The sequence below is a fragment of the Actinophytocola sp. genome, from assembly GCF_036378875.1.
Classification (GTDB): domain Bacteria; phylum Actinomycetota; class Actinomycetes; order Mycobacteriales; family Pseudonocardiaceae; genus Actinophytocola.
On the sequence record NZ_DASUVO010000103.1, the window covers coordinates 55635 to 108956 of the forward strand.

51 protein-coding genes and 1 pseudogene (1 of these 52 cut by a window edge) are annotated in these 53322 nt (G+C 69.1%); 24 read left to right on the forward strand and 28 right to left on the reverse strand.

Features of this window, described 5'->3' with window-relative positions; all coding sequences use genetic code 11:
• Positions 1–861 carry the 5' portion of a hypothetical protein gene (locus VF106_RS31520; RefSeq protein ID WP_330843535.1) on the reverse strand. The gene continues 477 nt to the left of window position 1, outside the view, so the window shows 861 of its 1338 coding nt (coding positions 1–861); the start codon lies at positions 859–861; its stop codon lies off the left edge, out of view.
• A gap of 113 nt (positions 862–974) precedes the next feature.
• Between VF106_RS31520 and VF106_RS31525 the strand changes: the two genes are divergently transcribed.
• On the forward strand, positions 975–3092 hold the full coding sequence (locus tag VF106_RS31525) for an acyltransferase family protein (protein WP_330843536.1): 2118 nt from the start codon (positions 975–977) through the stop codon (positions 3090–3092).
• Positions 3093–3102: 10 nt separating this feature from the next.
• Positions 3103–4281, forward strand: coding sequence for an L-2-hydroxyglutarate dehydrogenase (gene lhgD / locus VF106_RS31530; RefSeq protein WP_330843537.1), 1179 nt, complete (start codon positions 3103–3105; stop codon positions 4279–4281).
• Here the strand turns inward: lhgD and VF106_RS31535 are convergent.
• On the reverse strand, positions 4278–5147 hold the full coding sequence (locus VF106_RS31535; protein WP_330843538.1) for an EamA family transporter: 870 nt from the start codon (positions 5145–5147) through the stop codon (positions 4278–4280). The two genes, lhgD and VF106_RS31535, sit on opposite strands and share 4 nt — an antisense overlap.
• 307 nt (positions 5148–5454) lie before the next feature.
• Between VF106_RS31535 and VF106_RS31540 the strand changes: the two genes are divergently transcribed.
• The gene (locus VF106_RS31540) at positions 5455–5763 is read left to right on the forward strand and encodes a hypothetical protein (RefSeq protein ID WP_330843539.1); all 309 of its coding nucleotides are present in this window, start codon (positions 5455–5457) and stop codon (positions 5761–5763) included.
• Between the two features lie 59 nt (positions 5764–5822).
• Here VF106_RS31540 and serS read toward each other — a convergent pair whose 3' ends face one another.
• Entirely contained in the window at positions 5823–7082 is a 1260-nt protein-coding gene (gene serS, locus VF106_RS31545) for a serine--tRNA ligase (RefSeq protein ID WP_330843540.1), read from the reverse strand.
• A 185-nt stretch (positions 7083–7267) separates the two neighbouring features.
• Between serS and VF106_RS31550 the strand changes: the two genes are divergently transcribed.
• Genes VF106_RS31550 through VF106_RS31565 form a run of 4 tightly spaced genes read left to right on the forward strand, consistent with a single transcriptional unit; the run spans position 7268 to position 11575 of the window.
• On the forward strand, positions 7268–8110 hold the full coding sequence (locus tag VF106_RS31550; protein ID WP_330843541.1) for a septum formation family protein: 843 nt from the start codon (positions 7268–7270) through the stop codon (positions 8108–8110).
• A 13-nt stretch (positions 8111–8123) separates the two neighbouring features.
• Complete coding sequence (locus VF106_RS31555; RefSeq protein ID WP_330843542.1) at positions 8124–8474, forward strand: metallopeptidase family protein; 351 nt, start codon at positions 8124–8126, stop codon at positions 8472–8474.
• Positions 8475–8510: 36 nt separating this feature from the next.
• Positions 8511–9089, forward strand: a complete 579-nt coding sequence (locus VF106_RS31560; protein WP_330843543.1) for a helix-turn-helix domain-containing protein — start codon at positions 8511–8513, stop codon at positions 9087–9089.
• A complete protein-coding gene (locus tag VF106_RS31565) occupies positions 9086–11575 on the forward strand; it encodes a VIT domain-containing protein (protein WP_330843544.1) in 2490 nt (829 codons plus the stop codon). The genes VF106_RS31560 and VF106_RS31565 overlap by 4 nt, the downstream gene beginning before the upstream one ends.
• 6 nt (positions 11576–11581) lie before the next feature.
• On the opposite strand, the pseudogene VF106_RS31570 reads toward VF106_RS31565, so the two are convergent.
• A pseudogene (locus tag VF106_RS31570) lies at positions 11582–12210 on the reverse strand (IS5 family transposase); the annotation flags it as partial.
• A gap of 32 nt (positions 12211–12242) precedes the next feature.
• Between VF106_RS31570 and VF106_RS31575 the strand changes: the two are divergent.
• Positions 12243–12857, forward strand: coding sequence for a transposase (locus tag VF106_RS31575; protein ID WP_414639106.1), 615 nt, complete (start codon positions 12243–12245; stop codon positions 12855–12857).
• On the opposite strand, the gene VF106_RS31580 is transcribed toward VF106_RS31575, so the two are convergent.
• The 3 genes from VF106_RS31580 to VF106_RS31590 form a co-directional block, all read right to left on the reverse strand.
• Positions 12847–14025, reverse strand: coding sequence for an RtcB family protein (locus VF106_RS31580; protein WP_330843546.1), 1179 nt, complete (start codon positions 14023–14025; stop codon positions 12847–12849). The two genes, VF106_RS31575 and VF106_RS31580, sit on opposite strands and share 11 nt — an antisense overlap.
• 41 nt (positions 14026–14066) lie before the next feature.
• Positions 14067–14963 (reverse strand): AurF N-oxygenase family protein, encoded by an 897-nt coding sequence (locus VF106_RS31585; RefSeq protein ID WP_330843547.1) that lies wholly within the window; start codon positions 14961–14963, stop codon positions 14067–14069.
• A 62-nt stretch (positions 14964–15025) separates the two neighbouring features.
• On the reverse strand, positions 15026–15697 hold the full coding sequence (locus VF106_RS31590; protein WP_330843548.1) for a TetR/AcrR family transcriptional regulator: 672 nt from the start codon (positions 15695–15697) through the stop codon (positions 15026–15028).
• A 95-nt stretch (positions 15698–15792) separates the two neighbouring features.
• On the opposite strand from VF106_RS31590, the gene VF106_RS31595 reads away from it, so the two are divergent.
• The 3 genes from VF106_RS31595 (at position 15793) to VF106_RS31605 (ending at position 18568) form a co-directional block, all read left to right on the forward strand.
• On the forward strand, positions 15793–16965 hold the full coding sequence (locus VF106_RS31595) for an endonuclease/exonuclease/phosphatase family protein (protein WP_330843549.1): 1173 nt from the start codon (positions 15793–15795) through the stop codon (positions 16963–16965).
• A 152-nt stretch (positions 16966–17117) separates the two neighbouring features.
• Positions 17118–17774 (forward strand): RNA polymerase sigma factor ShbA, encoded by a 657-nt coding sequence (locus VF106_RS31600; RefSeq protein ID WP_330843550.1) that lies wholly within the window; start codon positions 17118–17120, stop codon positions 17772–17774.
• Positions 17775–18253: 479 nt separating this feature from the next.
• Complete coding sequence (locus tag VF106_RS31605) at positions 18254–18568, forward strand: ArsR/SmtB family transcription factor (protein ID WP_330843551.1); 315 nt, start codon at positions 18254–18256, stop codon at positions 18566–18568.
• Here VF106_RS31605 and VF106_RS31610 read toward each other — a convergent pair.
• Positions 18554–18724: a hypothetical protein gene (locus VF106_RS31610; RefSeq protein ID WP_330843552.1), complete on the reverse strand. Its 171-nt coding sequence runs from the start codon at positions 18722–18724 to the stop codon at positions 18554–18556. The two genes, VF106_RS31605 and VF106_RS31610, sit on opposite strands and share 15 nt — an antisense overlap.
• 190 nt (positions 18725–18914) lie before the next feature.
• On the opposite strand from VF106_RS31610, the gene VF106_RS31615 reads away from it, so the two are divergent.
• Together VF106_RS31615 and VF106_RS31620 are read left to right on the forward strand one after the other, a co-directional pair.
• Complete coding sequence (locus VF106_RS31615) at positions 18915–20636, forward strand: sensor histidine kinase (protein ID WP_330843553.1); 1722 nt, start codon at positions 18915–18917, stop codon at positions 20634–20636.
• A 115-nt stretch (positions 20637–20751) separates the two neighbouring features.
• The gene (locus tag VF106_RS31620; protein WP_330843554.1) at positions 20752–21405 is read left to right on the forward strand and encodes a response regulator; all 654 of its coding nucleotides are present in this window, start codon (positions 20752–20754) and stop codon (positions 21403–21405) included.
• Here the strand turns inward: VF106_RS31620 and VF106_RS31625 are convergent.
• Together VF106_RS31625 and VF106_RS31630 are read right to left on the reverse strand one after the other, a co-directional pair.
• Entirely contained in the window at positions 21402–22049 is a 648-nt protein-coding gene (locus VF106_RS31625) for a DUF4232 domain-containing protein (protein ID WP_330843555.1), read from the reverse strand. The two genes, VF106_RS31620 and VF106_RS31625, sit on opposite strands and share 4 nt — an antisense overlap.
• Before the next feature lie 193 nt (positions 22050–22242).
• Positions 22243–22671: a hypothetical protein gene (locus tag VF106_RS31630; RefSeq protein WP_330843556.1), complete on the reverse strand. Its 429-nt coding sequence runs from the start codon at positions 22669–22671 to the stop codon at positions 22243–22245.
• A 260-nt stretch (positions 22672–22931) separates the two neighbouring features.
• On the opposite strand from VF106_RS31630, the gene VF106_RS31635 reads away from it, so the two are divergent.
• Complete coding sequence (locus VF106_RS31635; protein WP_330843557.1) at positions 22932–23696, forward strand: arylamine N-acetyltransferase family protein; 765 nt, start codon at positions 22932–22934, stop codon at positions 23694–23696.
• Here the strand turns inward: VF106_RS31635 and VF106_RS31640 are convergent.
• The 3 genes from VF106_RS31640 to pheA all read right to left on the reverse strand — a co-directional run bounded on the left by VF106_RS31640 (position 23686) and on the right by pheA (position 26429).
• Positions 23686–24486 (reverse strand): ABC transporter permease, encoded by an 801-nt coding sequence (locus tag VF106_RS31640; RefSeq protein ID WP_330843558.1) that lies wholly within the window; start codon positions 24484–24486, stop codon positions 23686–23688. The genes VF106_RS31635 and VF106_RS31640 overlap by 11 nt on opposite strands.
• The gene (locus tag VF106_RS31645) at positions 24483–25439 is read right to left on the reverse strand and encodes an efflux ABC transporter ATPase subunit, DrrA-related (protein WP_330843559.1); all 957 of its coding nucleotides are present in this window, start codon (positions 25437–25439) and stop codon (positions 24483–24485) included. The genes VF106_RS31640 and VF106_RS31645 overlap by 4 nt, the downstream gene beginning before the upstream one ends.
• Before the next feature lie 72 nt (positions 25440–25511).
• Positions 25512–26429 (reverse strand): prephenate dehydratase, encoded by a 918-nt coding sequence (gene pheA / locus VF106_RS31650; protein ID WP_330843560.1) that lies wholly within the window; start codon positions 26427–26429, stop codon positions 25512–25514.
• 99 nt (positions 26430–26528) lie between these two features.
• Here pheA and VF106_RS31655 point away from each other — a divergent pair, with 99 nt between their 5' ends.
• Both VF106_RS31655 and VF106_RS31660 read left to right on the forward strand, forming a co-directional pair.
• A complete protein-coding gene (locus VF106_RS31655; RefSeq protein WP_414639107.1) occupies positions 26529–27140 on the forward strand; it encodes a macro domain-containing protein in 612 nt (203 codons plus the stop codon).
• Between the two features lie 118 nt (positions 27141–27258).
• Complete coding sequence (locus VF106_RS31660; protein ID WP_330843562.1) at positions 27259–27645, forward strand: SCO5389 family protein; 387 nt, start codon at positions 27259–27261, stop codon at positions 27643–27645.
• Between the two features lie 55 nt (positions 27646–27700).
• Here VF106_RS31660 and VF106_RS31665 read toward each other — a convergent pair whose 3' ends face one another.
• On the reverse strand, positions 27701–28198 hold the full coding sequence (locus VF106_RS31665) for a GNAT family N-acetyltransferase (RefSeq protein ID WP_330843563.1): 498 nt from the start codon (positions 28196–28198) through the stop codon (positions 27701–27703).
• Positions 28199–28227: 29 nt separating this feature from the next.
• On the opposite strand from VF106_RS31665, the gene coaA reads away from it, so the two are divergent.
• From coaA to VF106_RS31680, 3 genes are read left to right on the forward strand one after another with little or no spacing between them, the layout of a single operon-like run.
• The gene (gene coaA / locus VF106_RS31670) at positions 28228–29160 is read left to right on the forward strand and encodes a type I pantothenate kinase (RefSeq protein WP_330843564.1); all 933 of its coding nucleotides are present in this window, start codon (positions 28228–28230) and stop codon (positions 29158–29160) included.
• Positions 29161–29190: 30 nt separating this feature from the next.
• Positions 29191–29934, forward strand: a complete 744-nt coding sequence (locus VF106_RS31675) for a maleylpyruvate isomerase family mycothiol-dependent enzyme (RefSeq protein ID WP_330843565.1) — start codon at positions 29191–29193, stop codon at positions 29932–29934.
• A gap of 10 nt (positions 29935–29944) precedes the next feature.
• Positions 29945–30580 carry a response regulator gene (locus tag VF106_RS31680; protein WP_330843566.1) on the forward strand — a complete coding sequence of 212 codons (636 nt, stop codon included), beginning with the start codon at positions 29945–29947 and terminating at the stop codon, positions 30578–30580.
• On the opposite strand, the gene VF106_RS31685 is transcribed toward VF106_RS31680, so the two are convergent.
• The 7 genes from VF106_RS31685 to VF106_RS31715 all read right to left on the reverse strand — a co-directional run bounded on the left by VF106_RS31685 (position 30566) and on the right by VF106_RS31715 (position 41692).
• The gene (locus tag VF106_RS31685) at positions 30566–31204 is read right to left on the reverse strand and encodes a class I SAM-dependent DNA methyltransferase (protein WP_330843567.1); all 639 of its coding nucleotides are present in this window, start codon (positions 31202–31204) and stop codon (positions 30566–30568) included. The genes VF106_RS31680 and VF106_RS31685 overlap by 15 nt on opposite strands.
• A gap of 69 nt (positions 31205–31273) precedes the next feature.
• Positions 31274–33760 (reverse strand): ABC transporter permease, encoded by a 2487-nt coding sequence (locus tag VF106_RS31690; RefSeq protein WP_330843586.1) that lies wholly within the window; start codon positions 33758–33760, stop codon positions 31274–31276.
• Positions 33760–34497, reverse strand: a complete 738-nt coding sequence (locus VF106_RS31695; RefSeq protein ID WP_524535862.1) for an ABC transporter ATP-binding protein — start codon at positions 34495–34497, stop codon at positions 33760–33762. The genes VF106_RS31690 and VF106_RS31695 overlap by 1 nt, the downstream gene beginning before the upstream one ends.
• A gap of 104 nt (positions 34498–34601) precedes the next feature.
• Complete coding sequence (locus VF106_RS31700; protein WP_330843569.1) at positions 34602–35738, reverse strand: GAF domain-containing sensor histidine kinase; 1137 nt, start codon at positions 35736–35738, stop codon at positions 34602–34604.
• A gap of 65 nt (positions 35739–35803) precedes the next feature.
• The gene (gene cydC, locus VF106_RS31705) at positions 35804–39259 is read right to left on the reverse strand and encodes a thiol reductant ABC exporter subunit CydC (protein WP_330843570.1); all 3456 of its coding nucleotides are present in this window, start codon (positions 39257–39259) and stop codon (positions 35804–35806) included.
• Positions 39256–40230 (reverse strand): cytochrome d ubiquinol oxidase subunit II, encoded by a 975-nt coding sequence (cydB, locus tag VF106_RS31710; protein ID WP_330843571.1) that lies wholly within the window; start codon positions 40228–40230, stop codon positions 39256–39258. Before cydB ends, cydC begins: the two co-directional genes overlap by 4 nt.
• A 10-nt stretch (positions 40231–40240) precedes the next feature.
• The gene (locus VF106_RS31715) at positions 40241–41692 is read right to left on the reverse strand and encodes a cytochrome ubiquinol oxidase subunit I (protein WP_330843572.1); all 1452 of its coding nucleotides are present in this window, start codon (positions 41690–41692) and stop codon (positions 40241–40243) included.
• Positions 41693–41970: 278 nt separating this feature from the next.
• Here VF106_RS31715 and VF106_RS31720 point away from each other — a divergent pair, with 278 nt between their 5' ends.
• Together VF106_RS31720 and VF106_RS31725 are read left to right on the forward strand one after the other, a co-directional pair.
• Positions 41971–42549, forward strand: coding sequence for a TMEM165/GDT1 family protein (locus VF106_RS31720; protein ID WP_330843573.1), 579 nt, complete (start codon positions 41971–41973; stop codon positions 42547–42549).
• A gap of 52 nt (positions 42550–42601) precedes the next feature.
• Complete coding sequence (locus VF106_RS31725; RefSeq protein ID WP_330843574.1) at positions 42602–43462, forward strand: oxygenase MpaB family protein; 861 nt, start codon at positions 42602–42604, stop codon at positions 43460–43462.
• Here the strand turns inward: VF106_RS31725 and VF106_RS31730 are convergent.
• Positions 43442–44353, reverse strand: a complete 912-nt coding sequence (locus VF106_RS31730; protein ID WP_330843575.1) for an AraC family transcriptional regulator — start codon at positions 44351–44353, stop codon at positions 43442–43444. The two genes, VF106_RS31725 and VF106_RS31730, sit on opposite strands and share 21 nt — an antisense overlap.
• Positions 44354–44428: 75 nt before the next feature.
• Between VF106_RS31730 and VF106_RS31735 the strand changes: the two genes are divergently transcribed.
• A complete protein-coding gene (locus tag VF106_RS31735; protein ID WP_330843576.1) occupies positions 44429–45334 on the forward strand; it encodes an NAD-dependent epimerase/dehydratase family protein in 906 nt (301 codons plus the stop codon).
• A gap of 315 nt (positions 45335–45649) precedes the next feature.
• On the opposite strand, the gene VF106_RS31740 is transcribed toward VF106_RS31735, so the two are convergent.
• From VF106_RS31740 to VF106_RS31750, 3 genes are read right to left on the reverse strand one after another with little or no spacing between them, the layout of a single operon-like run.
• Entirely contained in the window at positions 45650–46330 is a 681-nt protein-coding gene (locus VF106_RS31740; RefSeq protein ID WP_330843577.1) for a helix-turn-helix domain-containing protein, read from the reverse strand.
• Between the two features lies 1 nt (position 46331).
• On the reverse strand, positions 46332–47519 hold the full coding sequence (locus tag VF106_RS31745) for a fumarylacetoacetate hydrolase family protein (RefSeq protein WP_330843578.1): 1188 nt from the start codon (positions 47517–47519) through the stop codon (positions 46332–46334).
• Entirely contained in the window at positions 47516–48391 is an 876-nt protein-coding gene (locus VF106_RS31750) for a hypothetical protein (protein ID WP_330843587.1), read from the reverse strand. The genes VF106_RS31745 and VF106_RS31750 overlap by 4 nt, the downstream gene beginning before the upstream one ends.
• 67 nt (positions 48392–48458) lie before the next feature.
• Here VF106_RS31750 and VF106_RS31755 point away from each other — a divergent pair, with 67 nt between their 5' ends.
• Entirely contained in the window at positions 48459–49637 is a 1179-nt protein-coding gene (locus tag VF106_RS31755; protein WP_330843579.1) for a homogentisate 1,2-dioxygenase, read from the forward strand.
• Here the strand turns inward: VF106_RS31755 and VF106_RS31760 are convergent.
• Positions 49614–49805: a DUF397 domain-containing protein gene (locus VF106_RS31760; protein ID WP_330843580.1), complete on the reverse strand. Its 192-nt coding sequence runs from the start codon at positions 49803–49805 to the stop codon at positions 49614–49616. The two genes, VF106_RS31755 and VF106_RS31760, sit on opposite strands and share 24 nt — an antisense overlap.
• Before the next feature lie 6 nt (positions 49806–49811).
• On the reverse strand, positions 49812–50672 hold the full coding sequence (locus tag VF106_RS31765; RefSeq protein WP_330843581.1) for a helix-turn-helix domain-containing protein: 861 nt from the start codon (positions 50670–50672) through the stop codon (positions 49812–49814).
• 137 nt (positions 50673–50809) lie between these two features.
• Between VF106_RS31765 and VF106_RS31770 the strand changes: the two genes are divergently transcribed.
• The gene (locus VF106_RS31770; protein WP_330843582.1) at positions 50810–53074 is read left to right on the forward strand and encodes a PQQ-dependent sugar dehydrogenase; all 2265 of its coding nucleotides are present in this window, start codon (positions 50810–50812) and stop codon (positions 53072–53074) included.
• A 2-nt stretch (positions 53075–53076) separates the two neighbouring features.
• On the opposite strand, the gene VF106_RS31775 is transcribed toward VF106_RS31770, so the two are convergent.
• Positions 53077–53322, reverse strand: a 246-nt coding sequence (locus tag VF106_RS31775; RefSeq protein WP_330843583.1) for a LysE family transporter, incomplete at its 5' end; no start/stop codon positions are given.

Here is a 53322-nt window from a genome sequence, read left to right on the forward strand (position 1 = left end):
CAACATGGCCTGGACCGGCGCGAACAGGAAAAGCGGGATGCGGGCCAGCACGAACGCCGACGCGAACGCGGCCGCCGTCGCCGCGTCCTCCGGCAGGCGGGCGGTCACCACGATCGGTGCCACGTTCATCACGAGCAGCATCAGCATCGTGCCGCCGACCAGCAGCGACAGGGAACGTGCCATGCGCTTGACCGACGCGGGCTCGACGGTCACCTCACCGACCGTCACCTCACCGACCGGCTCGACCGGCTGGTTCACGCCCCGCCGCAGCCAGAACAGGCCGGCGAGCGCCCCGAACCCAGAGCCCGCCGCGAAGATCATCGCGTACCAGGTGGGGTCCGGCAGGCCCAGCGCCGCGATCACGATGCAAGGCAGGATCCGGGCGATCCCCTCGGCGCCCAGCGTCGCCGAGTAACCGGTGAACCGCTGTCGCCCGCCGAGCAGGCCGCGCACCACGTAGACGGCGGCCGAGGTGACCACGCTCAGCAGTACGGCCAGGAACAGTCCCCACTGCCCGGCGAACGCCTGGTCGGTGAGGATCGGTGACGCCACGAGCAGCACCACGAGCACCACGGCCAGCAGGCCGGCGGCGAGCAGCCAGGCGTGCCGGGTGACCGCGGCGACGCCCCGACCGGCGGCGGCCTCCGAGCTCACCGAGCGGCTGGTCTCCTGCTCGAGCGCGGAGAACACGCCCGGCCCGATGATGTTGACCATGAGATAGAGGCTCGCGATCGCGGCGGCGTGCGCCGGGTCGAGCGTGTGGCCTGCCAGTGCCACGAAGCCGTAGCCGGCAGCGCCGACCAAAGCGAGGCCCCCTGCCATGTAGATGGCGGGACCGAGACGAATACCGAGGCTGACCACGCCAACACGGTAGAGAACGTTCCTGTGCCCGGTGGTCCAGGGTCCACCGGAAAGCAACCCTCGGGGCGCCCCCGGTGTGTTGGGTAGTGACCTCACACATGGGGGAAACCAAAGTGGATAAAGGGAAAGCGCCGCGGGAGGACCGCGGCGGGTTACTCGTGCGCCCGTCATCCGGGTTCCGCACCGACATCCAGGCCCTGCGTGCCGTGGCCGTGCTGGCGGTGGTGGTCAACCACCTCTCGGCGAGCTGGCTGACCGGTGGCTACGTCGGCGTGGACGTGTTCTTCGTCATCTCCGGCTTCCTGATCACCGCGCATCTGGACCGCGAGATCCTCGCCACCGGGCGAGTCAGGCTCGGCGCGTTTTACGCACGCCGCGTACGGCGCCTGCTGCCCGCCGCGCTGCTCGTGCTGGGCCTTTCGGTGGTCGCGGCGTACTTCCTGTTGCCGTACCCGAGGTGGGCGGCGACCGCGGAAGAGGCCGTCGCGAGCGCGACGTACTGGGAGAACTGGCTGCTCTCGGCCAAGTCGGTCGACTACTCGGCGGCCAACACGGCGGCGAGCCTCGTGCAGCACTACTGGTCGCTGTCGGTGGAGGAGCAGTTCTACCTGGTCTGGCCGCTGCTGCTGTGGGTGCTCGCGCTGCGGCGCGTGCGGGTCGCCGGTGTCGCGGTGATCGGGGCCGCGTCGTTCGGGTTCAGCGTGTACTACACGGACGTCTCACCGAGCGAGGCGTACTTCGCCACCCCCGTACGGATCTGGGAGTTCGCGCTGGGCGCGCTGATCGCGCTCGCCGGCTCGCGGATGGTGGTGCCGCGCGTCGCGGCGGGGTTCGCGTCGTTCGCGGGCTTCGCGCTGATCGCCTTTGCCGCCGTGTCGTACGACCACCACACCGCGTTCCCGGGCTTCCTGGCACTGGTCCCGACCCTCGGCACGGCCCTGGTGATCGTCGGCGGGCTCTACCCCGGCCGGCAGTGGCACACCGCGGTGACCGCGGCCGGGCCGGTGCAGCTGTTGGGGAACATCAGCTACTCGCTGTACCTGTGGCACTGGCCGCTGATCGTGCTGGCACCGTTCGTGCTCGGCGACGTGCTGGACGCCGGACGGGTGACGACGCCGTACCTGCTGGCCGTGCTCGGCGCGTCCCTGGTGCTGGCCTACCTGTCGAAGGTGCTGGTCGAGGACCTCGGCAAGGTGGTCGTCCGCCGCACCGGGGTGACGTTCGCCGCGATGGTCGTGGGCGTCGCCGCGTGCGTGGTGGCGGCCTCGACACTGAACTGGACCTACGAACGGCACGTCGCCCAGGCGGAGCGGGACGTGACCGTGGCCCCGGATTTCACGGTGGTCCCGTGCCGCGGCGCGGTGGCCATGGTCAACGACTGCCCGGACCGGCTTGGTCCGGCGGACATCGTGACGATGGGTCCGGCGAACAGCTACGTCAACACGCCGGGGGACTGCGTCCTCACCGAACATGTCGACCAGGACAAGTCCGACCGGGACAAGAAGCTGTGGACCTGCGACTACAGCGGCGGCGACCCCGCCGCGCAGACGGTCTGGTTGTTGGGGGACTCGCACGCCCAACACTGGCAGCACCCGCTCTTCGACCTCGCTCGGGAGAGGAAATGGGTGCTGAAGATGGCGTTGGCACCCGGATGCCCGTTCGCGGACGTCGAGTTCACCGGCATCTTCGGCGCGGAGTCGGAGGAGGTCACGAAGAGTTGCGGAGAGTGGACGCGGCGGATAACCGACCTCGTCGCCGACGACCGGCCGGCGATCGTGTTCACCTCGTTCTTCGCGCGCCAGGAGCGTGCGGACGACGGCTCCGACCGTTCCCAGACCGAGCAGTACCGCGAGGGACTGGAGTCCTACTGGCGCGCATGGACGGACGCAGGCGCCCAGGTCGTGGTCCTGGTGGACCCGCCACTCACCACTGGACGCGACCCGAACTGTGTGGAGCTGAACCCCGACAACCCCGTGGCCTGTGCGGTGGACCGCGCCTCGGCGACCCCGGTCGACCCGTTGACCGAGGCGGCACGCGACGTGCCCGGCGTGACCATCGTGGACCTGACCAGTTACTTCTGTGACAGCCAACGGTGTTACGCGGTGGTCGGGAACGTGGTCGTGTACTTCGACGACGACCACATGAACTCGGAGTTCAGCCGCAGTCTGAAACCAATGATCGCGGAAGCGGTGGGTCTGTGTTCGGATTGCGTGGCCGCCGCGCCGCGCTAGCGTTGCCGGCGTGCGGCATACAGCTGTTGTCGGTGGTGGCATCCTCGGTCTCGCGGTGGCCCGTGAGCTGACCATGCGTGGTGACCAGGTGACGGTCCTCGAGAAGGAGGCCCGTTGGGCGGTCCACCAGACGGGGCACAACTCGAACGTCGTGCACGCCGGGCTGTACTACGAACCCGGCTCGTTCAAGGCGCGCATGTCGGTGGCGGGCAACCGCTCGATGATCGAGTTCGCCCGCGCCAACGGGGTGCCGGTCGACGTGTGCGGAAAGCTGGTCGTGGCCACGAGCGCCCAGGAGTTGCCTGGCCTGCACGCACTGGCCGCCCGGGCGTCCGCGAACGGCGTACCGGCCCGGCTGATCACGCCGGCCGAGGCCCACGAGCACGAGCCAGAAGTGGCCTGTGTGGGCGCCCTGCGGGTGGAGAGCACGGCGGTCATCGACTTCGTCGCGGTGTGCGAGGTGCTTGCCAAGCAACTGGAGGCGGACGGGGCTGACCTGCGCCTTTCCACACCAGCACTGGCGATCCGCCCTGGCCGGACCGGCGGTGTGGAGATCGCCACGGGCACCGACGTGATCCGCGCGGACGTGCTGGTGAACTGTGCCGGTCTGCACTCGGACCGGGTGGCTCAACTGGCCGGCCTGACCCCGCCGGTGCGGATCGTGCCGTTCCGCGGCGAGTACTTCACGCTGCGGCCGGAGTCGGCGCACCTGGTGCGAGGCCTGATCTACCCGGTGCCGGACCCGACGCTGCCGTTCCTGGGCGTGCACCTGACCCGCATGCTGGACGGCAGCGTGCACGCCGGCCCGAACGCCGTGCTGGCGCTGCGGCGCGAGGGATACCGGTGGCGTGACATGTCCGGCCGCGATCTGGCGGAGGTGGCCCGCTTCCCGGGTGTGTGGCGCCTGGCGAGGAAGTACCCGAAGACGGCGGTCGACGAGGTGCTGAGGTCGTTGTCCCGTCGGCGTTTCGCCAACAGCCTCGCTCGCCTCGTGCCGGCGGTGGGTCGGGAGGACCTGGTCCGGGCGGGTGCCGGGGTCCGAGCGCAGGCACTGCGCCCGGACGGAACCCTCGTGCACGACTTCATCATCGAGACGGTCCCGAACCAGGTCCACGTGCTGAACGCGCCGTCACCGGGTGCGACATGCGCCCTGGAGATCGCGAAGCACGTAGCCGACCAGGTCGCCTAGCCTTCCTGTGTGCCGGGTGCGAGGTAGTACAGGGCGAGCGCCCCGGCGATCAACAAGGCCCCGACCACTCCCGCCGCGGTGAGCCGCTCCCCGTGCAGAGCAACCGCCAGCACGGTCGCCGTCAGGGGTTCCAGCATGGTCGCGAGCGCCGCGGCAGTGGGATGTGCGTGCCGTAGGCCGAGAAAGTAGGAGCCGTAGGCCAGCGCGGTGGGGACCAGGCCGAGGAACCCGATCAACGCGAGGACATCCCCAGCCAGCGGTACCGACATCCCGTCGAAGCCCGCGAGCGGCAACAGGAAGAGTCCGCCGAGCAGCAACCCTGCAGAGGTAACCACGTGCTGTCCCGGCACCGGCCGCGCCGAGACGAGCGTCAACGCGGCGAACCCGGCCCCGGCGACCAGCGACATGACCACACCGCTGACCACCTGCCACCCATCGGCGCCGGCGGCTCCTCCGGACAGCAGGGCCAACCCGAGCACCGCGGTACCAACAGCGAGCAGCACCCGCCGCTCGCGTACTCCACTGATCACGACCACGAAGACAGGCACACAACCGATCGTGATGAGCGTGGCCAGGCTGACGGCGATTTGAGCAACCGCCACCTGGTAGGCGGCCTGGAACTGAGCAAGCAACCCTCCGGCGACGAGCAACCGCGAGAGCGCGGCCCTCCCACGGAGGTACCGCAACTGCCCAGCGACGACGACCGTTGCGAGCAACCCACCGACCAGCAACCGATACGCGGCCACGGCGACAGGCGACAGGCCGGCGGCAGACTGCAACATCGCGCCGGCAAGGCCGCCGGTCCCCCACAGGACCCCGGCGAGAACGAGCAGCGCGACGGAAAGCCGCGCAGGACGAACCGACAAAGAAGACAAGAGAAACGCTCCCAGGCGTCGAAGATTCGAGATGAGGTCTTCGCTCGCGGGGCGTCTGTCGTCGTCAGTGCAGCATCAGGCAGGCGTGGCGCAGAACCACACCGTCAGAAGAACACCCCGCTCAGCCGCGGGGCGGCGGGGTGATGGGAAAGGTCCGATGCACGCCCGCAGGCTAGCTGGCCCCCGCGCAACGGCCCACCGCGTTTCATATGCCCACCTTCGGTGACATCCGGCCGAACGCGAAACGTGCCACGGGCCACGCCCGATGAGCGCGGTGACTCATGGGGAGGTCACTTCAGTGCGAACCATCGCGACGATCACGTCCATCGGTGCCTGTCTTGTCGCCGTGCTGACGACAGGCGGGTGCGACGGCAGCGCATCGCCCCAAGGCCCGGACGCACCCGCCGGCGAACAGTCCGCCCAGCAATGGACGATGCCGGACCTCGTGGGCGCGACCCTGCAGGACGCACAGGACCAGATCCAGGCTCTTACCGACGGCACGGTCTACTCCACCGACTCGCACGACCTGACCGGTGCGGACGGAACCAGGTCGTCGATGCGAACTGGCAGGTGTGCACACAGAACCTCGAGCCAGGCCAACAGTTGACCAGTAAGTCGCGGATCGACTTCGGCGTGGTCGAGCTCGAGGAGTCCTGCCCCTGACTGTTACGCCGGTTCCAGTACCTCTCGGCCCAGGTAGGGCCGCAGCGCGGTCGGCACTCGTACGGAGCCGTCTGCCTGCTGGTGGTTCTCCAGCATCGCCACGATCCACCTCGTCGTTGCCAGCGTGCCGTTCAGCGTGGCCGCTGTCTGCGGTCGGCCGTTCTCGTCGCGGTAGCGGATCGACAGCCGGCGAGCCTGGAACGTCGTGCAGTTCGAGGTGGACGTCAGTTCCCGGTAGCGGGACTGCGTCGGTACCCACGCCTCGCAGTCGAACTTCCGTGCCGCGCTCATGCCGAGGTCACCACCGGCCACGTCGATCACGCGGTACGGCACCTCGATCTTCGCGAGCATCTCCTCCTCCCACGCCAACAGCTTGGCGTGCTCGTTCTCCGCGTCTTCCGGCCGGCAGTAGACGAACATCTCGACCTTGTCGAACTGGTGGACGCGGATGATCCCGCGGGTGTCCTTCCCGTAGGACCCCGCCTCGCGCCGGAAGCACGACGACCACCCCGCGTACCTCCGCGGTCCCGCTGATAGGTCGAGGATCTCGTTCGCGTGGTAGCCCGCCAGCGGTACCTCCGACGTGCCGACCAGGTACAGCTCGTCGTCGGCGAGGCGGTACACCTCGCTGGCGTGCGCACCGAGGAAGCCCGTGCCCGCGATGATCTCCGGGCGGACCAGGACCGGCGGGATCATCAGCGTGAACCCGTTCGCGGTGGCCTGCGCCGCGGCCAGGTTGAGCAGGGCGAGCTGCAGCTGCGCGCCGACCCCGGTCAGGAAGTAGAACCGCGAACCGGACACCTTCGCGCCTCGCTCGATGTCCAACGCGCCCAGACGCACGCCGAGGTCGAGGTGGTCAGCCGGCTCGAAGTCGAACGCAGGTGGTGTGCCCACCTCCTTGAGCACGACGTAGTCATCCTCGCCACCAGCCGGTGCCGCCCGGTGCACCACGTTCGGCACGGCTACGTGCAGCTCCGCGAGCGCGGCCTCCGCCGCCGACTGCTCCGCCTCGGCGGACCGGACCCGCGCGGCGAGTTCCCGTCCCGTGGCCAGCAGCGCGTCCCGCTCCTCGCCCCGCGCCATGCCCACCTGCTTGCCCAGCTGTTTCTGCTCGGCACGCAGTGCGTCGGCGGCGGCGACCGCAGACCTGCGTCGTTCCTCGGCGGACAGCAGGGCGTCGACCACCGCTTCGTCCTCGCCGCGTGCACGTTGCGACGCGCGCACGGCCTCTGGATTCTCACGCAGAGTCCTCAAGTCGATCACAGCCGGGAGCGTATCCGCGAGGTGGTTTCGGGCACCAACCCGATTCGGCCCCTACCACGTTGCGTAACGCTGGCATCATGGACGCGATGTCTGGACGCGGCGGTCGGTCGAGCTCCCGAGGGAGCACGCTCAAAACACGGTTGGTGATGGCGGGCGCCTTCGTTGGCGCCCTGGTGGTGCTCAGCATGAGCATGCTGTTCTCCTGGCCAGTGTCAGTGAAGGGTGCAGCCGATACCGCGGCCGAGGAGGCGGCCGCCGCGTTCAACTCACCGAGCGGTACCTGTCTCGACTGGCCGAACGACGCCCCTCAGAACATGCGGCCCGTGCGATGTGCCGAGCCGCACACGTTCGAGGTGACCCAGATCGTCGAGATCGGCCAGGACTACTCCAAGACCGCCCCGCCACCGAACGAGCAGGGCTGGCAACAGATCGTGACCGAGCGGTGCACCCAGGTGGGTGCGGACTACCTCGGCGGCAAGCTCGACCCGTTCGGCAAGTACACGGTGGGCGCGCTGAAGCCCACCGAACAGCAGTGGCGAGAAGGCGACCGGAAGCTGCGGTGCGGCCTGCAGCGGGTGACGCCGTCCGGCAAGCGTCTGCTGGCGACCACCGGGACGGCGGCCAAACAGGACCAGTCCAACGTGAACGATCCCGGTACGTGCTTCGCCCTGGTGAACAAGCAGGAGGTCGGGGACCCGGTCGACTGCGCGAAGGCGCACTCCTACGAGGTGGTCGGCAGTATCGACCTGTCGAAGGACTTCCCCGGCGAGTACCCGAGCGAAGAGTTGCAGCGCGAGAAGACCGTGGACCTCTGCCCGCCGGTGGCGGCGGCGTACACGGGCAACAAGGACCTGGCCGCGCTCCAACTGTCGCTGTACTCGGACACTCTGAAGCCCGAGAGTTGGGCCGTCGGCTCGCGGAAAGTGAACTGCAAGGTCGGCGCACTCGAGGTGGACGGGACGCTGAAGCCGGTGCTCGGCAGCGTGCGGGCCCAGCCCGCGACGACGTCGTCCAACGCGCCGAAGTAGGGACGACACTGACATGGGCGTCACCATGACGCGCCAGCGGTTCGAGGAGCTGGTCGGCGACGCGCTCGACCTCATTCCGCCCGAGTTCGCGGCCGCCATGGACAACGTCGTGATCCTCGTCGAGGACCGCGACCCCGAGAACCCCACACTGCTCGGGCTCTACCACGGCGTCGCGCTGACCGAGCGCACGTCGCAGTACGGCGGCGTGCTGCCGGACCGGATCTTCATCTACCGCGAGGCCATCCTCGACATCTGCGCCGACGAGCAGGACGTCGTCGAGGAGGTCGCGATCACTGTCGTTCACGAGATTGCCCACCACTTCGGTATCGATGACGCTCGGTTGCACGAGCTTGGCTGGGGGTAGTTTGACACTGTCATCAGACACTGTCAAAATTGCAGCATGAACGACGAGCTGTGGACCCTCGAGCAGCTTTCGAACCGCGTGGCGGACCTACTGGCCGACGGATACGAAGGCCAGACGAACGGCCGTGTCCGGGAGCTGCCGAACGGGCGCACCATCCGGTGGTACACCACCATCGGCCTCGTCGACCGGCCGCTGGCGACGAGGGGACGGACCGCGCTCTACGGCCCGCGTCACGCATTACAGCTGGCAGCGATCAAACAACTGCAGGCTCGGGGCCTGACGCTCGCCGAGGTGCAGCACCGGTTGCTGGGCATCTCTGACGAGGAACTCGCTGTCGTCGCCAGAACGAGGATGGACGTCGTCCATGTGCAGGAGGGCGCCGCGGTGCCGTCCGACCGCTTCTGGCGGCACCAGCACCCGCACGACGACACCAAGAATGACACTGTCACGAACAGGGTTCCCGCTTTCCGCGTCGGTGACAGTGTCACCGTTCTGCTGGACGGCGCCACCAGGCCTGTTGACGACGCCGACATCGCGGAGCTGACCGCGGCCGCACGGCCGCTCCTCGACGCGATCGACCGGCTCGGCCTCTCCCCACGAAAGGAACGCCGATGAGCACCGACATCGAGCTGATCGACCAGGCTGAGGTGACCGCCCGGCCAACCGAGGACGACGGGCTCGGCTGCCTACGCACGAAACGTGGCAACCTGCCGTTGGAGTCGATCGACGTCCGCACCAGGATCACCGGGCTCGCGTCGCACACCGAGCTGACCCAGGGCTTCCGCAATACCCACGACGAGCCTCTCGAGGCCACCTATGTCTTCCCGCTGCCGCCACGCGCGGCGGTCACCGGGATGCGGATGGAAGCGGACGGCCGCGTGGTCGAGGGCGTGCTCAAGGAGCGCGGCCAGGCACGAGCCGACTACGACCAGGCCATCCAGGAGGGCAAGCGGGCATCCATCGCCGAGGAGGAGCGGCCCGGGGTGTTCACCATGCGGGTGGGCAACATCCTCCCTGGTGAACGAGTCACCGTGCACCTGACGCTCGCGGGGGCGCTGTCCTACGAGGACGGCGAAGCGACCTTCCGATTTCCGCTGGTGGTGGCACCGAGGTATGTCCCGGGCGCCCCATTGGACGGCGACCAGGTCGGCGACGGCACCGCGTGGGACACCGATGCGGTGCCAGACGCCTCACGCATCTCACCGCCGGTCCTGCTCCCCGGCTTCCCGAATCCGGTACGGCTTTCCCTCGAGGTGGAGGTGGACACGGCCGGTCTGCCGCTGGCCGGCGTCCGGTCGACCCTGCACGCGACCGCCACCGAGGACACCGCGAGCGGGATGCGGATCCGCCTCAATCCGGGTGAGCGGGCGGACCGCGACTTCCTGCTGCGCCTTCGCCTCGGCGACGACAGCGCCGTGAGCACGTCGCTCGCGGTGCTGCCGGACGACGACGGCGGCGGCACGTTCGCCCTGACGGTGTTACCGCCGGCCATCGAGGCGGCCCGCCGTGGCCGTGATGTGGTGTTGGTGCTGGACCGGTCCGGTTCCATGGGCGGCTGGAAGATGGTCGCCGCACGGCGGGCGGCCGCACGCATCGTGGACACCCTCAGCGGTGACGACCGCTTCACGGTGTTCGCGTTCGACTTCGAGACCATGTCCCCGCCAGGGCTTCCCGACACGTTGGTGGAGGCAACCGACCGAAACCGCTTCCGTGCGGTGGAGTTCCTGTCCGGTCTGGACGCCCGAGGCGGCACCGAGATGCTCTCCCCGCTGCGGCGTGCCACGGACCTGTTGCACGGTGCGGCAGATCGAGAACGCGTGTTGGTGCTGGTGACGGACGGCCAGATCGGCAACGAGGACCAGATCCTGAGCGAGCTCGCACCCAAACTGAGCGGGGTGCGGGTGCACACCGTGGGCATCGACCGCGCCGTCAACGAGGGCTTCCTGCAACGGCTGGCCGGCTCTGCCGGCCGCTGCGAGCTCGTCGAGTCGGAGGATCGCCTCGACGAGGCAATGCACAACATCCACCGCAGGATCGGCACCCCACTGGTGACGGACCTGCAGGTCACACCGGATGGCCTAGCGGTGGAATCGGGAACGCTGGCACCCGCGCCGGTGCCGGACCTCTTCCCCGGGGCACCGGTTGTGGTGATGGGCCGGTTCACCGGAAGCGCGGAAGGCGGAGTCGTCGTGAGCGGCCAGCCGAAGTGGCGCACACCGGTGACCATGACGCAAAGCTCCAACCCAGCACTGGGTGCGCTGTGGGCACGGGCGATGATCCGCGACCTGGAAGACCGGTACGTGACGGGCCAGACCTCACTGGAGGGGCAGATCGTCAGCACGTCCCTGAACTTTGGGGTGCTGTCCCGTTTCACCGCGTTCGTGGCAGTGGACCAGCGAGTGGTGAACGAGGGCGGCACCACACGCCGAGTGACCCAACCGGTCGACCTGCCAAGCGGTTGGGAAGTGCCAAACGCGGCGCCCCCAGCTCCCGCGGCAGCAGCAGGCATGCCCACGTTCGGCGCGATGGCCCGCTTCGGCGTGACAGGCGCCGCATCGGCCCCCCGCTACGCCGAGTCGGCATTCGACACAGCCGAAAAACAGGCCAGCTATGACCTTCCGCAACCGGGCGGCACCTTCGGCAGCAGCCCTGGTGCACCCGGAACCGGCTTCGGCAACCCACCCATGCAAGGCGGCCCGGGCTTTCCACCCGCGGGAGGACCGTGGACCCCACCGGTGGCACCACCGCCGCGCAGGAAGCAACCCCAACCCACCCCACCACCGGCGGGCACCACAACGTTGGCGAAGTTCGTAACCGATGAACTAGCACGCCTACGCGACAACGAAGGCCAAGACGTATGGCTGCGAGCGGGCTTACTGACAGCACTGTCCGAACGCATCCGACTGCAACTGGCTGTGTGGGAACTAAACAACGAGCCCGCAGCCGCCCGCACCACACTGGGCGCACTGTCAACAGAACTGACCACCCCAACAGCCGACGCAGCAGAGGTAGAAAGCCGCTGGCAACGCGCCATCACAACACTGACCTCCCTAACCAACGGCAACAACCCCCGCACCCGCCAACCATTCTGGAAGCGCTAAGAGTTCCTAACAAAGTCGGGTGACATGTCGCCAGGTGATGATGCAGGTGGCCAGGGCGAGGAAGGCTTCGTGGATGTCGTCGCGGCGTTCCCAGCGGATGCGTAGGCGTTTCATGCCGTGGTACCAGGCCACGGTGCGTTCGACGACCCACCTTTGCTTGCCCAGTCCGGATCCGTGGGGTTGGCCTCGGCGAGCGATGTGTGGTCGGATGCCTTTGGCGCGCACCTTCTTGCGGTACTTATCGTGGTCATAGGCACGGTCGCCATACAACTCGTCCGGTCGCCGGCGCGGCCGGCCACGCCGGCCTCGAACCGGCGGTATCGCCTCGATCAACGGCTCCAGTTCGGTCACGTCGTTGCGGTTGCCGCCGGTCAACGAGAACGACAACGGGAAACCGGCACCCTCGGTCAGGACGTGGTGCTTCGAGCCCGGGCGGGCGCGGTCAACCGGGCTCGGACCGCTTTGGGGCCACGCCTCGCAGCCCGGACATGTGAGGAGTCGATGACCGCCCCAGACCAGTCCAGCTTCCCGGCACCGTGCAACTCGGCCAACAACAACTCGTGCAGTCGCTGCCAGACTCCAGCTCGATTCCATTCTTCGAGGCGCCGCCAGCAGGTCATGCCCGACCCCGAACCCCAACTCCTGTGGGAGGACGGCGTTCGGGGCGTTGGTCAGGTTCCGTGAGGGGTTCTACGGGTGTCTGACCGCGCGGGCGGACGCGTTGTTCGAGTTGACCGACGCGGTGCTGTGTGATGATGGCCCGGTCGGTTCGCTGGTCGGGCTGTCGCTGGTGCCGGAGTACCGGCGTAGGCACGGCGCGTTGTATGACGGGATTAACCGCGGTCGTGTCGTCTGCCACACCTACGGCCGCGGCAAGAATCAGCATCTGATGCTCCCGGGCTGGCCGTACTCGGTCGTGGCCGCGTTGGAAACCGGCCGCACGTCGTGGACCGCGCTGCTGGACGCTGTCCGGCTGCAGCCTGGCGCGGATGTCGCGGCCGTAACCACTGCTCAGACCCGCGAGGTCGTCGAGCGCCTTATCGCCGCCGGCCAGTGGCGGCTCGGTGACCCGGAGATCCTGGTCGTGCTGGATGCCGCGTACGACGCGCCCCGGATCGCTCATCGTCATCGCGTTTCGCCGGCGGATGCGCGAGAAGGAGATCGGCAAGCTCAGCCGGACTTGACGAGACCATTGTGGACGCCATGGTTGTCCAGTCAGGACATGATCCGGGCCGGCCGGTGGGCCGCTCGGTTTCGAGCGGCCCACCTCGTCAGCCCTTGATGCAGATCACCTGCTTGAGCTTCGCCACGATTTCGACCAGGTCGTCCTGGTTGCGGATGACCTCGTCGATGTCCTTGTACGCGGCCGGGATCTCGTCCACCACGCCCGAGTCCTTGCGGCACTCGACGCCGGCGGTCTGGGCTGCCAGGTCCGCCTCGGTGAACTGCTTGCGTGCCTTGTTGCGGGACATGCGGCGGCCAGCGCCGTGGGACGCCGACTCGAACGAGTCCGGGTTGCCCAGGCCGCGGACGATGTACGAACCCGTGCCCATCGAACCCGGGATGATGCCCATCTCGCCGCGGCCCGCTCGGATCGCGCCCTTGCGGGTCACCAGCACCTCCTCGCCGAAGTGGGTCTCCTCGGCGACATAGTTGTGGTGGGCCGAGATCGGCTCGTCGAAGCTGATCTGTCGGAACTGCTTGCGCAGGACGTCACAGACCAACCGCATCATCACCGCGCGGTTGCGGCGGGCGTAGTCCTGTGCCCAGAACAGATCATGCCGGTACGCCTTCATCTGCGGGGTGTGCGCCAGGAACACCGCCAGGTCCGGGTCCGGCAGCGACTGGTTGTGCGCCAATCTCTGCGCGACCTCGATGTGGTGCTGCGCCAGGAGGTTCCCGATACCGCGTGAACCCGAGTGCAGCATGACCCAGACCTGCTTGTCCGTGTCGAGGCAGACCTCGATGAAGTGGTTACCGCCGCCCAGCGTGCCCATCTGGTGCAGTGCCTTCGCCGAGTTCGCCTTCACGGCGGGCGTCAGCTCGTCGAAGCGGCGCCAGAAAGCGTCCCAGTCCGACGCGTCCCTGTTGGTGAACGCCGTCGCGCGGTGCTGGCCGAAGCCCACCGGGACCTCGCGCTCCAGCAGGGAACGCAGCCTGGACAGCGAGTCCGGCAGGTCCTCGGCACGCAGCGACGTGCGCACCGCGGTCATGCCGCAGCCGATGTCGACGCCGACCGCCGCCGGGGACACGGCGTCGCGCATCGCGATCACCGAGCCCACCGTGGCGCCCTTGCCGTAGTGCACGTCCGGCATGACGGCGACGTGCTTGAAGGTCCACGGCAGCGCGGCGATGTTCTGCAACTGCCGCATCGCCTGTTCCTCGATCGTCTCCGGTCGAGTCCACATGCGAATGTCGACGTGCTTCCCTGGAACGGTGGTCGCTGCCATGACTTCAGAGTAGGCGCCAAAAAATCAGTGGCACGACCTAATTACAGGAGGTACGCCTTCTGCCAGATCCGCTTCGACGGGCCGCCGATCATGCCGACCTCCGTCAGGAACGCCACGATCTTCTCCGCCATCCACCGACGAGACTCGCGGTGGTGTGGGTTCGTCAGCGCCACCGCGCGTGCCTCGCGCGGGTCCAGGCCGACGGCCGCGTAGACACCCGGGTGCACCAGCACGTTGATCACCGCGTACGCCACCAACGCCGTGACCAGGCGATGCAGCTCCAGTGCCGGGCCGCGAAGCGACGTCAGGCCACGTACCAGCTCCTCGCGTGCGTACCGCACGTGGCGGGCTTCCTCCACCACATGGATCCGGTTGATCATCCGGATCATGGGCTGGATGCTCTCGTCGTCGAGCATGGACCGCTGCAACCGGTCGGTCGTCTCCTCCACGACCAGCACCGACGCGAACATGGCCGGGCCGCCGATCACCGCCCCGAAGAGCTTCGCCGGGAGCCGCACCACCCGTGGTGGGCCGTACGCCGGCAGGCCGAGCCGGGCGATGCCCTTGCCGAACATGATCGCGTGCCTGGTCTCGTCGCCGATCTCGGTCAACGCGTAGTGCGTGTGCGGGCTGCGTGGGTCGAGGTCCGCCGCGTACCTGGCCAGCAGCTGCATCAGCACGATCTCGGTCCACAGCCCGACGCTCGTGATGCTGCCGATCTCGTGTTTCGCCAGTTCGAGGCGCTGCGACGGGGTCAACCGGTCCCACAGCGGAGTCCCGTACAGCGACACCCGCTCTTCCGGCATGAAGCCCTTGCCCTCGACCAGCGGCGCGTCCCAGTCGATGTCCACGTCCGGGTCGTAGGCGTTGCGCATCGACGAGTCCAGCAGCCGCTCCGCGGTGACGTCGCGGTCCTTCGGGCGCAGCACACGAGCCATGGCGAACCTCCCGGACTGTTATGTGTTACCTCACGTAACAGTTACTTAGGTTCCGCCGACTGTCAAGCGTCCGGTCGGGTCAGGTCTCCGATGAGCTGCACGATCTCCCTGGTCACGGGCCGGAGGAGCCGCAGGCGGGACAGCCCGATCACCCGGTCGAGCAGCGGCACGGTCCGGTCGACCAGCATCCGTGTGCGGCGACAACCCGGCGAGCGGTCATGCACCCAGAACAACACGACCCCCATCTCGTACAGCCACAGCAATTCCGGCAGCTCGGGACGCAGGTCCGGGTCGACCCGGGCCGTCGAGCCCTCCAGCACCCGCCGGTACAGCGCGATCTGCGCGTCCCGCGCCGGCGAGGACTCGGGCGAGAACGGGCTCAGCGGGCTGTCCGGGTCGGCCGCGTTCACGAAGAACTGCTTGCCGAACTCGTGGTACGGCGCGGCCACGTCCAACCACGTGTGCACCACGGCGCGCAAACGTTTGGCAAGGTCCGGCTCGGTCGCGAGGACCTCCGCGCAGGCCTCCTCGTGCAGGTGGGCTATTCGGTCATAGAAGCCCTGGACCAGCTGTTCCTTCGACGAGAAGTAGTAGTACGCGTTGCCGACCGAGACCCCGGCCTCACGGGCGATGGCCCGCATCGTCGTCTTGTCGTAACCGTTCTCCTGGAACAGCCGCAGCGCCGTCTCCACGATCAGCGTTCGGGTCGCCTCACTCTTGGGAGTCTTGATCACCGATCCAGGGTCCGACACATCGTTAACCGTATCTCCGGTGTGCTGTTCACGGGTCCATGTCAGGGTGGTCCGCCACAACCCTGGAGGAGGTCCCCATGCGTCTGTTACCCGTGCTGGCACTCGCCGCCGGGCTGGTCACCGCACCGGTTGCCCAGGCCGACAGCGGCCACACCGTTCGGTTCGCGACGTTCAACGCCTCGCTCAACCGGAACGCGCCGGGCCAGCTCGTCGCCGACCTGTCGACCCCGGACAACCCGCAGGCCCGCGAGGTCGCCGAGGTCATCCAGCGCAACCGGCCGGACGTGCTGCTGATCAACGAGTTCGACTTTGCCCCGCAGGCCGTCGACCTGTTCCGGGACAACTACCTCGAGCGCGGCCAGAACGGGGCCAGGCCCGTCGACTACCCGTACGCGTTCATCGCGCCGTCCAACACCGGGGTCCTCACCGGGTTCGACCTCGACCGCAACGGCAGCACCAACACCGGCAACGACGCGCACGGGTTCGGCCTGTTCGAAGGCCAGTTCGGGATGCTCGTGCTGTCGAAGTACCCGATCGACGCACGCAACGCCCGCACCTTCCAGCACTTCCTGTGGAAGGACATGCCGAACGCGATGCTGCCGGACGACCCGGCCACCGCGGCGCCGAAGGACTGGTACTCCCCCGAGATCCTGAACGTGCTGCGGCTGTCGTCGAAGTCGCACTGGGACGTGCCGGTGAAGATCGGCCGGAAGACCCTGCACTTCCTCGTCTCCCACCCGACGCCACCCACGTTCGACGGCCCGGAGGACCGCAACGGGACCCGCAACAACGACGAGATCCGCTTCTGGGCCGACTACGTGACCCCGGGCAAGGGCCGCTACATCTACGACGACAAGGGCCGGCGCGGCGGGCTCTCGCCCAGCGCCACGTTCGTGGTGGCCGGCGACAACAACTCCGACCCGCTCGACGGCGACAGCGTGCCGGGCGCGATCGACCGGCTGCTCGACGCGCCTCGGGTGATCGACCCGCACCCCGGCAGTTACGGCGGCGTGCTCGCCGCACGGGAGCAGGGCGGCGCCAACGCGACCCACGAGGGTGACCCGTTCTTCGACACGGCGGACTTCAACGACAACGCGCCGGGCAACCTGCGCGTCGACTACGTGCTGCCGTCGAAGGGCCTGATCCCGGTGCGTGCCGCCGTGTACTGGCCGACCGACGAGCTTTCCCGCCTCAACGACGCCTCGGACCACCACCTGGTGCGGGTGGACGTGTTCGTCAGCGGGCGGTGACCGCTCACCTACGTCGTGTGTAAAGCCGCTGCCCGATTGGGCAGCGGTTTCCGTTCGACGGGGTTTTTGTTGCAGCGAGGACGTATTTGTACTGCCTGTCCGTGCTCTCTTGAGTCGAACACAACCGCCGGGGGGCATCAGGAGGGCGCGCGATGTTGTGCACAGTCGAGCCAGATGTGGACCTGGCCCAGCTCGAGGCGGAGCTGGCGAACGTGGGGGTTGCACCGGCGCCGGCACCGCCGGCCTGGTCGCGTCCGGTGACCAGGAAAAACCTGGACACGGTCGCCGCGGCCGCGTCGGCGGGCGACTCCGCCGCGGTCGACGAGCTGCTCAGCTACCTGCGACCGATCATGGTCCGGTTCTGCCGCACCAAGCTGGGACGTGTGCGGCCGATCAGCTCCGCCGACGACGTGGCCCAGGAAGTGTGCATCGCGATCTTCCGCGCGCTGCCCACCTACCAGCACCTCGGCCGGCCGTTCCTGTCGTTCGTCTTCGGCGTCGCGGCACACAAGGTGGCCGACGTCCACCGCGCCGCGGCCCGCGACCGCTCGATGCCGACGGCCGAGACACCGGACACGGTGACCTTCGCGGAGAACCCGGAAGAGATCGCGCTGCGCCGCGAGCTGGTCGAGCAGACCAGCGACCTGCTGCGGACGCTCCTGCCCAGGCAGCGGGAGATCGTCGTGATGCGGGTCGTCCTGGGCATGTCCGCCCAGGAAACGGCGGACGCCGTCGGGACGACCCCCGACGCGGTCCGCGTGGCACAGCACCGAGCACTCAACCGCCTACGACGGACGATCGCCCGCTAGACGACCGGCGGCGCGGGTAGCTGCAGGGGGCCGCCCGCGCCGCCGGGGTTCATCGACGCGTGACGTTCCGGCAGGTCAGCCGACCCAATATGTACTGGCCAAGCGGTCACGAAGCGCCGCTCGACGCCAGCGATCCGCAGGGTGCCCTTCAGGGCATGGCTCTGGCCGCGAACCACCGCACGGGATCAACGCCCCGACATCGGCTGAGCGGTTTCATGATCAACGCCAACACAGATGGTTGCGTAGGCATCCCCCACCCATACCCGGGGGGCCACCCCGAGGCCATCGTACCAACCGACACAGACAAAACCCCAGGTCGCGCAGCCCTGTGGACAACTTTCGGTGGCCAGTCCGAGCGAATGGGACTCTCGTGCGGCATTCGGCTTTGCTGGGGGACTGTTTCGACGTCGTTCGGACCTCGAATGTCTGGGCCGGAGGTAGTGTTTTCGTCTGGCGTCGAACAGAACGAGAGGCCGGGCATGACGATTGGGCGCTGGGCGCCGGTGGCCCACCCGGACGTCGAGTCCGTCGTGGTTGACGATGTGCTTCGGGCACTTGCCGACCCGACGCGGCGGCAGATCGTGCGTCTTCTGCTTGCCGAGGGCGACCGGGCCTGTGGCACGTTTGGCCTGCCGGTCGCCGCCTCGACGCTCAGTCACCATTTTGCGACTCTGCGCAAGGCCGGCATCCTCCGTCAGTACGACGACGGCCGGCAGCGCATGAACACGCTGCGCCTGGACGAGCTGGAGAACCGCTTTCCTGGGCTCGTTCGCGTCGTCCTAGACGCTGGCTAGTTCGCGCCGCCGCTGCTGCGCCTTGCGGGCGTGGCGCCGGAGCTTGCGCTCGTACCACCACGAGTCAGCCTCGACGATGATCGGGCCGAGCGCCATCAGCAGCAGCACCGAGAACCCGAGTACTGCGCCGGTCCACACCAGAATCGCCTGAAGCATCTTTTCCTCCTCCTGAGAACCTGCTGGTCACAGCTTCTCTCCGGCGAGGTGTCCTGCGGATCGGTCGAACAGCCGCGGCCGCCCGGCCGACCGGTCACCGCCTGGCGCGACCACACTGGCCGATCGGCTGACCACCGGACGCCGGTTGGCCGAGGCGACACGCCGAGGTGTTCCCCTAACGTGTGGTCGCATGACACCGATTCCGGTGCCGCACCGCTGGCTGGCCGCACTGCTCGGCGTCGCGCTGCTGCTCGACACATCGATGGTCCTCACGGGTAGCCCGACGAGAACGCTGCTCGTTCTCCCAGGCGCCGCGTTGCTCGCCGTCTTTACCTGGTTCGGGGTGAACCGGCCGGCGGCAGGGGCCACGTTCGGTGCGATCACGCTCGTGGTGTCGTCGGTCCTGATCCGGTTCGCCAACGTCGAGGCACCGTCGATTGGCCTGTCGCACATCATGCTGACCGAGCTGATCTCCGGGGTCGTGCTGGTCGTCATGGTGGTGTGGCGGTGCTCCCCGACCGTCGCGTTCTCGTGCGTGCCCGCGCTCGTCGTGGCGTGCCTTGCCTCGATGGTCATCCGACAGGCGAACTGCGACTGGTACTCCGGCGACTGCACCACGTCCCCGAACGGCTACGTCGAGATCATCTCGCCGAGGGACATCCTGCAGTCGATGGTCTTCGGGTTCGTCCTGCTGGCGGGCGCCATCGGAACCGGCTACTACCTGCGCCGCTCCTCGCGGCTGCGGGTCGAGACCGAGCTGGGCACGCTCGTCCGCAAGCAGTGGCCGCTCGGCGCGGCGCTCGCGGTCATGGCTCTGCTGGAGCTGACCGACGTCGACCAGTACGACCTGCCCACGTACATCGCGTCGGTCGGCGTCGGTGTGTGTGCCTTCTTCGGGCCCAGGTACCCGCTGCGTAACACGCTCGTGGCCGCTGCGGCGCTCATGTTCTCCGCGGTCGCCAGCCTCCTGTACGGCCCCTCGAGCAGCTCGATCCTGCCGTTCACCGCCATGGCGGCGAGCATGGCGCTCATCGCGTACGTGGTCCGCTATGTCGAGCTCCGGCAGGCGGCGTGGAGCACCGCCGCCCTCGCGGTCGCCATGCTGCTGGCGATGTCCGTCCGGACGAACAGCAACAGCTTCTCGGCCGAGGATCTGCTGTTCCTGCTGGCGTTCGTGCTGCTCGTGTCGATCGCCACCGGATGGTACTTCCGCAGCCGGGACCGGGAACGGAACCAGACCGTGGCGGCCGCGGTGACCTCCGCACAGCAGGGTGAGCGGATGGCGCTGGCACGCGAGCTGCACGACGTGGTCGCGCACCACGTCACGGGCATCGTCGTGCAAGCGCAGGCCGCGCTGATGGTGGCGGAGAAGAACCCGGGGGTCGCCCTGCCCGCGTTGGAGAAGATCGAGCGCAGCGGCACGGAGGCGTTGACGGCGATGCGCACGCTCGTCGGCAGCCTGCGGGAGGGCACGGCCGCGTGGACCGCCGGCAGCGCTGACGCCACCGGGGACGCCACGACCGACCTGGTCGCGGACCTGGGTGCGGTGGTCGAGAACTTCGTCGGCCCGCCGGTCGAGGTCGACCTGAACCTGCCGTCGCAGCTGCCGCACGAGATGGGCCGCTCGGTGCTCCGGCTGGTGCAGGAGTCGTTGACGAACGTCGGGAAGCACGCGCCGGACGCCTCCGAGGTCCACCTTCGCGTGGCGACGATCGACGACACGCTGCACATCCGTGTCAGCGACGACGGCACGAAGCGACCTGTCAACCCGGCCGGCGGCTCGGGTGGCTACGGTCTGGTCGGCATGCGTGAGCGGGTGGAGTTGCTCGGTGGCCGGTTCGAGGCGGGGCCGAGCGGTTATGTCGGCTGGAACGTCGAGGCGTGGTTGCCGTTGCGGAAAGAGGGGTCATGAGCGGAGCTTGCGGAGCGAATCATCGGCACTCAGGACGCCGGCTCGACCGCGGAGGGCGCCGGAGTAGCGGAGCCTGCGGAGCGTTCCGGTGCCACGGAGCGGGTGAGCCGGCGTCGTGATTCGTGTACTGATCGCCGACGACCAGGAGATGGTGCGTGCGGGTTTCCGGATGATCCTGGAGACGCAGGACGACATCGAGGTGGTCGCCGACGTCCCGGACGGGTTGTCCGCGGTGCGCAAGGCACGGGACCTGCGGCCGGACGTGTGCCTGCTGGACATCCGCATGCCGGGTCTTGACGGGCTCGAGGTGACCAAGACGCTCGCCGGTCCCGGGGTCACCGACCCGCTGAAGGTCGTCGTGGTCACCACGTTCGACCTGGACGAGTACGTGCACGCCGCGCTGTCCAACGGCGCCAACGGCTTCCTGCTCAAGGACGCCGGGCCCGCGCTGCTGCTGGAGGCCGTGCGCGCGGCCGACCGCGGTGACGCGCTGGTGTCGCCCCAGATCACCGTGCGGCTGCTGCGGCACTTCGCGACGGCGAACGCGACCGCGCCGGCCGACACGGCGGCCGAGCCGTTGACCGAGCGGGAGCGCGACGTCGTGCGTGCCGCCGCCCGCGGGTTGACGAACACCGAGATCGGCACCGAGCTGTACCTGTCCCTGTCCACGGTGAAGACGCACCTTGCCGCGGTGCAGGCCAAGATCGGGGCCCGCAACCGCGTCGAGGTGGCCGCGTGGGCGTGGCGCACCGGCCTGATGGCCAGCTAGGCCCCGGCGCCTGCCTGCACAGTCGCGACGGTCAGCTGGTTGCCGGGCGGACTGCCGGCGCAACCGGTGCCCGGGTTGGGCACGAACGCCGAGTCGTAGTCGTGCGGCGGGTAGATGCGCAGGCCACGAACCTCGGTGGGCTGACACGTCGCCGGGTCGTAGTTCTGCACCTGTACGAACCCGATGTCGGCGAACGCGCTGTCGCCCGGCTTGAGGGTGATCACCGGGCCCTTCTCACCGGTCCGGAAGGCGGCGGGCCCGACCTGGTGCCCGTCGTCGCCCGCGACGTAGGAGACGCCGGGGAAGCCCTGGATCGTGCAGGTCCGGGCGCCCTTGTTGGTGAAGACGAGGCTGCGGTAGGTCGTGCCGGCAGTGCCTTCGGCCTCGCTCAGGCGCAGGTCCAGGTCGGCGACCTTGCACTCGCCGCCGTCGGCGGCCGGCGCCGGCTGCTGGGGTTGCGGCGTGGCCGGTGGGGCCGTGGCCGAGGTCGTGGGGGTTGTCGTCGTGGTGACCGACTGGGGGATGGACGGCACGTCCGGGTTCCCGGTGCTGGCCGTTCCGCCACCGCTGTCACAGCCGGCGAGGAGAAGCGCGACCGCCGCGCCGCGGATGAGTACGCCTGTCCGGATTCGTGTTCGCAGCATTGGTCATTCGCCTCCGTCTGGCCCCGACACCACTGGACGCTGCTCTGATGAATAGACGTTGCTCTCGCAGGAGGGGTTGCTTCGTCACCGGATGTACCCCTGAACGGGTAACAACAAACGGTGTTCGCTCACCTACAGTGAGCAGAACGGCGGCCACGCCCCCGAGGGGGGACGTGGCCGTCAGTCGTTGGGATCAGTGGATGGGCGCGCTCTTCGGCTTCTTCGTCTCGTAGGCCGCCAGCGCGCGGATGATCTTGTCGCGTTTGCGACGGGTGTCCAGGTACGAACGCGGGCTCGCGATGAGGATCGCGTCCGTCCACCCGTACCGGGTCCAGACTTTCGCGAATGTCCGGTTCGGACGGTCGCGAAGGTCGGAGACCGCCACCTGGATCACGTTGCGGCTCTTGAGATGGCGGGTCCGCAGACCGTTCTCGGTGAGACCCACCTCCCACAGCACGCCGCGGGCGGCGGTCGCCGCGGCGAGGAGGGCGCGGTCACGACCGCAGGCGAGCTCGAGGGAGAAGTCCCTGTCCAGCTCACGGGTTCGCCACTTCCCGAGCACGTACCGAGTGACGAAAGCCAGAACGATGACCACACTGGCTGCGATGAGAAATGTGTACATGATGCCCTGCACCTCCTGCCTGCAAGCCGTCCAACCCCAGGAAGACGGCGTGGTTCGGCAGGCCGACCCGGCTGCGCCGACGGGTCATCAGGTCATCCGAAGCACCTCTTACCGTTTCCAGGTTGTTACGAATCCACCCTGCTTCAATATCCATTAGCGACTAGCCACAGAGGTTCGTCAAGCCTTCCGTCAAAACTGGAACTTCGGGAAAAGTTTTCCCGCTTGACCTCTACCTAGGTGGAGCATCGACCGTAGACAGTATGGACTTCGACACTGTCACCCAGTACCTCGACCGCATCGGGGCCCGCCTGCCCGCGGCGCCCTCGGTTTCCGCACTGCGGGAGCTACACCGCCGGCATCTCGAGGCCGTGCCGTTCGAGAACCTGTCCATCCACCTCGGCGAGCCCATCGTACTGACCGAGGACGCGCTCGTCGACAAGATCGTGCGGCGGGCACGAGGCGGGTTCTGCTACGAGCTCAACGGGGCGTTCGCCGGGCTCCTCACCGCGCTCGGCTTCGACGTGCAGCTGCTCGCGGCCAGCATGGTCCGCAAGGACGGCACGCTCACGCCCGCCTTCGACCACCTCACCCTGCTCGTCGAGCTGGACCAGCGCTACCTCGTCGACGTGGGTTCCGGTGAGGGCGCGGTGTACCCGCTGCGCGTGGACTGGCCCGAGCCGCAGCACGATCCGGCCGGCTCGTTCCTCGTCCTCGACGCGCCGGGCGGGGACTTCGACGTCCTGATGGACGGCGTGCCCCAGTACCGCGCCGAACGGCGGCCGCGAGGGCTGGCCGACTTCACGCGCGGATGCTGGTGGCACGCCACCGCACCGGAGTCCCACTTCCGCGAGGCGCCGCGGTGCTCCCGCCGGACCGAGACCGGACGCGTCACCATCGCCGGCAACCGCCTCCTGGAGACCGTGCACGAGGAGCGCGTCGAGACCACCCTCGACACGGACGCCGACGTGCTCGCGGCCTACGAGAAGCACTTCGGGATCCACCTCACCCGGGTGCCTACTTGCTAGCCACCTTCCGGTACTTCGCCACCGACAGCGGCACGAACACCGCCAGGATCACCAGCGAGGACAGCAGCGCGTACAGCACCGCGTTGTCCGCCGGCCAGCCCGGCGACGGCGCCATGCCCAGCGGCGCCTCATTGCCGAACAGGTCGCGCACCGACTGGATCACCGCCGTGAACGGGTTCCACTCCGCGATCGCACGTAACGGCCCCGGCATCGTGCCCGCACCGACGAACGCCGACGAGATGAACGACAGCGGGAACAACCACATCAACCCGGCACTCTGCGCGACCTCGACACTCGGCGCCGACAGCCCGATCAACGCGCCGATCCACGACATCGCGAACCCGAACAGCAGGAGCAGCAGGTATGCGAGCACCGCGTCCAGGAAACTGCCCCGGATCCGCCAGCCGACGAGTAACCCGCACAGCGACATGATCACGAGCGCTATCGACGACACGACGAGGTCCGAGACCGTCCGGCCCATCAGCACGGCGAGGCGCGACATCGGCAGCGAGCGAAACCGGTCGATGATGCCTTTCTGCAGGTCGTTACACAACCCGATCACGGTGAACGCCGAGTTGAACGAGATGGTCTGCACGAAGATGCCGGCGATCAGGAACTCGCGGTACTGGGTGCCGCCCAGCGCGCCACCGAACACGTACGCGAACAGCAGTACGAACATGATCGGCTGGATCACCGCGGCGAACAGCCAGTCGGCGCTGCGCCGGACGTTGAGCAGGTTGCGCCACGTGACGATGCCGCCGTCACGCAGGCCCTGGGCGAGCACAGTCACTGGGAGTCCTCCGTCACGTGACCAGTAAGGGACAGGAACACGTCGTCGAGCGTCGGCCGGTGCAGGCCGACGTCCAGGACGGTCACGCCTTCGACGTCGAGCCGGCGCAACGCCTCGATCAGCGACTTCGGACCTCCGTCGACCACCACCTGGACCCGCCGGCTGTGCCGGTCGGTGGTCGGCTCGCCGGCACCGACCTCGGCCAGCACCCGCACCGCCGCGTCCAGGTCGGCCTCGTCGGCCACCACGATCTCCAGCTTCTCGCCGCCGACCTCGCTCTTCAGCTCGTCGGCGCTGCCGCTGGCGATCACGCGGCCGTGGTCGATCACCAGGATGGTGTTGGCCAGCTGGTCGGCCTCCTCCAGATACTGGGTGGTCAGCAGCACCGTAGCGCCGTCCGACACCAGCTCGCCGATGACCTCCCACGTGTCGAGGCGGCCTCGCGGGTCGAGACCGGTGGTCGGCTCGTCGAGCAGCACCACCTGCGGTTCCGCGACCAGCGCGCCGGCGAGGTCGAGGCGCCTGCGCATGCCGCCCGAGTACGTCTTGGCCGGGCGGCCGGCCGCGTCGGTGAGCCGGAACCGGGTGATCAGCTCGTCGGCGCGTTTGCGTGCGTCCGGTTTGTTCATGCCGTACAGCCGGCCGACCATGTACAGGTTCTCGAAGCCGGTCAGGTTCTCGTCGACGGCCGCGTACTGGCCGGACAACCCGATCGACTCACGCACCTTGTTCGGCTCGGCCAGCACGTCGTACCCGGCGACCCACGCGCGGCCGGAGTCTGGACGTAAGAGGGTGGTCAGGATCCGCACAGCGGTGGTCTTGCCTGCCCCGTTCGGGCCGAGCAGGCCGAGTACCGTGCCGGTCGGTATCTCAAGGTCGATGCCGTCCAGGGCGCGTGTGGACCCGAAGGTCTTGACCAACGCCTCGGCACGGACGGCCACGTCCGTTGGCATGTGAGGTCTCCCCTGCCTCGTCTGATGTGACGGGGCGCACTGTAGACCTCGGCACCGACAGTTTCGCGTGGTTTATCTGGTGCGCCCGTCCCGCACGTTCGCCACCCACCGCTCCGCCGCCGCGTAGTCCTCGTCGGCGTTGTAGGCGCCGGCGATGGTGGCGCTGCCGTCGACCTTCGGGTACGAGCCGAGGAAGCGAACGTCCTGGCAGCGCCGGTGCAGGGCGGCGAGCGCGTCGCCGACCCGCCGTTCGGCGACGTGTCCGTCGAAGTCGAGGTAGAAGCGGTACTCCCCCAGCCGGCCCTTCAGCGGGCGGGACTCGATGCGGCTCAGGTTGATGCCGCGCAGGGCCAGCTCGGTGAGCAGTTCCGCCAGCACGCCGGTGCGCTCGTAGGCCGCGACCACGGCAATCGAGGTGCGGTCCGAGCCGGTCGGCGGCGGCAGCTCGCCGGGGCGCTGCAGGACGAGGAAGCGGGTGACCGCGTCGGCGACGTCCGCGATGCCGGTCGCCAGCACGTCGAGCTTGTAGTGGGTGACGGCGACCGGGGCGGTGATGGCGGCGTCGTAGTTCCCGTCGAGCACCCCGACCGCGGCGGCGGCCGTCGAGGTGGACGCCAGCTGGGTGGCGTGGCCGATGTTGGCGGCGAGCCAGCCCTGGACCTGGGCGAGCGCGTGCGGATGGCTGGCCACGGACTTGACGTCGGCCATCGTCATCCCCGGCCGCACGAGCAGGGAGAACGTGACCGGCAGCACGACCTCGGCGACCGCCACCAGTGGCTCGTCCTCGGTGAGCGCGTCCATGGTGGCCGACACCGCGCCCTCGACCGAGTTCTCCACCGGCACACAGGCCAGGTCGGCGCGACCATCCCGCACCATGGCAAGCGCTTCCGGCACGGTCACCGCCGGCACGAGCGTGTCGTCCGGGCGGGCCGCGCGGGCGGCCTGTTCGGAGAAGGTTCCCTGCGGCCCGAAGTAGGCGATGCTCGGCACCTGGACACCCTATGCCGTCCACCTGACCGCCCGTTCGACGTAACCCGATGGTGGCAACAGTTATCGGATGGCGGTTACGTCCAGTGCCGTCGAGATGCAATGCTGAGGCCCGTGACCGCCGCCGAAGAGGCTGAGAAGGCAGGGACCGCGGCCGGAGAACCGCTTCGCCTGGTGCTGTGTGCCGTGGAAGATCCCCTGGCCGAAGCATGGGAAGCGGCCGCGGACGGGCGGCTGGAGGTCTACACGCACAGAGGCTCGACCCTGGACGTGGCCGCCGAGGCGGTCGTGAGCCCGGCGAACTCGTTCGGGTGGATGCGGGGCGGGATCGACGCCGTCTACGCACACGCGTTCCCGTCCATCGAGCAACACGTGCGCAGCGCGATACTGGCCTACCACGGCGGTGAGCTGCCGGTCGGCCAGGCGGTGATCGTGCCGACGGACGCCTCCGCGCCGGCCTGGCTGATCAGCGCGCCGACCATGCGGTCACCCGGCGAGGTCCTGCCCCCGGACACCGTGCACCCCTACCTCGCGGCGCGGGCCGTGTTCAAGCTGTGGCGGTACGGCCGCCTCGAGGACGACCGTCCGGTCCGCGGCGTGGTGTCCACGATCGCGATGCCCGGCCTCGGCACCGGCGTGGGCGGGGTGCCACCGCAGGTGTGCGCCCGCCAGGTGATGGCGGCCTGGGACGAGGTCCTCGCCGACGCGCGGTGATTGCCGAAACGACACGGTCACCAAATTGGCCGCCAGATTCACACTAAGGACGGCTCGCCAATATTGTGTCGGGCGGGTTAGCTGGGTAGCGACCGGAAATTCCTGGCAAGGAGGTCCAATGTCGCTGACCGTCCCAGCCGACCTGTTGGAGAAAGCCCAGCAGGGCCCGGTGTCCGACGACGAATTCATCGCGTGCATCCGTGACTCGCTGCCCTACGCGTGGTCGGTCGTCACGGATCTCGCCGACCGGCTCTCGGCGGGCGAAGGGCCGTTCGCCGACAACCAGAAGGAGCCGCCGGACGAGCAGGCCCGTGGTCAACTCCTGCGCCTGGTCGGCAGCGATGCCATGCGTGGCGCCGTCGAACGGCACTTCAACGTGCGACTGGCGTTCCAGAACTGCCACCGCGTCGCGCTGTTCGACCCGGCCGCGCACAACGCGTACGCCGACTTCGTCAGCCCGAGGGCGCAACTGCTGAACCAGAGCCCCGAATTGGTCAACTGCTGACAAGTGCCGAAAAGGGAGTCCCTGTGGCTCCCTTTTCGACAATTGACATATGCAGCTATTGCAATTCCATTGTCAGTTCCAGCTCGTCGCGGATGGGAATGCCGTCCAGGCCGAGCGACGGAATCTCCGGTTTGATCTTTCTCGTCTCGTCGACGGCGCCGACCCGAAGTGCGGAGAGCCGGAAGCCGGCGCGTTGGTAGAAGCGCAGCGCTCGGGTGTTGTCGTTCGTGGTGGTCACGTGGACGCGACGGACGCCCGTGGCTCGGCACTCCTCGACCAGCGCGCCGAGCAGTGCCGAGCCGACACCGCCGCCCGCGAACGCGTTGATCGTCACCAGCTCGGCCACGCCGTCGCGCACGAGGTAGGTGAGCAGGCCCACCACCTCGTCGCCCGACTCCGCGAGCCAGCCAGGCAGGGTCGACGCGTCCACCACGCCGCCCAGCGACAGGGCCACCACCTCGACCGCGCCCCACTCACGCACGAGCAGCGGCGTCACGACGGGCTTGTCGGCCGAGGTGAGCGGGCGGAGCGTGTACGGAGTCACAGTGCTCATGCTGCCCGGACCCCTTAACGTTTGTTGACGTGGCCGTAAAGACCCGCGACCTCAGCCCGTACGTGGAGTTGCGTCGCGAGCAGTGGCGGGAGCTACGGCGCGCCACACCACTGACACTGACGCTCGACGAGCTGGTACGGCTGCGTGGCCTCGGCGACCCGGTCGACCTGGACGAGGTGGTCGACGTCTACCTGCCGCTGTCCCGGCTGATCAGCCTGCGGGTCGCGGCACGGCAGCGGTTACACGCGGACACGACGTCGTTCCTCGGCGAGCCCTCGACCCGGCAGGTGCCGTTCGTGATCGGGATCGCCGGCAGCGTCGCGGTCGGCAAGTCCACGACGGCGCGGCTGCTGCGCACGTTGCTCGCTCGCTGGCCGCACCACCCACGGGTGGACCTGGTGACCACCGACGGGTTCCTGTGGCCGAAGGCGGACCTGATCCGGCGCGGCATGATGAGCCGCAAGGGTTTCCCGGAGAGCTACGACCGACGTAGTCTGCTGCGGTTCGTCACCGACGTGAAGTCCGGCGCGCCCGAGGTGCACGCACCCGTGTACTCGCACCTGCTGTACGACATCGTGCCCGACGAGTTACAGGTCGTGCGCAGGCCGGACATCCTGATCATCGAAGGCCTGAACGTGCTGCTCCCCGGCCAGGGGCTGACCGTGGCGGACCTGTTCGACTTCTCGATCTACGTGGACGCGCACACCGACGACATCGCCCGCTGGTACGTGGAGCGGTTCCTGACCCTGCGGGACACGGCGTTCGCCGACCCGGACTCGCACTTCCACCACTACGCGGGCCTCACCGACGAGGACGCTCGCGCGGAGGCCACGAAGCTCTGGCAGAAGATCAACGAGCCGAACCTCGTGCGGAACATCCTGCCGACCCGACCGAGGGCGTCGCTGGTACTCAGGAAGGACGCCGACCACCGGATCAGCCGGGTTCGCCTGCGGAAACTCTGATTCTCGGTGCCTTGTGGTTGGGTAGTCGGAGTGGACGAGCAGAGATTTCTGGAGTGTCTGGAGGCCGACTACACCCGGCTTCGCGAGGTCGCTCCGGACGCGCTGGACGAGCCGGTGCCCACCTGTCCTGGGTGGACCGGTCGTGACCTGGTGCGGCACGTGGCGGAGGTGTACCTGCACAAGGCGGAGACCCTGCGCCAGGGCACCTGGCCGACGCCGTGGCCGCCGGAGCTACCCGGCGACCCGATCGTCGAGCTCGATGACGCCTACCGGCGGCTCGTCGGGGAGCTGACCGCACGCAAGCCGACGGACCACGCCCTGACCTGGTACGAGCCGGACCAGACCGTCGGGTTCTGGTTACGCAGGATGGCGCAGGAGACCGTGATCCACCGGTTCGACGCCGAACTGGCGGCGTCGGTGCCGCTCGCGCCGGTCCCGACCGATCTCGCCGAGGACGGCATCGAAGAGCTGCTGGTGTGCTTCCTCACCTACGCGTCGGACGAGTACCCGGACGAGCTGGGCGAGCACCTGACCGACTGCGACGGCCGGACGGTGCAGATCGCGACCGAGGGCGCGGGCTGGCAGGTGCAGATCGGTCCGACCGAGGTCACGGTCGAGCGCGGGCACTTCGACGCCGAGGCGGGGGTGGCGGGGGAAGCCGCCGCCGTGCTGCGGTGGGTGTGGCGACGCGCGGGGGACGACGCGGTCACGCTGGAGGGCAACAGGTGGGTGCTCGGCAAGCTGCGGACACTGCTGGGGGTCACGACGCAATAGGCTCTCGGGTATGGCTGTGCGCGTGGCACTCGTCGACGATCACGAGGTGGTGCGGCGCGGGCTGCGTGACCTGCTCGACGGTGAGCCCGGCATCGAGGTGGTGGCCGAGGCGGGCGGCGTCGAGGAGGCGCTGACACGGGTCGGAGCGACGTTGCCGGACGTGGTGGTGGTCGACGTGCGGCTGCCGGACGGCGACGGGGTGGCGCTGTGCCGTGCTTTGCGGTCTCTGGACCCGGCACCGAAGTGCCTGGTGCTGACCGCGTTCGACGACGAGCGCGCTCTGGTCGAGGCGATCATGGCGGGGGCGTCCGGGTACCTGCTGAAACAGGTGCGTGGGCAGGACCTGGTGGACGCCGTGCGCGAGGTCGCGGCCGGCCGGTCGCTGTTGGACCCGGTCACGACCGCGCACGTGCTGGACCGCATGCGCGAGTCGGCGAAGACCGACGAGCTGACAGCGCTCACCGAACGCGAGCGAGCCGTGCTGGAGCTGATGGGCGAGGGCATGACCAACCGCCAGATCGCCGAGCGACTGTTCCTGGCGGAGAAGACGGTCAAGAACTACGTGACGTCGGTGCTCGCGAAGCTCGGCATGGAGCGCCGCACGCAGGCGGTGGCGTGGATCGCCCGGCGGTCACAGCGGGACTGACACCCGGCGGGCCAGCATGTAGGCCTGTGCTGTGTCCTCCGGGTAGTCGCCGCCCTCGTCGGGGGCGCGGTGGAGGGTTGCGCGCACGGTGAAGCCCGCCGCCGCCAGTAACTCGGCCATGTGGTCCGGTTGGCGGTGGTGGAAGTGCAGCGACACGTCGTGCGTGCCCGCCCTGGTGCGGTGCACCACCTCGTCGCCTGCCTGGAATGCCAGCAGTAGGTGGCCGCCCGGTGTCAGGACCCGGTGGAACTCCGCCAGGGCCGTCGGCAGCTGAGAGTCCGGGACGTGGATGGTCGGGTACCAGGCGACCACGCCGCCCAGTGTGGCGTCCTCGATGGCCAGTGCCGTCATCGTGCCCTCGGTGAAGCGCAGGTCCGGGTAGGTGCGACGGGCGATCTCGATCATTCGTGGCGACAGGTCGATGCCGAAGGCCGAGACACCTCGGTCACGCAGGAACGCCGTCACCCGGCCGGTGCCGCAGCCGACGTCGACCACCGGGCCCGTCGCCAGCTCCGCGAACGCCGTCAGCATGGCTCGGTCGAAGGGTTTGGTCGTCAGCTCACCGTCGATCCACGTCGCGTAGTCCTCTGCCGTGGCGTCGTAGGAACGTCTGGTGTCGTCCACGACCGGTGACCGTAACGTGCCCGCGGGCGCCTCCGTGGAGGTCGCCCGCGGGCGGTGTGACCGGGCCGATCAGGCGGGTGCGACAGCCGCCTGGGCCGGTCGGGTCCTCAGCCCCAACCAGGTGGAGATCAACGTGGCGCCGAAGGTCAGGACGGCAGCCGCACCGATCACGCTCAGGTACACGGCCAGCGGCCCCTTCGGCAGGAGCGAACCGTCCGTGACCAGGGTGAACGGCACCAGCGCCATGGACGCCACCACCGTGCCGAGCAGCACACCGATCACCGTCGTCATACCCGCTTCGATAGTCATCATGCGCAGCACCTGGCCCCGGGTGGCGCCCGTCAGGCGTTGGAGAGCGAACTCGCGACGGCGTGCGGTCGTCGACATCACCAGGCTGTTCACAACACTTATGGCGGTGTAGAAGATGATCATGCCGGACATCAGGTAGTTGATCCACGCGCCGAGTTCCTGGTCCTGCGCGTAGCCCGAGACCAGCGTGTCGCGGTCCACCACGGCGATGCCCGGCCGGTCGGCGAAGGCCGCCGCCACCGCGGCGGGGTCGTCCGTGCGGACCATGATCTGCGACGGCAGGCCCGACGTCGTGTGCTCGGCCACCAGCGTGGCGGGCATCAGCAGCGTCTCGAAGCCCTCCTGCGCCGGGTACAGGGCCACGATCCGGACGTCCTCCTCGGCGCCGTCGCCCATCCGCATGGTGATCGTGTCGCCCACTCCCCGGCCCAGCTCCGCCGCGTGTGCCGCCGGCAGCGCCACGGTGTTGCCGGTCAGGTCGGCCAACGTCCCGGACGTCGGGCGGAACGCGGTCGTCTCAGCGGCGGCGGAACCCGTTACGCCCTGGACCGGCCAGCCGTCCTCGGCCTGGGACGAGTCGTACGGTTTGGCGACGAAGGCGATGCTCGTCGTGTACTCCGAGGCCGCCTTGACGCCCGGCACCGCGGCCACCTCGTCCACCAGGCCAGCCGGCACGTCACCGGAGAGCACGACGTCCGCGCGCAGGTTCTCCACGAACGCCTCGTTCGCCACCGCGATCGACGTGGTCTGCAGGTAGATGTTGGCCGTCGCGATGCCGGTGGCCAGCATGATCGGCGTGACCACGGCCGCCACCCGCACGGCGCGGGTCTTCGTCGACAGGATCGCCAGGTGACCCGCCACACCGGTCACCGCACGGACCGGCCAGCGCAGAACCGCCATGACCATCTTCGTGAGTCCCGGAGACACCAGCGCCAGCGCGATCGCCCACAACATCACTGAAGGTCCAGCCGTCGAAGCGGCGATCGGTCCGGTCATCACCGCGATCGTGACGATGAACAACGCGAGCCCGCCGCCGAACGCCAGTACCGCGAACAGGACCCGCACCCAGCTCAGCCACTTGCGCTGGATGGCGGCGTCGGCGAGTGCATCGGTCGGCCGGGTCCGCGCCGCCCGACGGCCCGCGATGAGCGCGCCGAAGAACGAGCCGATCAGCACCGCGCCGACGGCCACGACCATGGGGATCCAGCCGGTCTGGTGGATCATCTCCGCCGGCACGATGCCGCGCGAGGCCAGCCGGTCGAACAGCCACTCGCCGAACACCGAACCCAACAGGCAGCCGATCCCGGCCGCGAACACTCCCATGAACAGGGCCTCGCCGAGGACCATCCGTCGCAGCTGCCCGGGTGTCGTGCCGACGGCCCGCAGCAGGGCCAGCTCGCGCTGCCGCTGCTGGATCGACAACCCCAGCGTCGTGGACACCACGAACAGCATCACCCCGGTCGCGAGCCCGCCGAACACCGCGGCCAGCACGATCAGGTTCTCCCCCGCGGAACCGGACTCGAGGTGCTCGGCCCAGCCCCGCTCGTCGCCCGCCAGCAGCGTCGCGTTCTGACCCGGCAGAAGCTGCCCGATCCGGTCGGCCACCGCACCGAGGTCCGCGCCGGCTTCGGTGCGCACCCCGATCAGGTCCACCGTGTTCGGATGACCGGCGAGCCGCGCGGCCTGGCTGTCGGAGAAGAACACCGCCTGCCCCGGCACGAGGCCGGACACCGTGAAGGTCTGGGCCGTCCCCCGCACGACCAGGTCGACCCGGTCGCCGACCGCCGTGCCCGACCCCTGCCCGAGCACGACCTCCCCCTGGGCGGGTGCCTTCCCCGACACCAGCGCGACGGGGGTCAGCGAGGCCGACGACCAGCCGTGGGCGTCGACGCCGGCGCCGTTCAGCAGTGCCGGCACCGACACGTCCCCCACCGCGGCCGCCACTCCCGGCACCCGCGCGATCTCCTCGAGGAGGTCCGTCGAGAGCCGCACACGTTCGGGCAGGTAGGCGCCCTCGGTGTCCTCCTCCGGGTCGTCGGGGTTCTCCTTCGGCAGCACCCACGTCTGGCTGCCGGTCACCACGAACTGTGTGTTCGCCAGCCGCTGCGCCGGCAGGTCCCCCCGGATGCCGGTCTCCATCAGCCCGCCGCACGCGAGCACCAGCACCGCGCCGAACGTCATCGCGAGGAACGTCGCGACGAACGCGCCCTTGCGGAACCGCAGTGTCCGCAACGCGATCCGGAACATCACCGTGCTCCCACCGGCTCGGCCCACGCGCCGAGGTGCGTCATCCGCTCGGCGACGGCCTCGGCGGTCGGGCGGCGCAGCTCGCCGACGAGGCGTCCGTCGGCGAGGAACACCACGCGGTCGGCGTAGGAGGCGGCGACCGGGTCGTGCGTGACCATGACGATCGTCTGCCCGGCCTGGTCGACCGACGCACGCAGCAGGTTCAGCACGTCCCGCGCGGTGCGGGTGTCGAGCGCGCCGGTCGGCTCGTCGGCGAAGATCACGGCGGGGCGGGTGATCAACGCGCGGGCGATCGCCACCCGCTGCTGCTGGCCACCGGACAGCTCGCCGGGCAGGTGCCGACGCCGCTCGGACAGGCCAACCTGCTGCAGGACGCGCTCGACGGCGTCGCGGTTCGCGCGCCGGCCGGCGAGGCGCAGCGGCAGCGTCACGTTGTCCTGTACGGAGAACGCCGGCAGCAGGTTGAACGCCTGGAAGACGAAGCCGATGCGGTCGCGGCGCAGCTTGGTCAGCTCGACCTCGGAGAGCTTGGACAGCTCCTGGTCGTCGAGGAGCACGGAGCCGCGGGTGGGGCGGTCCAGCCCGGCCGCACAGTGCAGGAAGGTGCTCTTACCGGAGCCGGACGGGCCCATGACAGCCGTGAAGGTGGCCCTGGGGAAAGCGATGGTGACACCGTCGAGCGCGGTCACGCTGTTGCGGCGCCCGCCGTAGGTCTTCACCACGTCGGTGAGTCGCACCACGTCGGTGCTGATGTCATTTGTGTGTCGCACAAGGAAAAGCGTCGCGTCTGCGCGCCCGAAGTTCACTGGTGTCGGCAGGCGGAACCGAGGTGGGGGTAGCCCTACCCTTTGGCGAGAGGCACGGTCCAGGTGACGGTCGTGCCCTGCGGCGAGGACCGCACGACGCAGTGACCGCCGGCCTGCTCGGCACGTTCCTCGAGGTGTTTGAGGCCGCGGTGGGTCACGCCTTCGGGAATGCCGCAGCCGTCGTCGGTGACGACCAGCTCCAGCGCGTGGTTTCGTCCGATGTGGACGGAGACGCTGTGTGCGCCGGAATGGCGGACCACATTGGACAGTGTCTCCCGCAGCGCGGCGCGGGCGTGGTCGGCGACCGTGGCCGGGATACCGGTGAGGTCGCCGTCGACACTCAGCTTCGGGGCGAACCCCAACAGTTCCCCTGCGATGGCGACCTCGGAGCGAGCGGACTCGGCGAGGTCGGCCACGTGGTCCTCTGGGTCCGGGTTGCGCAGGGCACGGACCACGGCACGGACGTCCTCGATCGACGCGTCGAGCTGGTCGATGGCCTCGGCGAGCCGTTGCGCGTCCTTGCGGGCGAGCTTGCGCGACGGGCGGCGGGCGAGCAGGTCGAGTTGCATGCCGGCGGCGTACAGGCGTTGGACGAGCACGTCGTGCAGGTCGCGGGCAATGCGTTCGCGTTCCTGGTAGAGCGTGAGGCGGGCGCGGGCGGTGGCGCCCTCGGCGAGCACGAGGACGAGCCCGGCCTGCGCGGCGAACGCGGTCAGCACTTCAACGGCGGCCTCGGCGAACGGTCGCGCGCCGCGGTGCCGGTACACGGTGAGCGCGCCGAGCCTGCGTTGCGTTGTGCCGAACGGCGCGGCCGCGAACGGCCCGAAGCTCCGCAGCTCACGCGGCACGAACGGGGCGGTGCGCGGGTCCTCGGCCACGTCGTCGACGACGATCGCGACACCGCTGCGGGCGGTCCTGGCGGCCGAGCTGCGCGGCGAGAGGACGAGGCCGACGGGGTTGGTGAACGTCGGGCCGGGGCTGCCGTGCGCGGCCTCGACGGTGAGGGAGCCGTCCTCGGCGCGGGTCATGACGAGGCCGAGGTCGGCGTCGGCGAGGTCGGCGGCGTGCCGCACGACGAGGCGCAGCACCGCCTCCGGGTCCTCGCCGGAGAGCGCCGCCGTCGCGATCTCGGTGGAGGCACCGAGCGCCTGTGCAGCGAGAGCAGGTTCCATGGCCGTGTTCAGGCTAGACCGCTTGCGGCGTGGCGGGTGAACCTCCACGGGGTGACCGTCACAGGTCATGGCGCCAGCTCGAGCACGGCGTCGGCGCGGGCGGCCTCCTCCGGCCGGTGCGTGACGTGCACGACCGTGCGGCCTTCGAGGCGTGCCATGACGCGATGGGCGGTCGGCTCGTCCAGGTGGGCCGTCGGCTCGTCGAGGAGGAGCAGGTCGGCGTCGGCGAGCAGGGCACGGGCGAGCGCGATGCGCTGGGCCTCGCCGCCGGACGCCGTGGTCGGGTCATCGTCGAGGCGGTCGGCCCACGTGCCGATCTCGGCCTGGCGAAGGGCGTTTCTGAGCTGGTCGTCGGTGGCGTCCGGGTCGGCGATCCGAAGGTTCTCGCGGAGCGTGGTGGCGACGAGGTGCGGTTCCTGCGGGACCCAGGCGGTCTTCGGCAGGCGGATGGTGCCGCGTTCGGCGGGCAGGAGGCCGGCCATGAGCGCGAGCAGCGTGGACTTTCCAGCGCCGGAAGGCCCGACGACGGCGAGGTGCGTGCCGGGTTCGAGCCGCAGGTTGAGGTCGCGGAGGGTGGGCTTCGCGGCTCCCGGCCAGCGCACGTCCACGCCCGTGAGCGCCAGGTGCCCGCGTTGAACGTCGTGTGGGTGCCCTTCGGGGCATTCGGTGTGGGCCGCGCGGAGTGGGGCCAGGTGCTGGGCGACCGCGGGGAGTTGGGTGAGGGTTTCGGTGAGAGCCAGCGGAAGAAGGGCCAGGACGGGGAGCAACAGTGGGTCCACTCCGGTCGCGAGGCCGACGCTGGCGACGCTCGCCAGCCCCAGCGACAGGATGATCAGCGCGGTGGCGGCACCGGAACTGAGTGCCTGACGGCGGGCCTTGCGAGCGAGTTCGGCGTCTTCACGCGCGAGGTCGACGCGGTGAGCTTCGTGGGCGCCGAATGCGATGAGATCCGGGGCAGCGTCGAGAAGGGTGAGGACCTTTTCCGAGACACGGCGACGCCCGTCCGCGAGCCGGCGGGTGGCGTGCCGGTCGACCGCGAGCGCGACGGCCGGTGCACCCAGGCCGGCCGCCGCGACCGCGATGGCAAGCACGAGACCGGCCGCCGGCAGGATCGCCGACTGCACGGCCACGGCCGCCACGCACACGAGAACCGCCACGAACGGCGGCAGGAGCACGCGCGGGGTGAGGTCACGGACGGTGTCGAGGTCGGTGGTGAGGCGCTGGAAACCGGCTGTACGCCACAGTTTCTGCCGCTGTGCGGCGCTGGCGCGGAAGGCGGCGTCGTGGGTGACGAGCCGCTCGGCGTAACGAAGCCCGGCACGCGCCAGCCCAAAAGCGCGGACACCGACAACCGCGACGCCGAGCGTGAGGATCGGCGGCTGGGTGGCGGCCTTGGCGATGAGCCAGGCGGAGGTGGCGGTGAGCGCGACCCCGGCGCCGAGCGCGGCTGCCCCGAGCGCCGCACCGACGAGGAGACGCGGGGTGAGGAGGGTCCGCAGCGGGAGGCGGCGCGGTGCCTCGGTGCTGGTGGTTGTGTTGTCGCGCCGTGCCGCGGGCTCGTCGGCGGGCGTGGGATTGCGGTGGCTGGCGAGGATGACGGCGGCTGTGGTGTCGGCGATGGCAGCCTGGACGCGAGCCGCGTTGGCGGGATCCTGGTGGGCGGTGGGCTCGTCGAGGAGAAGAAGGTCGGCCCCCTGCTCGACACGCAGAAGCGCACGAGCCACGGCAACCCGCTGCCGCTCACCAACCGACAACCGCGCGACGGACCGGTCGAGCAGATGGGAGAGGTTGAGCCGCTCCGCGATAGCGACAACGGCATCTGCCCGAGCGAATGGTCCATCGATGCGGCTCGACACCCCAGCACTGTCGGTGCCCACAGGTAGCGTTGAAACCGGGGGGCCCCCGGGTGCACGAGTGGGACTTTCGCTCGGGCTGCACCCGAAGGTGTTGCGGCCAGTGCGCTCTGAGGGCACTGAACTGTCGGTGCCCGCGCGTAGTGTTGAAACCGGGGGACCCCCGGGCGCACGAGTGGGACTTTCGCTCGGGCTGCACCCAAAAGTGTCACCGCCAGCGGACCCTGACGCCGCCGACCTGTCGGTGCCCGCGCGTAGCGTTAGAACCGGGGGACCCCCAGGCGCACCAATGGGACTTTCGCTCGGGCTGCACCCGAAAGTGTTGCGGCCAGCGCGCTCTGAGGGCACAGAACTGTCGGTGCCCGCGGGTAGCGTTGAAACCGGGGGACCCCCGGATGCACCAATGGGACTTTCGTGCAGAGCGGTTGTTAGTTCTTCTGCCACTGTGCCGTTCGTGAACTTTGGGGTTTGGGGTACCCACGCCACTCGCGACCGCCATGCTTTTATGTCTACTTCAGACAGGTCGTGGATGCCCACCTGGATGCGGCCTTCCGTTGGGGCCACGAAGCCCAGCAGTGCCGCGAAGGTTGTCGACTTGCCTGAGGCGCTTGGGGTGTTCAGGTGGATCGTCTGTCCCGGCCTTGCGGTGAAGGTGACGCCGTCTGGGGCGTAGCCGTCTCGGCGGCGGACCTTCAGGTTCGTCACGGTCAAAACACCCAGTGGGGGGTGGTTGCCGAAGGTCGGCGGGTGGGGCAGCTCGGCCACCTCGCGGACCGCTTCCATGCCGGCCTCGCTCGCGTGGTGGGCCGCGCCCGCCTGGCGTAGTGGGAGGTAGCACTCCGGTGCCAGGATCAGCACGAACAGGCCAACCGCCAGTGACAGGTCGCCACCAATCATCCTGATGCCGATCAGCACCGCGACCAGCGCCACCGACAATGTGGCCACCAGTTCCAGCACCAGCGCCGATGCGAACGCGACCCTCAACGTCGCCATCGTGCTTCGGCGTTGGGTTTCCGAGATGCGGCGGATCGTTTCCACCTGTGCGTCCACGCGGCGGAACGCCGTCAGGACCGGGCGGATACGTACCAGTTCGCGCAGATGGTGTGCCACTCGCTGCTCGGTTGCCGCGGCCTCCTGCACCCGGTCTCGCGTGCGCAGCCCCACCAGTGCGGCGAACAGCGGCACCAACGGGAGCGTCGCGCCCACCACCAGCGCGGACGGCCAGTCCGCCGCCAGCAGCACCGCGGCGATGCCGAGCGGTAGGACCGCCGCGTTCACCAATGCCGGCAGGTACATGGTGAAGTAGTCGTCCAGGGCGTCCAGGCCGCGTGTTGCCAGGACGGTCAGCTTGGCGCTTCGCGGCACTGTCCATTCCGGACCTAAGGCCAGCGCACGGTCCAGCAGGCGGGCGCGAAGCTCTTCCTTCGCGCCTGCCGCGGCCCTCGCGGCGACCACCTGCGTCGCCCACGCCAGGATCGCCCTGGCCACCACCGCGCCGGCGAGCACCCCGAGCAGCGACTCGCCTGTCACCACCCCGGCCAGTGCCCATGCCTGCGCCACGAGCGCGCATCCCGACAGGGCCGCCAGTACCGCGCAGCCGGCCAATGCTCGGCGCGCCGCACGCGACAGTCGCGGCAACGCGCCGAGCGGGCCGGTTCGTCCTTTCACGCCGTCACCCGCTTGCGGAAGACCCAGTACGTCCAGCCCTGGTAGATCAGGACGGCCGGGGCGCCGAAGGCCGCCACCCAGGTCATCACCGTCAGCGTGTACGGGCTCGACGCGGCTTCCACAATGGACAGCGAGTAATTCGGATCCACAGTGGATGGCAGGACGTTCGGGTAGAGCGCGCCGAACAGCGCAAGCACCGCCGCGGCGAGCGTCACCCCCAGCAACCCGAACGCCTGCCCCTCCCTCCCCATGTTCAGTCGCAGCCACGCGAAGACCGCGGCAACGAAGCCGCCGAACACGACGAGCCAGGTCCACTCCGCCCCCGACCGGACCTGGGCCGCGACCGCCAGCATCACCAGCGGTGCCAGGCCGACCGGGGCGAACACCAGCGCGAACCGGCGTGCCCGGTGCCGCAGCGGCCCGTCCGTCTTCAGTGCCAGGAACACCGCGCCGTGCACCAACGCGAAACCGGTGAATGCCAGTGCCCCGAGTGCCGTGTCCCATCGCAGCGCGGCGAACGGTGAGCCGATTCGGTTGCCGTCGGCGTCGATCGGCACACCCAGCACGTTCCACGACAACAGCAGCCCCACCCCGAGCGTGGCGACCAGCGAGCCGGCGGCGATCACCGCGTCCCACGTGGCGCGCCACCGTGCCGTGTTGACCTTGCCGCGCCACTCCAGTGCCACTCCGCGACCGATCAATGCCAGCAGCACCAACAACATCGGCAAGTAGCCGGCGCTGAACAGCCCCGCGTACCAACCCGGGAACGCGGCGAACGTGGCACCCGCGGCGACGATCAACCACACCTCGTTGCCGTCCCACACCGGGCCGATCGTGGTGAGCATCGCGCGGCGGTCGGACTCCTCGCGGCCCAGGACCCGCAGCAGCATGCCGACCCCGAAGTCGAAGCCCTCCAGGAACAGGTAACCCAACCACAGCACCGCGATCGCGATGAACCAGAACGTCTCCACCGCAAGCTCCTCAGTACGCGAAGGTCAACGTGTCGCCGGATTTCTCCTCCGGCTCGGCGGGTTCGAGCCCGGTGCGGACGTACCGGCGGATCAGCGCCACCTCCACCACCGCGAGCACGCCGTACACCAGCGTCAACGCGATCAGCGACGTCAGCACCTCCCCCACTGTCAGCCCGGACACCGCACGGGCGGTGAACATCCACACTCCGTCCACACCGGACGGGTTGGGCGCCACGACGAACGGCTGCCTGCCCATCTCGGTGAAGATCCAGCCGAAACTGTTGGCCAGGAAGGGAGTCGCGATGCTCGCCAGCGCCAAGCGGGGAAACCACCGGGACTTCGGCATCCGACCGCGACGGGTCAGCCACAACACGGCGACGCCGGCGGCGGTGGCGATCGCGCCGAGGCCGATCATCAGCCGGAAGCTCCAGTACGTCACCGGCAGGTTCGGCACGTAGTCGATCGGTTGGCCCGACAACTCGCCGAGCCGCGGGTCGACGGGGTAGTTCGTGCCGTAGCGCTCCCGGTACTGCTCGACGAGATCTGTCACGCCGCTGACCTCTGCGTTGAAATCTCCCTTGGCCAGGAAGGAAAGCAGCGCCGGCACGGTGATCGACTTGACGTTCTCGCAGTCCGGACTGGACACGTCCCCGAGCGCTAACACCGAGAAGCCGGCCGGCTGTTCGGTGTGGCACAACGCTTCCGCCGACGCCATCTTCATCGGCTGCTGGGAGAACATCAGCTTCGACTGCAGGTCCCCGCTGATCGCCAGCCCGGCGAACGCGACGACGCCGACCCAGGCACCGAGCCGCACCGACGACCGCCAGATCTGTTCGTCCTTGGCGCGCCACAACCGCCACGCCCCGATGCCGACCAGGAACGTCGCGGCCACCGCGAACGCACCGAAGATCGCGTGCGGGAAGGCGGCCAGCACCGTCGAGTTCCCCAGTACCGCCCAGATCGACGTCAGCTGTGGCCGTCCGTCAACCAGCTCGACGCCGACCGGGTGCTGCATCCACGAGTTCGCGGCCAGGATGAAGTACGCGGACGCGACCGTGGCCAGCGAGAACGCCCACACGCAGGCGAGGTGCACGCGCTTGGGGAGACGGTCCCAGCCGAACATCCACAACCCGAGGAAGGTCGACTCGACGAAGAACGCGACGAGGCCCTCCATGGCGAGCGGCGCGCCGAACACGTCGCCGACGAAACGGGAGTACTCGCTCCACGCCATGCCGAACTGGAACTCCTGCACGATTCCCGTGACCACCCCCATCGCGAAGTTGATCATCAGGAGCTTGCCCCAGAACTTCGTCATCGCGAGGTAACGGGGGTTGCCGGTTCGCACCCACGCGGTCTGCATGCCGGCCACCAGCAACGAAAGGCCGATGGTTAGCGGCACCATGAGGAAGTGATAGACGGTCGTGATGCCGAACTGCCACCGGGCCAGATCGAGAACGTCCACGCGTTCACGATGCCTGCGACGACCCCTGCTCCGGCAGGTCCTCGGGTCCCGTTCCGGCAGGACCAAGGTCCCGTCACGTACACTGGCGACTGCCAGAGGGGAGTAGTTCCCGTGGTGAGCCTCGGCTCACCCGGCGAGCGCATCGACATACTGACCCGTTTCGGGTCCGGTGCCTCACCCGCTTTCGAGTGGGCGAACGAGACCTCCGGCCGGGTTGCCGTATGCCCGGCCGGAGTCACAATGCCTCCGTCCGGGTTGGATGGAGAGGACGTTCGCACGTGCTGGCCTTGTTGACCGCGTTCGGTCTGGTGTTTCTTGTCGAACTGCCCGACAAGACGATGATCGCCACGCTCATTCTCACCACTCGTTACCGTGGGTTGCCGGTGTTCGTCGGGGTGGCGGCGGCGTTCGCGGTGCAGTGTGTGATCGCGGCCGCGTTCGGCGGGGTGCTCACGCTGTTGCCGGAGCGCGTGGTCGCCGGGATCGTGGCGGTGCTGTTCGGCCTGGGTGCGGTGTTGTTGCTGCGCGAGGGGTTCGGGCGGGAGGAGTCGACTGTGGATGCCGATTCCGGTCAGGTTCGGGTGTCCTTCGCGCGGGCCGCGGTGACATCGTTCGGGGTGTTGTTCGCCGCCGAGTGGGGTGACGCGTCCCAGTTCGCCACGGCCGCGTTGTCGGCGCGGTTCTCGGCACCTGTCCTGGTGGGGGTCGGCTCCTGGCTGGCGTTGTGTGCGGTCGCCGGGATCGCGGTGCTGCTCGGCGCGAAGATCCGGGATCGGATACGGCCGCGTCTCGTGCAGCGGGTCGCCGGGATGCTGTTCGCCGGGTTCGCGTTGTTCGCGGTCTGGCAGGCGATCTAGCGGAGGGACCTAGGATGGAGGGTGACAGCCTTCACCACGAGGAGGTGCGGTCATGCGGCGGCCGTTCGAGCCGGACAGCCGGCTCTGGGACGAGACCGGGTTGATCACGTTCTCCCTCACCACCGGGTCCGCGTTCGCCTTGCAGGTCATGCATCCCGCGGTCGGCGCGGTGGTCGGTGAGCACTCGGTGTTCCGCACCGACGCGATCGGGCGGGCGCGGCGCTCCATCGCGTCGGTGATGACCTGGGTGTACGGCGGACCGGACGCACTGACCGAAGGTGACCGGCTGCGGACGTTACACGCACCTTTGAAGTCCACTGTGGATGGGACCACCTACAACGCGTTGGCGTCTGGACCGTGGGCGTGGATCATCCTGACCGCACCCTACGCGTACACCGTTGGCGCGCGGTACTTCTCGCACCGGAAGCTGTCCCGTGTGGACGAGGAGGCGTTCTACGCGGAGATCGTGCAGCTGGCCCGCAACCTGCACGTGGCGGAGAAGGAGATCCCGCCGACCTACGACGCCTACCTGAAGTACTTCGCGGACATGCTCGACAACACGCTGGTGGCACACCGGACCGCGTACGAGTTCCTGGACGGCACGCGTCGGATCCCGCCGCCACCAACGTTTCCGAAGGCGCTTCGTCCACTGTGGCGGATCGCGATGAACGTGCCGGGTCGGGTCCAGCACTTCGTCACCGTGGGCACGCTGCCGGCGAAGGCACGCGAGATCCTCGGTCTCAAGTGGACAGACACGGACGAGCGAAGGTTGCGGTTACTGGGATCCGTGGTCGGCCGGGTGGTGCCTCTGCTGCCGGAACGGGTGCGGTACTTCCCCATCGCGTACGAGGCACGGCGGGTCCAACGCGCCCAGCGGGCGCTGCGCAGAGCGTTAGCTCGACGCCCCCTGTGAACGGTACTGGCCCGGCGCAACCTCGTACGCGCGCTTGAACGCCTTGCCGAACGCGTACTCCGAGGCGTAGCCGCAGCGAGCGGCGACCGAGCGCAGTGGTGCGTCGGACTCGCGGAGCAGCCGCGCCGCCGTGGTCATGCGCCACCAGGTCAGGTACGCGAGTGGCGGCTGGCCGATGATCGTGGTGAAGCGCTTCGCGAACGCGGCGCGGGACAGACCGGCGACCGCGGCCAGGTCGACGACCGTCCACGGCTTCTCCGGGTGCTGGTGTATCTCCCGCAGCACGGCGCTGATGGCCGGGTCACGCAGTGCCGTGGCCCAGCCGCCGAGGTGGTTCGGCTGCTCGTCAAGCCAAGCCCGCAGGACGTAGAGAAGCAGCATGTCGATCAGGGCGGGCAGCGCGGCCTCGGTGCCGGCACGAGGGTCACGCAGCTCACTGCCGAGCAGGTCGACCGCGGCACGCAGCGACGGGTGCTGGCCGACGCGGGCCGGGACGTGGATGAACCCGGGGAGGTCGGCGAGCAGCGGGTGCGGGCGGGCCGGGTCGAACAGGTAGGACGCGCACAGCAGCTCGGTCACCGCGCCGGTTCCGTCGATGTGCATCTCGTCCAGCGGCGCGGCGGGCTCCGGCTCGAAGTCCACGACCGGGCTGTCCGGTTGGTCGACGAGTGCGTAGCCGTCGCCGTGCGGGGTGAACAGGACGTCGCCGACGTTCAGCGGCACGGGGTCGTCGTGCCCGGACAGGAACCAGCAGCTGCCGGTGAGGACCACGTGGCAGCCGGCCGCCTTGCCACGGTGGAAACGGACACCCCACGGCGCGTGGCTGGACGTGCGTGCCCCCGAGGGTCGTCCGGTTCGCATGGCCACCAGCACGTCGCTCAGCACGTCCATGCCGAAGACTCTAGGACATCTTTTCGAGCTTCTGGGCCATCGATGGTCCACGCGACGCTGAATAGCGTCGGAGACATGACATTCCACGTTGTGGTCGGCGCCGGGCCGACCGGAACCGCGACCGCACTCCAACTCGCCGAACTGGGCGACGACGTCCGAGTGATCACGAGACGTGGCACCGGACCAACGCACCCTCGGATCGAACTGGTCGCCGCCGATGCGACCACGGGGCTCACCTCGCTCGCCTCCGGCGCCGCGACGATCATCAACTGCGCGATGCCGGCGTACGACCGGTGGCCGGAGGAGACGCCGGCGTTGTCGGCCGCGCTGCTGGCGGCCGCCGAGAAGACCGGGGCGGCCTACCTCAACCTCTCGAACGCCTACAGCTACGGCCCCGTCGACGGCCCACTGACCGACGACCTGCCCATCCGGCCGACCACGATCAAGGGCCGCGTCCGGGCGTCGATGTACCTCGACGGGCTCGCGGCCCATGAGGTCGGACGGCTGCGGTTCGCGGAGGTGCGGCCCGGCGACTACCTGGGCGTCGACGCGCTGTGCTTGTTCAACCTGGCGATCGGGCCGAAGGTGCTGGCCGGCGAGGAGGTCGTCTTTCCCGCCGACCTGGACGTGGCGCACAGCTGGACATACACCGGCGATGTTGCGAAGACGCTCGTCGCCGTGGCGCGGTCGGAGGAGTCGTGGGGCCGGGCGTGGCACACGCCGCAGACCTCGGACATCTCGGTGCGGGAGTTGGTCGAGCGGTTCGCGGCCGTGGCTGGGGTGCCGGTGCCGCCGGTTCGGGAGATGACGCCAGTGGAGCTGCACGCGGCGATGAAGGCAGATCCGATCATGGCCGAAAGCGTGGAGATGCAATACCTGTACCTGCGCCCATCGGTCCTGGACTGGTCCCGAACAGCGGCGACCTTCGACCTCAAACCGACCCCGCTGGACGACGTACTGGCAGAGCTGGCAACACGCTGACCTGCGAAAACACTCGCCCTACAGTGTAAAACGGCTGCCCCCACCCGATCCCGGGGGGCGTCCCTGGGCCAGTCTATCGGCAGGGGGTGACAGTGGTGGAGATGATGATCTTGTCTGTGGATGACTCCTGCGGCTGTGGACAACTGGTTCGGATTGCGCGAAACCGCAGCTCGCGGGCAGAGCCTTGGGGGCGTTGGCCCATTGCTGCGGCGGCCTGATGTCTCGAACACAGCAGGCACTCGGAAGAGGCCCCAAAAACGAAACTCGCAGGGGCCGAACGCGCGACTCGCGAGTCGGGTGCGTACACGCGGGGGTTCAGCGCAGAGCTTCCGCCACTGATGCTGCTGCCGTCAGTACCCGCGGGCCCACTACCTCGCCGTCCAGGGACTGGAAGCTGATGACGCCGACGCTGGCTCGCAGGCCGGGGACGCCGCGGACCGGGGCCGCGATGCCTGAGGCGCCGGACTGCAACTCGCCGGTGGTGGCCAGCCAGCCCGGGTCCTCCTCGCGCAGGCCGATTGCCTTGCCCGCGGCTCCTCTGGCGAGCGGGTGGCGGGTGCCCACGCGGTACGCCACGTGGTAGGTGGTCCACGACGGTTCGATCACCGCGATGGCCTGGGCCTCTTCGCCGTCTGCCACGGTCAGGTGGGCCGTGGCGCCTACCGCCTCCGCCAGCTCGCGCAGCGCCGGTAGCGCGGCCAGGCGCAGCTGCGGGGTCACTCGGGTCGCCAGGCGGAGTAGGCCCAGGCCCAAGCGCACCTTCGAGCCGTCCCGGCGGACCAGGCCACGGTCCTGCAGCGGCACGAGAAGCCGGTACACGGCTGCTCGGGAGGCGCCGATCGTCGTGGCCAGGTCGCTGATCGTGGGGGCCTCCGACTCCGAGTCCGCCACCGCCTGGAGGAGGGCCAGGCCGCGTTCCAGGGTCAGCGAGCTTTCCTTGCCGGGCGCCACCGGAGGGCGGGGCGCCGGCTGGATCGGGCGGATCGGGCGGGCCATGTCAGAGGTCCACTGCCGGGAGGATCGTGCCCTCGACAGGCGAGATGCCGACCACGGAGCCGTCCTCGCCAGGGGCCGTTGCCGTGATCACCACCGTGTCGCCGTCCTCCAGGAACGTTCGTTCGGTGTCGCCCACCGTGATGGGTTCGCGGCCGCCCCATGACAGTTCCAGGAAGCAGCCGCGCTGTTCCTTCGACGGGCCCGACACCGTGCCGGACGCGAACAGGTCGCCAGGGCGGACCGTGGCGCCGTTCACGGTCATGTGGGCCAACTGCTGCGCGCACGAGTAGGACATGTCCGCGAACATCGGCCTGGACACCACCGAGCCGTTCCACTCGATCGCGAGCCGCAGGTCCAGGCCCCACGGCGAGTCCTCCACCAGGTACGGCAGCCGGGGGTGGCCGATGTCGGGCACCTTCACCCGCGCCATCGCCAGCGCGTCGAGGGGGGTCACCCACGCCGAGATCGACGTCGCGAACGACTTGCCAAGGAACGGACCCAGTGGCTGGTACTCCCAGCCCTGGATGTCCCGCGCCGACCAGTCGTTCACCAGCACCACGCCGAAGATGTGCTCGGCCGCCTGGCCGGTCGGCACGCGCCGAGAAACCGGGCCACCGCACACGAACCCGACCTCGGCCTCCACGTCCAGGCGACCGGTCGGGCCGAACTCCGGACCCCGTCGCTGGCCGTGTGGGCGTTCCACCGGCGTGCCCGACACCACGACCGTGCCGGAGCGGCCGTGGTAGCCCACCGGCAGGTGGGTCCAGTTCGGCAGCAACGGCTCGGTGTCCGGCCGCATGATCCGGCCGACGTTCTCCGCGTGGTAGCGCGAGCAGTAGAAGTCCACGTAGTCGCCGACCGTGAACGGCAACACCGCCCGCACGTCGGACAGCGGCAGCAGTTCGGCACCGGACGGCGTGGACGACTCGGTCACCAGCGACACGAGCCGGGCCCGCAGCGCGCTCCACTCGACCCTCGTCGCCGCCAGCAGCGGGTCGAGCGACGAGCCCGACACCAGGTCCGCCAAGTCACCGAGGTCGTGGGCAATCGATCGGAGCGGCAGGGCGTGGTCGCCCAGCCGGACCGCCACGCGTGGCCCGTCCCCCGCGTCGACCACGCCGTAGGGCAACGTCTGCGGCCCGAACGGCTGGTCCCGGGCGAAGGCCGGGTCACGCACCCACGAGGTCACAGCAACCCCAGTTCCTCGAGGTCCTTGACGGGGTCGGTCAGCGAGCACGAACCGTACGAGGCGAACACCCCTCGCACGGACAGCGCCTCGTGCTCGGTCAGGTCGCGTGCCTCGTCCGCGAGCGCGGTGCCGTCGGTCGAGGAGATCGCCTCCTGCACGACGGAGGAGTCCGCGCCGGCCAGCAGACGGGACGTGGCCAGCAGCAGGTTCAGGAACCCGTGGTGGGTGATGCCGGTCTCCGCGTCCGTGTGCCGGACCGCGTTGTGCAGGCCGGCGGTCGCCTTGAACGACGCTCCCCCGTCGTTGATCACCGCGAGGAAGTCGGCCACCTCCGCCACGCTCGGGAAGTTCTCCCCGGACGGCCCGCCGCAGCGAATCTTGGGCCAGCTGCCGTGCTCGATCACGCGCTGGATGCCGTCGAGCCAGCCGACGGCGGCGCGCCGCGGCTCTATGACACGGATCACGTCCTCCGGCACGAACTCGGACACCCGTTCCAGCCACACCTCGTCGACGTCCGTCGGCGCCGGCATCTCCACCATGCGCAACGCGAGCAGTTCCGCGCGGGACTCGACGATCGACAGCGCCTTCGGTACACCTCCCAGGCCGGTGTCGATCACGAGCGACAGCTCCACCGGCTTGGCCGGCTTCACCTTGATCAACTCGGTGATCAACTCGGGTAGTCGGGAGGCCGGACAGAGGAATAGTCCCAGCACATCGGCGTAGTCGCTTGATCGACCCGCGAGGTGCAACTTGACCGCGTCTGGCACGGTCGCGTTGCACGGCGGGAACAACGCGGCGTCGTCGACGAGACGGGCGAGCAGGGACGGGACATCCCGCTGATCGGACGCGGACTGTGGTGCGGCGCTTGACACGGCTGACACGCTAGTAGCGTATCGGCAACTGAACAAAGATGTCCGACTATCGGACACTGGAGAGGCCATGCCTTACTACCGCCGCGTCGGGGAGATCCCCCGAAAAAGGCACACTCAGTTCCGCTCACCGGAGGGCACCCTTTACGCCGAAGAGCTCATGGGTGTCGAGGGCTTCTCGTCCGATTCAGCCCTGCTCTACCACCGGTTTCTGCCGACGGCGATCGTGAACGCGGAGGCGGTCGACGACCACCGCGGCACACTCACGCCCAACTACCCGCTCATGCCGAGGCACTTCCGCACCCAGGACCTCAAGTCCGAGGGCCAGCAGGAGGTCGACGCGGTTACCGGCCGCCGCACGCTCTTCGGCAACAGCGACGTGACGATCACCTTCGCCATCGCCACCGCGCCAAGCCCGCTGTACCGCAACGCGGTGGGCGACGAGCTGATCTACGTGCAGACCGGCGCCGCGACCGTCGAGACGATCTACGGCGTGCTGGAGGTGACCGACGGCGACTACCTCGTGCTGCCGACCTCCACCACCTACCGCGTCCTCCCGCACGGCGAGACCCGCCTGTACATCCTGGAGGCCACCGGACACATCGGCCCGCCCAAGCGGTACCTGTCCACCAAGGGCCAGTTCCTGGAGCACGCGCCGTACTGCGAGCGCGACCAGCGTGGGCCGGCCGAGCCACTGCTCAAGGACGGGACCGACGTGCCCGTGCTCGTCCGGCATCGGGCGGGGATCACCCGGTTCACCTACGCCAACCACCCGTTCGATGTCGTCGGCTGGGACGGCTGCCTCTACCCGTGGGCGTTCAACATCCGCGACTTCGAGCCGATCACCGGGCGCGTCCACCAGCCGCCGCCGGTGCACCAGACCTTCGAGGGCCCCAACTTCGTCGTGTGCTCGTTCTGCCCACGCAAGGTCGACTACCACCCGGACGCCATCCCCGTGCCCTACAACCACGCGAACGTGGACTCCGACGAGCTGATGTTCTACGTCGGCGGCAACTACGAGGCACGCAAGGGCTCGGGCATCGCGGTCGGCTCGCTGTCGCTGCACCCGTCCGGGTTCACGCACGGCCCACAGCCCGGTGCCGCGGAGGCCGCCCTCGGCGTGGACTACTTCGACGAGACCGCGGTCATGGTCGACACGTTCCGCCCGCTGGAGATCGGCGAGGCGGGTGTCGGGTGCGAGGACCCGGCCTACGCGTGGTCCTGGTCAGGCCGAGGCCCCACCGGCTAGGTCGATGAAGGCGATCCAGGCGGTCGGCGTGACGGTCAGTGCTGGGCCAGCGGGGTTCTTGGAGTCCCGCACGCCGACCGCCTCGGCCCCGCGAGCCACCTCAACACATTCACCACTTGCGGTACTGAACGTGCTCTTGCGCCATTCCACGCCGTGCAGGTTCGACATGGTCCCTCACATCTCGTCGTACTTGCGCAGCGCCGACTTCAGGTAGACGTCTGTGCCGCGCGGCTCGATTGCCTTGGTACGCAAGTGATCCAGGGCGAGTTTACAGCGCCGCACATCCTCGGTGGCCTCCAAATACAGCTCACCGGCACTGCATTGCACGTAGACGACATCCGCGTCAGCGGGCTCAGCGAAGCTGAGAACGCTGAACGCACCAGTCACTCCCGGATGCGCGCCGTGATGCGCGCGCAGGATCTGCAGGTTCACATTCGGCAGCTCGATCAGCTCGAGCAGCCAGTTCATCTGCTCTCGCATGACATGCAGGTCTCCGACGAGGTGGGTGAGCACTTCCTCGTTGATCACCGCCCACACCCGTAGCGGATCGGCCTCGAACAGGCGGGCTTGGCGAGCCAGCCTTACCGCCACCAGCCGCTCGAACCGATCACCTGGCTCATCCGGAAACTGGCCGTCGGCCAGCGCCCGGGCGTATGACTCGGTCTGGAACAGGCCGGGGATCAGCTGCGGCTGGTAGGTCTGCACCTGGAAGGCCTCGGTTTCCAGGCCGATGTACTCCGAGTACTGCGTGGAGATCACGTCCCGGTACCTGCGCCACCAGCCCGGCTCGTTGGCGGCCTTCGCCTGGTCGACCAACCGTTCGCGGTCTGCGAGGTCATCCACCCCGTAGAGGTCGAGCAGGTCGATCACGTCGCGCGGCTTGGCGCCCACCATCGCCGTCTCGATCTTGTAGACCTTGGAACGGGACCAACCCAGCATGTCGGCGACATCGTCGCGTCGGAGGAGCTTGTCTTCGCGTAGCCGGCGCAGCTCGATGGCCAGCCTGCGGCGCTGGACGGTGGGGCTTTTCTGCACGACCTAAATCTCAGCCCACCTGGAATTGTGATGTCAATCACACGACAGCGTGGCCATGCCGTAACACCGTCGAGTGAAACGTAACGCGCGCGCGGGCCGACGTTTGGAGCAACGACACGCCGGCATTAGGGGGCATCGTGCGTACTCATCGTGGATTCGCGCGCCCGAAAACAGGACTGCTGCTGACCGCCGGCCTCGTCGCCGCGGGATTGACCACGGTGCCGGCCGTCGCCGGGGCCGCCGTGCCGACCGGCTTCACCGACACCGCGGTGATCAGCGGGCTCAGCTCGCCGACCGCCGCCGTGTTCGCGCCGGACGGCCGGGTGTTCGTCGGCGAGAAGAGCGGGCTGGTCAAGACGTACGACTCGCTGTCCGACACCACCGCGACCATCGCCGCCGACCTGCGCACGCAGACGCACGACTTCTGGGACCGCGGCCTGCTCGGCATGACGCTCGACCCGAGCTTCCCCACCCGGCCGTACCTGTACGTGCTGTACACGTACGACGCGGTACCCGGCGGCACCGCGCCACGATGGGGTGACACGTGCCCGACCCCGCCCGGCGCGACCGAGGACGGCTGCCTGGTCACCGGCAGGCTGTCCCGGCTCACCATCGGCGCGAACGGCGTGGCGACCGGCGCCGAGCAGGTGCTGCTCACCGACTGGTGCCAGCAGTACCCGTCGCACTCGATCGGCACCGTCGTGTTCGGGCCGGACGGCGCCCTGTACGTCGGCGGTGGCGACGGCGCGAGCTTCAACTTCGCCGACTGGGGCCAGCGCGGCAACCCGTGTGCCGACCCGCCCGGCGCGGCCGGCACGAACCTGTCGCCGCCGGACGCCCGCGGCGGCGCGCTGCGGTCGCAGTCGATTCGGCGGCCTGCCGGCGAGCCGGTCACGCTGGACGGCACGATCGTGCGGGTCGACCCGGACACCGGCGCGCCCATGCCGGGCAACCCGTTCGCGAGCAACCCGAACGTCAACGCGCAGCGGATCATCGCGTACGGCATGCGCAACCAGTTCCGGTTCACGTTCCGGCCCGGCACCAGCGAGCTGTGGGTCGGCGACGTCGGCTGGAACACGTGGGAGGAGATCGACCGGATCCCGAACGCCACCGACGGCGTGGCGGAGAACTTCGGTTGGCCCTGCTACGAGGGCGCGGGCCGGCAGCCCGGCTACGACGGCGCGAACCTGACCGTGTGCGAGTCGCTCTACACGACCGGGCAGAACGCGCCGTACTACACCTACAACCACAGCTCGTCGGTCGCGACGGGCGACGGCTGCCCGACCGGTGGCTCGTCGATCGCCGGCGTCGCGTTCGAGACGACCAGCAACTACCCGGCCGCCTACGACGGCGCGCTGTTCTTCGCCGACAGCTCACGTGGCTGCATCTGGGCCATGCGGCAGGGCGCCAACGGCCTGCCCAACCCGGCGGACATCGTGCCGTTCGTGACCGGCGCGAACATCCCGGTCCAGCTGCTGACCGGGCCCGGCGGTGACCTGTTCTACCTGGCGCTCGGCGCCGGCCAACTGCGCCGGGTGAGCTTCACCAGCGCGAACCGGCCGCCGACCGCGGTCGCCACCGCCACCCCGCAGTCCGGTCCCGCGCCGCTCACCGTGCAGTTCAACGGTTCCGGCTCCTCGGACCCGGACGGCGGCGCGCTCACCTATGCGTGGGACCTCGACGGTGACGGCGCGTACGACGACTCCACGGCCGTGAACCCGACCTTCACGTACGTGTCGCCGGGCGTGGTGCCCGTGGGCCTACGGGTGACCGACCCTGGCGGGCTGTCCGGCACGACCACAGTGACCGTGACGGTCGGCCAGCCGCCGAACGACGCTCCCGTGGTGACGATCGACAACCCGACGGCGGCCACGCAGTGGAGCGTCGGCCAGACCATCCCGTTCGCGGGCCGGGCATCCGACGCGCAGGACGGAACGCTGCCGGCGTCCGCGTTCACCTGGCAGCTGACGTTGCAGCACTGCACGACGCAGACCAACTGCCACGCGCACAACGTGCAGAACTGGACGGGGATCTCCTCAGGCAGCTTCGTCGCGCCGGACCACGAGTACCCGTCGTTCCTCGACCTGACCCTGACCGCGACCGACTCGGCCGGCAACTCGACGTCGCAGACGGTGCGGCTGAACCCGCGCACCGTGCAGCTGACCTTCCAGTCGAACCCGAGCGGCGCCCGGCTGGTGGTCAACTCGGTCGAGCAGGTCTCGCCGTTCACCCGGACGGTGATCGTCGGGTCGAGCAACTCGGTCAGCGCGCCGAGCCCGCAGGTCTTCAAGGGCGGCAAGCTGTACCAGTTCGTGAGCTGGTCGGACGGCGGTGCGCAGAGCCACAACATCACCGCACCGGCGGCCGCGACGAACTATCGCGCGACCTTCCGGCGGGCGTGAGGCTATTGGGTGACGGCGATCCGCACGCCGATACCCACCAGCAGGGTGCCCATCACCGCGTCGATGGTCCGGCGGACCTTCGCCGCGGTGAGGAACCTGCGAAGCACCGTGACCACGTTCGCGAGCACGGTGAACCACACGAGGCTCACGCCGGACGCGACGAGCGCGAGCACCGCGGTGTCCAGGGCGGTCGCGTTCGCCGGCAGGAACTGTGGCCACAGGGCGAGGAAGAACACGGCGACCTTGGG

Excerpts from the sequence above, each read along its gene's own strand:
- VF106_RS31550 (WP_330843541.1), top strand. The coding sequence starts at position 7,268 with ATGAGCATGCTGTTCTCCTGGCCAGTGTCAGTGAAGGGTGCAGCCGAT.
- VF106_RS31555 (WP_330843542.1), top strand. The coding sequence starts at position 8,124 with ATGGGCGTCACCATGACGCGCCAGCGGTTCGAGGAGCTGGTCGGCGAC.
- VF106_RS31560 (WP_330843543.1), top strand. The coding sequence starts at position 8,511 with ATGAACGACGAGCTGTGGACCCTCGAGCAGCTTTCGAACCGCGTGGCG.
- VF106_RS31565 (WP_330843544.1), top strand. The coding sequence starts at position 9,086 with ATGAGCACCGACATCGAGCTGATCGACCAGGCTGAGGTGACCGCCCGG.
- VF106_RS31580 (WP_330843546.1), bottom strand. The coding sequence starts at position 14,025 with ATGGCAGCGACCACCGTTCCAGGGAAGCACGTCGACATTCGCATGTGG.
- VF106_RS31585 (WP_330843547.1), bottom strand. The coding sequence starts at position 14,963 with ATGGCTCGTGTGCTGCGCCCGAAGGACCGCGACGTCACCGCGGAGCGG.
- VF106_RS31595 (WP_330843549.1), top strand. The coding sequence starts at position 15,793 with ATGCGTCTGTTACCCGTGCTGGCACTCGCCGCCGGGCTGGTCACCGCA.
- VF106_RS31600 (WP_330843550.1), top strand. The coding sequence starts at position 17,118 with ATGTTGTGCACAGTCGAGCCAGATGTGGACCTGGCCCAGCTCGAGGCG.
- VF106_RS31605 (WP_330843551.1), top strand. The coding sequence starts at position 18,254 with ATGACGATTGGGCGCTGGGCGCCGGTGGCCCACCCGGACGTCGAGTCC.
- VF106_RS31610 (WP_330843552.1), bottom strand. The coding sequence starts at position 18,724 with ATGCTTCAGGCGATTCTGGTGTGGACCGGCGCAGTACTCGGGTTCTCG.
- VF106_RS31615 (WP_330843553.1), top strand. The coding sequence starts at position 18,915 with ATGACACCGATTCCGGTGCCGCACCGCTGGCTGGCCGCACTGCTCGGC.
- VF106_RS31625 (WP_330843555.1), bottom strand. The coding sequence starts at position 22,049 with ATGCTGCGAACACGAATCCGGACAGGCGTACTCATCCGCGGCGCGGCG.
- VF106_RS31630 (WP_330843556.1), bottom strand. The coding sequence starts at position 22,671 with ATGTACACATTTCTCATCGCAGCCAGTGTGGTCATCGTTCTGGCTTTC.
- VF106_RS31635 (WP_330843557.1), top strand. The coding sequence starts at position 22,932 with ATGGACTTCGACACTGTCACCCAGTACCTCGACCGCATCGGGGCCCGC.
- VF106_RS31645 (WP_330843559.1), bottom strand. The coding sequence starts at position 25,439 with ATGCCAACGGACGTGGCCGTCCGTGCCGAGGCGTTGGTCAAGACCTTC.
- VF106_RS31655 (WP_414639107.1), top strand. The coding sequence starts at position 26,529 with ATGCTGAGGCCCGTGACCGCCGCCGAAGAGGCTGAGAAGGCAGGGACC.
- VF106_RS31660 (WP_330843562.1), top strand. The coding sequence starts at position 27,259 with ATGTCGCTGACCGTCCCAGCCGACCTGTTGGAGAAAGCCCAGCAGGGC.
- VF106_RS31665 (WP_330843563.1), bottom strand. The coding sequence starts at position 28,198 with ATGAGCACTGTGACTCCGTACACGCTCCGCCCGCTCACCTCGGCCGAC.
- VF106_RS31680 (WP_330843566.1), top strand. The coding sequence starts at position 29,945 with ATGGCTGTGCGCGTGGCACTCGTCGACGATCACGAGGTGGTGCGGCGC.
- VF106_RS31690 (WP_330843586.1), bottom strand. The coding sequence starts at position 33,760 with ATGTTCCGGATCGCGTTGCGGACACTGCGGTTCCGCAAGGGCGCGTTC.
- VF106_RS31700 (WP_330843569.1), bottom strand. The coding sequence starts at position 35,738 with ATGGAACCTGCTCTCGCTGCACAGGCGCTCGGTGCCTCCACCGAGATC.
- VF106_RS31725 (WP_330843574.1), top strand. The coding sequence starts at position 42,602 with ATGCGGCGGCCGTTCGAGCCGGACAGCCGGCTCTGGGACGAGACCGGG.
- VF106_RS31730 (WP_330843575.1), bottom strand. The coding sequence starts at position 44,353 with ATGGACGTGCTGAGCGACGTGCTGGTGGCCATGCGAACCGGACGACCC.
- VF106_RS31735 (WP_330843576.1), top strand. The coding sequence starts at position 44,429 with ATGACATTCCACGTTGTGGTCGGCGCCGGGCCGACCGGAACCGCGACC.
- VF106_RS31740 (WP_330843577.1), bottom strand. The coding sequence starts at position 46,330 with ATGGCCCGCCCGATCCGCCCGATCCAGCCGGCGCCCCGCCCTCCGGTG.
- VF106_RS31755 (WP_330843579.1), top strand. The coding sequence starts at position 48,459 with ATGCCTTACTACCGCCGCGTCGGGGAGATCCCCCGAAAAAGGCACACT.
- VF106_RS31760 (WP_330843580.1), bottom strand. The coding sequence starts at position 49,805 with ATGTCGAACCTGCACGGCGTGGAATGGCGCAAGAGCACGTTCAGTACC.